Raw genomic sequence first — 56,641 nt, forward strand, 5'->3', positions numbered from 1 at the left:
GGGGAGGTGCGCTCATTCGTTGAAGACTTTGCGCCGGACGTCACCGTCATTTTCGGCCCGGACCACTTCAATGGCGTCCTGTACTCGATGATGCCGCCGTTTGCCATTGGTGCTCAGGCTGTGGGAGTCGGTGACTACGGCACGGGGGAGGGGCCGCTTCCCGTCGATTCCGTTACAGCACGGCAGCTGCACGCACTGACCATCGCCCAGGGGATCGACATCTCCCGCTCCGAACGACTGGAGGTTGACCACGGCGTCATGCAGCCCCTGGAATTCCTCTTCGGTGCAGGTTTCACCCGTCCTTTTGTTCCCGTCTTCGTGAATGCGATCGGCAAGCCCCTGACCCCCATGGCGCGCATCCGCTTGATGGGCGAGGCCTTGGGCCGTGCTGCCCAGCAGTTGGATAAGCGAGTCCTATTGGTGGCATCCGGCGGACTTTCGCACAACCCGCCGATTCCCGAGTACGACGGTTCACCGGAGCCGGTCCAGCAGCGGCTGGTGTCCTACTCGCCGTCGAAGGAGGACCGGGCGGCCAGGGAAGGGAAGATCATCCAAGGCATTCAGGCAATTGCCGAAGGACGCGCATCCAGCGCTCCCCTTAATGAGGAATGGGACCAGAAACTGCTCAAGGTGTTCCGTTCGGGCTCCCTGAGTGACGTAGACAGCTGGGACAACGACGAATTCATCGCCGAGGGCGGAAGCGCCGCCCACGAGATGCGTTCGTGGATCGCCGCGTTCAGCGCATTGTCAACAGCAGGCGACTACCGCATGGTTGTTGACCGCTACTGGCCCGTCAAGACCTGGGGTGCCGGCTTTGGGATCACCGCTGCCATTCCCCAAGACTCATGACCCGGAAAACAATGTGGGGGGAGATTGCCGATCTTCCCCACACCCTCGAGTATGTTCAGGCAGGTCCGTGGCGGACCCGGGTCCTCACCGTTGGCGACGGCGAGCAAACCGTAGTCCTGCTCAACGGCACCAGCGGGCACATCGAAGCGTGGACGCACAACATTCGTGCACTGGCGAAGAAGTACAAGGTCATCGGCTACGACTACCCCGGGCATGGCTATACGACGTTGGCTGAAGCCGACCTGGAGATTCCTGACTACGAGGCGCACCTCCTCGAACTCCTGGACGTGCTCGGCTTGGACCAAGTGCACCTCCTGGGGGAGTCCCTGGGCGGATGGATCGCCATCAAGTTCGCCGCGCACCACCCCGAACGCCTCCACACCATCATACTGAGCGCCCCTGGGGGCCGGATGGTGGGACCAATGTCCATGGACCGGGTCAGCCCAATCAGCCGCAGGGCAGTGGAAGACCCCAGCTACGAGAACGTCAAGGCGCGGCTCCAGGTGGTCATCCATGATCCAGGGCAGATTACGGACGAGTTGGTGGAAGTGCGCCGCGCCATCTACGGACGGCCCGGCTTCATCACCTCGATGGAGCACATCATGGCGCTCCAGGTTCCGGATATCCGGGCCCGGAACCAGGTGACCAAGGAAGACTATGCGGCCATTCCTGTGCCGGCATTGCTCGTGTGGACGGACCACGAGCCGACTGGAGGCGTCGGCACGGGAGAGACCCTGGCAGCAGCCATTCCCGACGGCGAATTGGCGCTGATCCGCAACGCGGCCCACTGGCCACAGTGGGAGGACCCCGCCACTTTCAACGAAAAAGCACTCGATTTCCTCAGCAGAAAGGCCTGATACCGGTGCCGGACATCATCACGGAGATCGCTGAAGATCTCTACAACGCGCGTACCACGCGCACCCCCATCGAGTTTGTGCGCCACCGGCTCCCGGACAAGGACAAGGATGCGGCCTACCGCATTTCCGAACTTGTGACCCAACAGCGCGAAGCCTCAGAGGGCCGCCATCGGGTAGGCCGCAAGGTGGGCCTGACCAACCCAGTCGTTCAGGAGCGCGCCGGAGTGGACGAACCGGATTACGGGATCATCCTCGACAACATGGTTTTCGAGTCGCCTGTTGAGCGGCCGTCGTCAGCGTACTTCCACCCCAAGATCGAGGCCGAGCTTGCCTTCGTCCTCAAGTCGGACATCCTGGATTCGGATTTGGCATCTGTGGAAGCCGCCATCGATTACGTCACCCCGGCCATGGAACTAGTGGATAACCGCTACCACAGCTACAAGATGGGCATCGTGGACACGATCGCCGACAACGCCGCCTGCGAAGGTATCGTCACGGGCCCGGTCCGCATCCCTTACGGTGAAATCGACCTTAAACAGGTGGAGATGGTCCTCTACCGCGGCGACGAAGAACTGACGCGCGGCGTCGGCGGCAACGTCATGGGTGATCCCATCAATGCAATCCGGTGGTTGGCAGAGACCTCCCTGAGGATCGGCAAGCCCCTCCGCGCTGGAGAAATCCTGCTCTCCGGATCCATCGGGCTGATCGTGGACTGGGATCCCAACGTTACGTACACCGCGAAGTACTCGCACGGGTTCGGAGACGTCATCGCGCACCTGTTGGAGGCTGTTGATGCGTAAGATAACCGTTGAAACCCGTGTGGCCATCGAGGCGCTCGTCGTGGAACTTCTGTGGCGACTCGACCACGGCAAAGCTGACACGACGTGGGAGCTCTACACCGAAGACGCAGTTTCCACCGGCCCCCTTGGAGACATGGACGGGCGGGAGGCCATCAAGGCCTGGGGCGAACGTCGTGCCAAGGTCACGGGAGTGGTGGGCCGCCACCTCATCGGCGGTATCCGTTTGGAATGGGTAAGCGACGAACTCCATGGCTGGACGCAGTACCTGACGTTCCGCGACTCCTCGGAGAATCCGCTGATGCCCGCCAGCGTAGGTGAATTCCGGGAGGTCTACCGCGAGGTGGATGGCGAGTGGAAGATCGCGCGCCGCGAGATCAACCCAATCTTCGGCGGAATGAACGCTGCCGCGCACGCCAAGCGCCTGACGGAAAGCGCCGCGAAATGAAGTGGGAGAGCCGCGGCGGTCGGCCGCCGGCACTGTTGCACCAGGCCATCCCTTCCCTCGCCGTCACGGAGTGGGCGCTGGCTGCCGGTTACGACGGCGTGGTGGTCGACCTGCAGCACGGCGAAGTGGGACTCGAAGCAGCCTGCACCATGCTGCGGGCCGCACCGCGGGATTCCGCCTACGCCTATGCGCGGGTGGGAAGCCTGGATCCGGCCCCCATCCTTCGCCTACTCGACAGCGGCGCACGCGGAATCATCGCCCCCACCATCGAGTCCGGGCAACAAGCGCGGATGCTGGTGGAGGCCACCAAATACCCGGGCGTGGGCAACCGGAGCCTCGGTCCGAGCAGGCCCGCGCTGTACAAGGGTGAGTCCTACACCGAAGCGGGCAACCTTGCAGTGTCTACCATCGCCCAGATTGAAACAGTGGCGGGCCTGAAGAACGCGGAAGAGATTGTGACGACTCCGGGCCTGGACTCCATCTACATCGGACCGGCGGACCTGGCTGTATCCTTCGGTCTTCCCGGCAGGGGAGACTGGGAAGACGGACCTGTCCGGGAAGCCATCATCGACTTGGCAGCTTTGACGAGGGAACATGGCGTGACCCTGGGCATCTATTCGGGCTCCGGTACCTACGCCGCCCACCTTCTTGACCGGGACCTCGTCGACTATGTCGGCCTCGGCATTGACCTTGTATTCCTTAGCCGGGCGGCCCAAGAATCCATCAAGACCCTGAGGGGCACAAAATGAGCGACCGCAGGGACGTTATTATCATCGGAGCCGGTCCGGTCGGATTGACCTTGGCCAACCTCCTTGGCCAGTTTGGCGTGAGTACGGTGGTCTTCGAAGGCCGCGACGAGCTCATTGACTACCCCCGCGCCGTGGGCATTGACGACGAAGCGCTCCGGACGATGCAGACCATTGGGCTGGTGGACAAGGTGCTTCCGCACACGGTCCCCGACCAGAAGATCCGCATCATCAACGGCGACCGCAAGATCCTCGCAGAGATCAACCCCACCACCCAGGAGTTCGGTTGGCCCCGACGTAACGGCTTTATCCAGCCACTCGTTGATAGGGCTCTACTCGAGGGCCTGGCGCAGTACCCCCATGTGGAGGTGCGTTTCGGTTGCCGGGTGGAGGCTTTCGCATCGGATTCCGACGGCGTCACCGCCACGGTCAGCACGCCCACCGGTGCGGAGCGGATTACGGGCAGCTACGTCGTGGGTTGCGACGGCGGGCGCTCGCTGACCCGTCAGCACCTGGGGCTCAAGTTCGAAGGCGAAACCCGATCGACGCGCGGACTCGTGATCGACGTCGCGAACGATCCCATCGGCACACCGCACGCGGTGTTCGGTGGAGACCCAAGCCGCGGCTACGCAACCCTCAGCCTGCCCCACGGCATTCGGCGCTGGGAGTTCACGCTGTTTGAAGGGGAATCGGAAGAGTTGGCAGAGGATGATGAGTTCGTCTTCGCCCTGCTTGCCCCCCACGTGCCCGATCCCGGGGGCCTGGATATCATCCGCCGTCGGGTCTATGCCCATCACGCCCGGGTCGCAGAGAAGTTCCGCGTAGGTCGCTTCCTTCTGGCCGGCGACGCTGCTCACGTCATGCCGGTGGTGGCTGGTCAAGGGTGGAACTCCGGAATCCGGGATGCCTTGAACCTGGGCTGGAAACTCGCGGCTGTCGTCCAAGGGAAAGCAAGTGACCGGTTGCTTGATTCCTACGAAGACGAGCGCCGGGAGCACGTGAAGGCCATGGTGGCGTTGTCGCTGAACATGGCGAACCTGGTCACAGACCACAACAGGCTCCGCACGGCTGTCCGCGATATGGCTGCCGCCGTGGTGGACCGGCTCCCCAAGGCCCGCGCACGCCTGAACAGCCAAGGCTATAAGCCTATGCCGAAGTACGACCACGGCGTTGTGGTTCCGTCGAAGCTCCCGACGTGGAAGTCCTTGCCGGACCGGGAAGACGCTCCGCGGACGGTGGGAACACTGTTCCCTCAGCCCACAGTCCGCAGCGAGGACGGCAAGTTGGTCCTGCTGGACGATGCCACTGGTCAAGGCTGGCGTGTGGTGGTCTGGAACAACGATCCCATGGCGTTCGTGAGTGAGGTCGCGGCAGAGAAGCTCGGACGGCTTGGCGGCGTCCTGGTGCATGCAGTGCCGGCCACGCAGTTGCCGTGGGCCAAAGCTGCTGCTGCACCCGGCGTTCGCGTTGTTGGTGACGAAAGCGGCGTCCTGAAGTCCTGGTTCGACGAGAGGCCCTTCTCTGCGATCGTTGTGCGCCCGGACCACGTGGTGGCTGCGGAGTGTCTCGCGCAGGAGCTCAGCGGTGTTCTGGACAAGGTCTTCAGCGTGGCGGACGTCACATTGGCGCCTCAGAACGCATAACATAATTAAGAATGCATAATCTGTTGACAAAGGCTTAATTAGCAAAATACTGTTGCTGCAACTCGTCGCTCAAGACGGCAGGCAAAGGCCCGCGCAGCGTTCACTCAAGGGAGAGCGAATCGATGAATATCAAAAAAACCCGCGCAGCGGCCGTCGGCGCCATAGCCTTGGCGCTGGCGCTCAGTGGCTGCGCATCCGGATCTGTCGACGGCAGCGCCCCCGCTGCTGCGGACAGCAGCTCCGGAGCGCTCACCAAGGTCACCTACGGCATCTTCCCGTCCAACACCGTGGCAGCCTTCCTGGTTGCCAAGGACAAAGGCTTCTTCGAAAAGCATGGAATCGATTTGCAGCTGGTAGTGGGCGCAGGCAGCAGTGCGGCACAGCTGCCTGCGCTGGCAACCGGTGACCTGGACTTCATGCTGGCAAGCCCTGTGACGGCGTTGACGGCCACCACCCAGGGGCTCGATGTCCGCATCGTTGAAGGTGTCACCCAGAATGACCCCAAAATCGTTGAAGACTCCACCGCCGTGGTAGTGGGTGCCTCATCCACCATCAAATCTGCCCGGGACCTTGAAGGTAAAAAGGTTTCCGTCAACGCGCTGGGTGGCATCGGCGAGATCGGCATCCGTGAAGCAATTGCCAAGGACGGCGGCGACCCGAAGAAGGTGACCTTCGTCCAGTTGTCCTTCCCGGAAGTTGCAGCCCAGATCGAAGCCGGCCAGATCGACGCCGGTATGGCAGGCTCTCCCTTCATCCAGCAGGTAGTGTCCAAGGGCGGCCGTGTCGTCAGCGACTTCATCCACGACACTGGCCTTGGCGCCAACGAACTGGTCTCCATCTCCAGCGGCAAACTGGTGCAAAGCGATCCGGACAAGGTCAAGCGGTTCACGGAAGCCATGAAGGAAGCCCTGCCTTTCCTGACCCAAAACAATGATCTGATCCGCGACGCCATGCCGGCGGCCCTGGGCACCGATCCCGCGGCTGCGAAGAAGGCCCAGCTCTCGCTCTACAACCCGGATGTCTCACAGGAGACAATCCAGTTGTTTGCGGATCTGCTCGTCAAGTACGGCATCGTGAACACCACGCCCGATGTGGGCAAGGTGATCTGGAAACCATAAAGCCGCTGGCGGGGGCCGCTCCCCCCTGCGGCCCCCGCCAGCCAACTGATCGCACAAATGAGAGCAGAACAAAACCGTGGAAACGCAAAGTCCAACGCTGAGGAGCGTGGCTGTGAGTGCCCCGCCTGCGCGGGAACACAGAGTGCGTCGTGCTGACCGGTGGATTGCTGTGGGACCCTACGTCCTGGGCGTCGCCGGCATCCTGGCGGCACTCGTCGCCTGGGAACTCTTCTCCACCTTTGGCCCAGTCAGCCAGCACCACCTGCCACCACCATCGGTGGTCATTCCTACCCTCCTTAAAAATTTCACCTTCACCCAGTTCTGGCTCACCGTGGGCCAGACGATGTGGGCCTGGTTCCTTGGGCTGACCATCGCCACGCTGGGCGGCCTCGCAGTGGGCTTGCTCATCGGTTCGAGCCGCTTCCTGCGCGCTGCAACGCACACCACGGTCGAGTTCCTGCGTCCCATTCCTGCTGTAGGCCTGATTCCCTTGGCCGCACTGTTCTTTGGACCGCGGATCGGCGCCGAACTCCTGGTTGTGGTTTACGGCTGTTTTTGGATTGTCCTGATCCAGGCCATGTATGGCATCACGGACATTGACAAGGTGGCCGACGACACCGTTCGCACGCTGCGGATGACGTGGCTTCAGCGGGTTCGGCACCTGGTATTGCCCACGCTCCTGCCGTACCTGATGACCGGCATCCGCCTTGCTGCCACGGTTGCCCTGATCCTTGCGATCAGTTCCGAACTCATCGTCGGTACGCCCGGAATAGGCCGGGCAGTGGCGCAGGCCCAATTGAACGACAACCCGGCGGCGATGATCGCACTGATCCTGACATCCGGCCTCCTAGGCATCCTGGTGAACCTTATTTTCCGCTTCATCGAGCGCAAGGTGCTGTTCTGGCACAGCTCGGTCCGTTCGGAGGTGGCGGCATGATCGTCCTCAAACGCCTCGGCATGTGGTTCGGCCTGCCGGCAATCCTCATTTCCATCTGGTGGGCGTTCACAGCCCAGGGAGCCAACTTCTTCGTTCCCAAGCCGGACAAACTGGCCACCACGTTCATCAACGTGTGGTTCAGCGAGAAGTTCTTCACCGACGTCGTGCCCAGCATGGGTCGGCTTCTCATCAGCCTTGCCGTCTCCCTGGTACTCGGGGTCGCTCTGGGGATCGCCATCGGTCTCTCGCGCACTCTGCGCTGGTTCCTGGAACCCCTGCTGGAATTTATCCGGGCAGTGCCTTCAGCAATCCTCATTCCGGTGCTGCTCCTGCTCATCGGCATCAATGACACGATGAAGATCACTGTGATCGTCCTGGGCTGCCTCTGGCCTGTCCTGCTCAATACGATCGAAGGCGTGCGGTCCCTCGACGAAGTGCTGAAGAACACGGCACTCGTCTACCGGCTCCGCGGCTTCGATCGCATACGCTACCTGGTGCTTCCCGGCGCTTCGCCGCTCATCATGGCCGGCATCCGGCATAGCCTTGCGGTGGGGCTTATCCTCTTGGTCGTCTCGGAAATGTTCGCGTCGACCGACGGTATTGGCTACTCCATTATCAACTTCCAGAACCGCATCGCGATCCCCGAAATGTGGAGCGGAATATTTCTCCTGGGGATCATAGGAGTGCTGCTTTCGGTGGTATTCCAGGCAATCCAGAAGCGGGTTCTGGGATGGTACTACGGTCTGAAGGAGGCCTCCAATGACGGCTAGCAAGTCGGATATCCGGCTCAGTGTCCAGCAGGTGCGCAAGGTATATAGCGCAGGCACACGGAACGAGGTGGAGGCCGTACGGTCCCTGACCTTCGATCTCCACGCTGGCGAGTTCGCCTGCCTGGTAGGGCCCTCCGGTTCCGGAAAGACGACGCTGCTCAAATGCATTGCCGGGCTCCTGGATCCAACATCCGGTGAAGTGGTCCTGGACGGCAAGCGCGTCTCCGGGCCCGCCGAGGGCATGGCCGTGGTCTTCCAGGAATACAGCCGCAGCCTCTTCCCTTGGTTGAGTGTCGAGGACAACGTCGAGCTGCCGCTCAAGACCTCCGGCGTGCCCAAGGCTGAGCGTAAGGCCCGGGTCAAGGATGCGCTTGAGGCAGTCACCCTGTCCCACGCTGCCAAGAGCTACCCGTGGCAGCTCTCCGGCGGCATGCAGCAGCGCGTGGCGATCGCCCGTGCCGTAGCCTCCAATCCCAGCGTCCTGCTCATGGACGAGCCCTTCGCGGCCGTCGACGCGCAAACCCGTGGAGAGCTGGAGGACCTGGTCCGTGACGTCTGGAAGCGGTTGGACATGACCATCCTCTTCGTGACCCACGACATTGACGAATCCGTCTACCTGGCTGAACGCGTCCTGGTGTTGTCCAGCTCGCCCACTATTGTCCAGGCTGACATCCACATCGACCTTCCCGATGTCCGCAGCCAGGCTGACACACGGTCCCTGCACCGCTTCGGCGAACTTCGCCACCAGGTGTACGAGGAGGTTCAGTTCGCCAAGACCAATCCCGGCGGCGAACGGAAGACCGCGCACGACGGGTTGTACGCATGAGCCCCCGGGCAGGCGCGGATGTCAGCAGCAACGGCAAGACGGAGAGCGGCAAGCGTCGCCGGGTCCACCAGTCCACGCCGGAAAATGAACGCGCCATCCTTGAAGCGGTGCTCCAGCTGGCCGTGAAAGTGGGCTATGAAGGCACCACGATGGCCGAGGTGGCACGGGTTGCCGGCCTGCCGATCGGTTCGGTCTACTGGCACTTCGAAAACAAAGAGGGCCTCTTTGCCGCACTGATCGATTACTGCTTCGAAAACTGGCAGACGCGCCACCGTGGGCCGGAGAACAGGGTGATCCTCCGTACGAGTATCGCCGGGTCCGCCGCAAATTCAACTGATCCTGAGCACGCACAGGAAGCGTTCTGGATCATCGGTCTGCTCTTCGCGCTGGAGAAGCGGCTGGCGGGCAACGCGGCACGTCAGAAGTACTTGGAAGTGCGCGAGCAGATGTATGAACTCATGGTTGAGGCTGTCACTCCGGGCCTCCCGGAGGCGGCCTTGCGCGTCAAGCCGGACCTTGCCCGGAAAGTCGTCATGCTGGGCCGCGCCCTGACGGACGGCTTCTACATCTCGGCCTCCGCAGGAGATGAGATCGACTTCGCTGAAGCGGCCGAGCTGTCTGCGCTCGCCATGGACAAGCTCGTCCAGCACTACGCCGAGCTCGGGGCGGCGGAGGACAAGGGGTGAAGGCATCAGGCAAGGTTGCGCTGGTGGTCGGCGGCGGTCGCGGGATCGCCGGCGCGGCTGCCAGGGCGTTGGCTGATGACGGGTACAAAATTGCAGCCCTTTCGCCCTCCGGCAGTGCCCTGAAGTTGGCGCGCTGCCTCGGCGGCGTGGGCGCGGTCGGTTCGAACCGTTCCGTTGGGGATCTGCAGTCAATTACCGACTTGGCGCTGGAGACTTACGGGCGGATCGACGTCGTAATCAACAGTGCCGGCCACGCGGCCAGGAAGCCGGTGCTTGAGATCAGCGACGACGAATGGCTCGAGGGCTACGAGATGTACCTCATGAACGTCATCCGCATGGCTCGAATCGTCACCCCCCACCTGTTGGCCGGGGGCGGGGGATCGATCGTGAACGTTTCCACCAGCTCCCCTTTTGAACCCAATCCGAACTACCCAGTATCCGGCACATTCCGCGCCGCCTTGGGGTCTTTTACCAAGCTGTATTCCGACGAGTACGGGCCGTCCGGTATCCGAATGAACAATGTCCTCCCTGGATTCACGAAGGAGGACCCCGGTACCGTGCCGGCTGAATGGACCACCCGGATACCGCTGCGCAGGGCTGCCAGCTCCAGGGAAGTGGCCCGCGTCATCCGGTTCCTCGCAAGCGAGGAATCAAGCTACATCACAGGCCAGAACATCCGCGTGGATGGTGGCGCGTCGCGCTCCGTTTAGGAGCTGGCACCTGAAAGAAAGGCATTTTTAGCTATGTCACTTGGTGTGATTACCGAAATGGGCTATCTCGCTATGAGAACCCGGGACTACGACGAGTCCCTTGAACTGGCCACCGACGTCCTTGGCCTGCGTATGACGCTGAACGATGATAAGCGTGCCTACCTGTCCGCTGCGGACCGTCACCACGAGCTGGTGTACGTGAAGGGCGAGGAGGACGGAATCGACCACGTCGGCCTTGTGGCAGACAGCCCGGAGGGGCTCGAAATCATTCGCAAGCGACTGGAAACGGCCGGGTTCCCGATCCTTACGCGCAGCCCTTTGGAGCGGGAGATCGGTGAGGGCTTCGCCGTCCTGGGCCCGGAAGGATACGTCTACCACGTCTATGTGGGCATGAAGGACCACCGGCACGGTCCGTCATCGTTTGGCCCGGACCGTTATGGTCACATCAACATCCATCCCCAGAATCCCACGGCCATGAAGGACTTCCTGGTGGAGTTCTTTGGCTTCAAGGTTTCGGACATCATTGGCAACGACTTTGCCTACTTCCTGCGCTGCAACCCGGACCACCACGGCATTGCCTTGATCAAGGGCCGCGGTTCCCTGCACCACCACGCGTGGCAGACGCAGTCCATTGCCGACCTTGGCCGCCTCGGCGACCGGCTGTTCGCCAAGGGTCGTCGGTTGATTTGGGGCCCGGTCCGCCACGGCGCGGGCCACAACATCGCCGCCTATTATGTCGAACCCAATGGCACCGTGGTCGAGCTGTACACCGATCTCGAGCAAATCCACGAACTGGAGCGTCCCCCGATCGAGTGGGACCAGGATGACCGGACCTGGTTCAACCGTTGGGGCGTCTACAACGGCGAGGATTTCCGGAAGCACGGAGCCTTCCCCATCGCATTGAACTAAGAACGGGCCGGGTTGCCCTTACTCCTTGGGCAGCCCGGCGTCGGAGGCGGCATGAAACTCGGCTTCTTCGATCACGTCGATCGTGCGCATGTAGTGCTCCCGCAGAAGCTTGGTGGCCGTCGGAGCATCGCGGGCAATGGTCGCCTCGAGAATCGCGCGGTGCTCGGCCTCGATGTCCCGGGATTGAGCGCGTTTATCCGGCGCGGTCCAGAGGCGGTAAAGGGCGGTAGCCTCGCCCAGGGTGGCTGCGAAATCCTGCAGCAAGGGGACAGGGCAGGCTTCCAGCAACTTTGCGTGGAACGCCTGGTGGGCCAGGAACCATTCCACCGAGATGTGGTTCGGGTCCTCGCTGGTGCGGCGCGGGGTCCGCTCCAGGCGGTGGTGGACGGCAAGAAGATCGGATTCCCAGGCAACGTCGCCCTGTTCAATGGCCAAGGTCAGCCCGTATTCCTCCACCCGGCAACGAAGTTCACCCAGGCCGCGCAGTTCTTCCAAGGTGTATTCGGACACGAAGAAGCCCCTGTTGGGACGGAATTGCAGCAACTTTTCACCGGCCAAACGCACCAGTGCTTCACGGACGACCGTGGAACTGGCACCGTACCGCTTGGTGAGCTCACCGACCTGGAGGTTGGTGCCCGGGGCCCACTGGCCAGCAAAGATGTCGGCCCGCAACTTCCTCCGCACTGCTTCACTGATTGTTTCTGCATTTGCTTGTCGTGCCATGGGACAAGCGTACACTTACGCACTAACGCACTGAAACTACATTATTGACTCAAGAATGCATTCTCTATAGTTCAAACACCGACAAGCCGGAGGCGATGACGCCGGCCCTAGAAAGGATTCACATGCGCTACGCGAGTTACTTGAACCAGGAAGGCCAGCCCACGTGGGGACTGGAGACCAACGGAGAGCTGCTGGACCTCGGTCCCAGCGGAGCCAAGCTCAGCTCTTCGCTGCAGTCGGCCATCGAGGAAGATCTGCTGTCAGCTCCCCTGGAATGGGACAAGGCGCCGGTCCAGCCCGTTGAAGGAACCTCCTTCCTTCCCGTTCTGTCCACCCCGGGCAAGGTCATCTGCATTGGTGTTAACTACCGCAGCCACCGTGAAGAAACCGGACGGGACGAGGTAGGCAAGCCCACCGTCTTCGCACGCTTCTCCGACACCCTGGCCGCCCACGGCGCGGACCTGCCGATTCCCGCCGAAAGCTCCATGTACGACTACGAAGGTGAAGTCGCGCTGGTGATCGGAGCCCACGCGGATCACGTCAAGCCTGAAGACGCCTGGAACTACATTGCCGGCTATGCCGCATTCAATGACTTCAGCGCCCGCGACTGGCAGCGCCACACGGGTCAGTGGACCCCGGGCAAGAATTTCCCGCTCAGCGGTGCCTTCGGCCCGTACTTCATGTCCGCCGAGGAAGTCGGTGACGTCACCGAGCTCGTGGTGGAAACCCGCGTCAACGGCGAGGTCCGGCAGCGCGCCGCCGTCGCAGACCTCATCTTCGACATCCCCGCCATCATCGAGTACGTCACCGCGTTCACTCCGCTGGCTCCGGGCGACGTCATTGTCACCGGTACGCCCGGTGGTGTGGGTCTCTTCATGGAGCCGCCCACATTCCTGGTCCCGGGTGACGTCGTCGAGGTTGAGGTCGGCAAACTGGGCACCCTTCGCAACGTCCTCGTTGCTTAAGGATGCGTGGAGGAAACACTATGGATGGGTTCGATGTTGCGGTTGTGGGGGCCGGGCCCGTTGGGCTGACAGCGGCGCTGTTGCTGGCCGACGGCGGTGCGCGCGTTGTGCTGCTGGAAACCGCCAAGGCCCCGATGGACCTCCCGCGGGCCATCAGCATCGCTGACGAGACCTTCCGGACGATGGACCGGCTGGGCCTCGCGGAAGCGTTGAAAGCGGAATCGCTGCTGGGAACCGGCAGCCGCTACTTCGGGCTGAATGACCGGCCACTTGCGTCGTCCACACCTGTTCCCTCCCGCATCGGGCATCCTGCGAAGTCGCAGTTCGACCAGCCCGTGCTGGAAGAACTGCTGTGGAACAAGGCCTGTGAACACCAGGGGATTGAGTTTCTGGCCGGTGCCCAGGTAAATTCCATCAGCCAGAAAGCGGGCGGGGTAACAGTCGGATTTGATTCCGACGCCGGCGCGGGCACCGTCACAGCCTCGTGGCTGGTCGGGGCAGATGGCGGTCGCAGCTTTGTCCGCGAGAGCCTGGGCATCGACCTGGTGGGTTCCACCCAGCAGGAACGATGGATTGTTGTGGACTTGCTCAACGTCCCTGGAGCACGCGAACCCTTCGCCGAGTTCCATGGCAACGGGACACGTCCCTACGTTCTGGTTCCCGGAATCAAGGGCCGCCTGCGGCTCGAATTCATGCTTTTCGATCACGAAGATCCGGACGAGATGACGGCCCCGGACAAGATTCTGGAGTTGTCCCGGCCCTTCCACCCGGAGCTCCGCACCGAAGACGTCAGGCGCGCTGTGGTCTATGTAGCCCATCAACGGCTTGCCCGCACGTACCGTTCGGGCCGCGCCTTCCTGATCGGGGATGCGGCACACCTTATGCCTCCCTTCTCCGGACAAGGACTGAACGCAGGCCTGCGGGATGCCCTGAACCTGAGCTGGAAGCTGCTGGAGGTGCTCCGCGGTGTGGGCACCGACCGCCTTCTGTCCACCTACGAGTCCGAACGCCGCACCCACGCGGCCAAGATGGTCAAGGTCTCGCGCCGGACGGGCGCTGTGGTGATGGCCGTAGGAGCCTTCAGGACCAATCTTCGGGATATTGCCTTCCGTGCGGTCAGCCTGATTCCCGCTGTGCATCGGTACCTGGGGTCGATGCGGTTCATCACCCCGCCGGACTACCGCAACGGTGTTGCCATCAAGGCCGATCGCGACGTTGACCGTCGACTCGCGGCCTGGGTGGGCCTTGCCCTCAGCCAACCGACCCTGACTGAGGAGGACGGTTCCGTGTCACCCCTGGACTCCCACCTGGGGAGTGGATGGGCACTCATCACGCTTGGCGCAGGCAGCACCGGAACGACAGCGGGCAACCAGTTCTGGTCCTTGCTGGGCGCTCGCCGGATCACGCTCGCTGAGAATTCCCACGCCGCGCGCCGGAATGGTGACGAGCAGGTCCTAGCAGATGCGGCACGGGTTCTCGCGCGTCCCGGGCTGGCCACACCCCACACCGTGTTGGTGCGGCCGGACCGCTACGTCGCTGCCGTATTCACTGACCAAAGTGAGACGGCCGTGATCAACAAACTGCGTTCGTACGTCGATCCGCTGTCGCGGTCCTGACGAATCAAGGAGGAAAAATGCCCAGCATGCAGGAAATGAGGTCTGAGACGATGCGGTTTGACGACCTTTACTGGGAAGCAAGCTCAGAGCCGATCGTCGAGGACGACGTCCAACTGGAAAAGATCGTCGCCCAGGCGGAACTTCCTGTCCTGCTCGCCGCCCTCGCGGCGGCGCTGGGGGACACCTCTTTCATTGACAGTGATCTGCAGCCTCCCTTGACCCTGGTGGACACCCAGCCCCATCCGCATGGAGGCATGTCACCGGAGCAGCAGGAACGCGCTAAGGCACTTGCTTTGGAGGGCCTGCGGCGACTGCGGGACAAGGAGATCACCAGCGTTGATTTGCTGGAGGAGGGCGCCGTAAAGGACCTCCTGGGGTACCTCACCGGTGGCCGCGAGAACTGGTTCGCGTCGCTGAAGCACGAACTCGACCTCGCTCCGGACAAGGGCGGAGCTCCTCAGTGGAACTTCGACGAGGTAGCCGACGGGCGCGACTTCCCGGTGTTGATCATCGGTGCCGGGATCGCCGGAATTGCTGCCGCCTACCGCTATTCGCAGGCGGGTGTGCCGTTCACCGTGGTGGAGGACGCGCCAACCTTGGGCGGGACCTGGGCCAAGAACACCTACCCCGGTGTCCGCCTCGATACCCCCACGTTCGGCTATTCGTATTCCTTCGCCCAGCGTGGTGACTGGCCGCACCAGTTCGCCGAAGGCGGAGACGTCCTGGACTACGTCCGGGACGTGGCTGAGCGAGCGGGGCTGGTGGAGTCCATCGAGTTCTCTACCCGTCTTGTCCGATTGGTGTGGGACGAGGAATCCCGCACCTGGCAGGCGACCACCCGCCATAGCGGCGGGCAGGAGCGAGTCCGCAGCTTTGCCGCCGTCGTAAGCGCCCTGGGCCAACTGGACCGGCCCAACATCCCCGAATTCCCCGGTGCTGAGCTGTACCGCGGCGTGACTATGCACTCGCAGGAGTGGTCGCACGACGTCGATTACCGCGGCAAGCGCGTGGCGGTCATAGGCACGGGTGCCAGCGCGTACCAGATTGTGCCGGCGCTGGCTGACGAGGTGTCCGGGCTGGTGCTCTTCCAGCGCAGCGCGCCGTGGATGCTGCCGGCTCCCAATTATCACGACGGCGTCAGCGACACCTTCGCGTGGTTGCGGCGCAAAGTGCCGCACTACGCGCAGTGGTACCGGCTGTGGGTGACTCTCCAGGGTATTCCGGGCCGCATGCACACCGTCAAGGCGGAGGACGGATGGCAGGGTGCGCCGTTGAGCGTGTCCGCCAAGAACCAGGAAGTCCGGGAGGTGCTGATCGAGCGCATGAAGGAACAGTTCGCGGACCGTCCCGAATTGCTTGAGAACGCTATTCCCAGCTACCCGCCCGGTGCCAAGAGAATGCTGCGTGACAACGGGGTGTGGGCTGCAGCCCTAAAATCCGAGGGCACCACCGTGGTCACCTCCGGGATCGAAAGGTTCTCGGAAAACGGGATCATCGACAACGATGGCTTTGAACACGAGGTGGACATCGTCGTCTTCGCCACCGGATTCAAACCCTCAGACTACCTGGATGAAGTGGAGGTCGTCGGCCGTGATGGTGTGGAGATCCACGATTTCTGGAAGGGCGATGCCCGGGCCTACAACGGCGTCACAGTCCCTGGATTCCCCAACTTCTTCCTGATCTATGGACCCAACGTTGGTGGTGTAGTGGCCGGAAGCCTGCACTTCATGATTGAGCGCGCCGTCGAGTTCTCCCTCAGGGCCGTCCATGAGGTCCTGCAGCGTGGTGCCTCCGCGATCGACGTCAAGCTGGAAGCGCTGGATCGTTTTGTGAAGTGGGTCGACGCCGGAAATCGCCGGATGGCGTGGGGGCAGCCCTACGTACGCAGCTGGTACCAAAACTCGCACGGCCGTGTTTCGCAGGTGTGGCCTTACACCAACGTCGAGTACTGGGAGGCAACCGAGACAGTCAAGGCTGACGATCACGAGTTCCTTGCGTGACGGTTCTGCTGATTGATACCCCCGGCGGGAAGGTCCGGGCAAGTCTCTGTGGAGGAGTAATGGATGCGCCCGGACTTCGCTACGGCACGGCTCCTTCGGATTCGCGAAGCGGTGGGGTTGCCGGCGAAGCACAGACCGGCCCAGCCGCCTTTCCGCAGCGGCCGGGCATGCTGGACGGCTTGCTTGGTACTGCGCTGAGCGAACTTGAACAGCGGGAGGATGCTTTTACCCTGCGGGTCCAGGCGCCGGCCGGGGCCCATGGGCTGCCCGTACTCTTCTTCATTCCCGGAGGCGGTTTCACCACGGGTTCCGGAGAAAGCCGCTGGTACGACTCGCCGGACCTGGTGCGGACCGGCGGCTTTGTTCTGGTCACCGTGAACTACCGCCTCGGCGTGGCCGGGCACTTCGCTCCGTCCGGAGACCCCACGGAATCCACCAAACCGTTGCGTGATCTTAAAGCCGCACTGGCTTGGGTGCGGGAGAACATCAGCCCTTTCGGGGGAGACCCGGCCAAGGTTACCCTGGCCGGGGATTCCGCCGGGGCCTGGTACGCCTACGCGCTGAGCACGGACCCGTCTGTTCGCGGTATGGCGGCGCAAACCCTGTTGCTCAGCATGCCCCGCCTGGCGCCCCTGCCCGTGGACGTCTGGCTGAACCATCGCGCAGCTGTTCTTGAGGCATTGGGCTCGGACCTGTCCGCTGCTCCTACTCCGGCCATTCTGGATGCCCAGGAGGCTGCGAGGGCAGGTCTTCGGCCGTTCCCGTACATGGCCGCCGAGTCAGGGGAGGCTCCGGCCGACTTGGTCAGGTATGCCGATTCGGTGCAGAGAATCCACACCGGTGCCCTGCTGATGATCACCACTGCTGAAGAGTCCGCGGCGTTCCTGCGCAACCAGCCGAGGGATCGGTTCTCAGATGCGGGCGTGGACGAGTTCCTTGAACGAACCTTCAAAGACCCGGCACTGGCGGCACAGATGCTGGTGGCTGACGATGCTTACCTGAGGATGGTCCGAGCCGCCACGTTGGCCCAGTTCCGCCTACCCGCCCTGGAGATCGCCGCACACTCACCTGTACCTGCGCAGGTGGTCCGGTTCGATCACCAAAGCAAGCTTGATGGTGCTTACTCAGCCCATTGCTTCCCGCTCGCATTCATCTTCGACGGAACAGACCGCTGGAGTGATTCCCCAATGATGATCAACGCCACGGAGGCGGAAACTTCCCGGGTGACTGCCTCGATGCGGGAACTGATTTGCCGGTTCCTGTACTGCGGAGTGGCCGAAAGCAGCCGCTATGACGTCGCGGCCCCGCGCTCGCTGGTCATTGATGCTGACGGGGTCCGGTGGGCGCCGGTCCGTGAGGCGGAACTACGGGTGTTGGCCTAGGGGTTCCCTTTCTGCCCAACACCTTCCCGCGTTATGCAAGGAACTCGTAGTCGTCCGCCTCAACCTTCTCTGTGATCCGCCGGTGTAAGAAGAAGCTTCGGTCTGAAGCACAACCGAAGGCAGTCCCGACACAAGTCATGGCTGGCTCTGTCGTTAGTGAAAACCCGAGTTATTTAGCCCGCCCAGGTTAAGTACGTCCTTCAGCATCGCCAACGCCGCCCCCTTCGGGCTGGAGCGGCCGCCCTGGACGGTGATGTCCCCGGCGTCCGGGCACCTGAAAACCATCGCCTTTTCCGGTCCAGCAGTGGAGAAAAGAGGGTCTCCCGGGGCCACGGCCTCCAAACGAACCGTCACCACCATGGGCCGCTCCAGGGACGCGGACGCCACAGCGCGCAAACGCAATCCTCGCTTGGAGGCCTCCAGCGCCCTGGCAGCCGTGGAAGAGCCGATGGGCTCCGCCTCCACCGCAATCCGCGAGACGTCCCAGTTCCAGAGAAGCCCGGCGATGAGCCGCACCTTCGTGGCCGCATCTTTCCCGGACAGGTCCGCGGAAGGGTCTGCCTCCGCAATACCCCTGCGCTGCGCCTCCAGGACCGCGGACTCCAACCCGGCGCCGCGGGAAAGCTCATCGAGAATGAACGTGGACGTGCCGTTGGGGCAGGCCCGGACAGCGTTGCAGCCCATGCCCCGCAGCGCGACACGGGCCATGTCCGCAGCGGGAAGCGCGGCGCCGGTGGCCCCTGAAATGCGGATGCGGCTCCCGCCATCGAGGGCCGCACGCTCAAGGTCCCGCCAATGGCTCAGCACGTGGCTCTTGGTTGCTGTCACCACGTCCACGCCACTCCGGAGGGCGGCAACCGCCTCCTCCAGCGCACGCGCGTGGGCCTCCGGCGAGGAAGGCAGTGCCTGGACCAGGACGGAGGCGCCGGTCCGGGCCAGTGTCTCTTCGATGGACCGAATCGGCCCCCAAGAGGAGCGATCCGGAACCGGCGAACCGGGCGCAAGGAAGGCTTCCGTCCCGTGACCCCGGACGGCGGCAATCTGCAGCAGGGAACCCTGCTCCAGGACAACCTCGGCAAAAGCGCGGCCCACGGCACCGAAGCCGGACAGCACCAGCCGCACGGGTTTCACCAACGGCCCTTACTTCTTCGTCATCCTGTACCGCTCAATCTGCCGCAACCGCCGCAGGAGGCTGTCGCGCCGCGGGTGCGGGACGGCGTCGGGATCTTCCGCGGTGAGGTCGATGTGCTTGGTGCCGTACTGCCAGAGGAGAAGGTCGTCCAGGAGCCGGTCCGGGCCGGGGGAGTAGCGGTGGTCCAGGGCCTTGCGGACCTCCGTGATCTGGTTGGCGCTGAGCAGCCCGGCCAGCTGCATGGTCTGGTTGAGCCCGTGCGCGGCGAGGAGCTCGGCCGCCCAGCCCCAGTCATCGTCCACCTTGCGGTCCACGTGCGGGAGCAGGGTCCGCCAGACGTCCCGGATCCGGTTGGGCGTCAGCGGGGCCGCACCCTCGCCGTCCATGTCCCAGTAGCCGCGGACTTCCTCGTAGCTTTCGTGAAGGTCAGAGAAGGCAGTTTCCACGGTTTCCAGCATGGCGGCGGTGGCGGTGAACTGCCGGTCGAAGTGCGGCGTCCAGGCGCGCGGGTCCTCGGCTTTGAAGCGGATGTCGTGCTCAATCTCGCTCCATGCGTGGGCGAAGATGGTGCGGATCTGGCACTCGAAGAAGTAGCTGCCGTTGGGCTGCAGATCCGGGTTGAAGACCTGCTGGTACTCTTTGACGGCTTCATTCTGGATGGTGCGCAGGATCAGGTGCCGGCTCGAATACCCGTAGGTTCCTGACTCGATGGAGCCGATGTCCTTTTCCCGGTCGCCGCGGCAGTCGAAAAGCTGCCGCTGGCGCTTGATGACATTGGCCACCGCGGCATTCTCCGCCGGCAGCTTGGTGATCACCCGGATGCCCACCATGTCATTGAGCGTGCGGAAAGGGTCCGGAAACTTCAGGAGCCTCCGCCCGCCCGGTTCAAGCGGCTCCTCGGTACGCGAGATCTTTTCCTTGAAGGATTCCACTGTCTTGGTGCGGCCGGTAACGAACAGCGGCGTGACCTCACTGTCCTTCAGCATGTCCCGCAAAACCAGCAGGACATCACGGGTAACCAGCTTCAGGGCAGGCCGGACGCGCTCATAGATCTCCACGTTGTGCTGCACCGACTCACGCAGCGGCTCGTCCAGGCTTTCCCAGTTACTCGGCATGATCCCAGCTTACGGCCGGGGTCCGACAGGAAGCCTTTTAGCGGTCTTTACGTTGCGGCTGCTGACGTGGACCCGCGCACCACCAGCGATGTCTCCAGGGTGACGCCGCCGGACCCCAGCGCCTTCCCCTCCATGAGGCCGCGAAGCTGCTCCCCGGCCTTCTGACCCAGGGCGGTGGCCGGCAGGTGCACACTGGTCAGGCCCGGATTGCTCGTAGCCGAATAGGGCAGGTCGTCGAACCCGGCCACGGCCAGCTCCCCGGGGATCCGGATTCCCCCAACCCGCGCTTCCTGCAGCACCCCGTACGCGTGGGTGTCGGTGGCGCAGGCGACGGCGGTTACCCCCGCGCGCTGCCAGTCCGGCCACGCTTCGGCGAACGCGCCCGCCGCCGCGCCGACGTCGATGGTGGTGCTGATAATGCGTTCCGGGCTTACGGTGACGCCACGGGAGGCGGCTTCCGCCAGGAACGCTGCGCGCCGGACCGCGAACGTCCCGGTGCCGGTCACGCTGTCCACATAGGCAGCTTCCCTGTGCCCGGCGTCGGCCAGGTGCGCCGCCAGCTGGCGTGCCCCGCTGGCCACATCCAGGTTCACGGAGGGCGCGTAGGACTCCAGCCCCGGCGCATCAAGCAGGACAAGGGGCGACGGCGACGCCAGGTCTTCGAGGAACCCCGCGTTGGGTGCGTCCACCAGCAGCCCCGCCGGCCGCAGGGACATCAGGCGCCGGACGTCGTCGGCCTCCGGAAACTCGCCGGCCTCGGTGACGGACAGCAGCAGCTGGTACTGCGGGCCCAGCGATTCCCGCACCCCGGCAATCACCTTGGCAAAGAACGGGTTGGAGATGTCCGGCGCCACCAGGATCACGATCGAGCTGACCCCCTTGGCCAGGGAACTGCCGATCCCATCTACCACGTACCCCAGCTCCGCAATGGCCTCCCGTACCCGGGAAATGTTGTCCTCGGCCACGCGGCCGGCTGTCTTGCCATTGGCCACCAGCGACACCGTGGCCACCGAAACGCCGGCCCGCGCAGCGACCATCGCCGCCGTCACCCGCCGCGGCCGTGGCCGTTGCTGCTGCACCTGTTCCCCGGAATCCATACTTTGATCGTAGTAGGCGCGGCCGGGCGCCGGTCCCGCCTCAAAAAGATGGGCATGGTGAGAGTGGTGAACTTCTATGCCCACCAAGGCATCAAGCGTTTGACGTGCGGTAATGCCGCGACAACGTTAAGCGTTTGACGTACACCACAAAACCCTGCCATGATCACTCCCGGAATACTCAAGACCCCTGCCTCCCCGGCAGGCCCCAATGACGTGGAGCACCATCGTGGAACCTAATCCCCAAGAGAATCAGTCCCGGCCGGGTTCAACAGAACCCCGGAAGATCATCCTGGACTGCGACCCCGGCCACGATGACGCCGTGGCCCTGCTGCTGGCACACGGCAACGCCAACATCGAACTGCTGGCCGTCACCACAGTGGTAGGCAACCAGACCCTCGAAAAAGTCACGCGCAACGCCCTTGCCGTCGGGACCATCGCCGGCATCACCGGCGTCCCCTTTGCGGCCGGCTGCCCCCGCCCGCTGGTCCGCAGCATCGAAACCGCACCGGACATCCACGGCGAGTCCGGGATGGACGGCCCCGCCCTGCCCCAGTCCACCATCGAACTGGACCCGCGCCACGCCGTCGACCTCATCATCGACACCGTCATGGCGCACGAGCCCGGCACCGTCACCCTGGTCCCCACCGCCGGCCTGACCAACATCGCCATGGCCGCCCGCAAGGAACCGCGCATCGTGGAACGCGTCAAGGAAGTGGTCCTCATGGGCGGCGGCTACCACGTGGGCAACTGGAGCGCCGTGGCGGAGTTCAACATCATCATCGATCCCGAGGCCGCGCACATCGTCTTCAACGAAAAATGGCCAGTTGTGATGGTGGGCCTGGACCTCACCCACCAGGCGCTGGCCACCCCGGACGTGGTGGAAAAGATCGCGGCCATCGGCACCAAGCCTGCCAAGTTCGTCACCGAACTGATGGACTTCTTCGCCCACACCTACAAGGACGCACAGGGCTTCGACTACCCGCCGGTCCACGATCCCTGCGCCGTCGCGTACGTCATCGACCCCAGCATCGTCAGCACCCGCAAGGTTCCCGTGAACATTGAACTCCAGGGCACGCTGACCTTGGGCATGACCGTGGCGGACTTCCGCGCCCCGGCCCCCGCCGACTGCCACACCAGCGTGGCCGTGGACCTGGACCACGCACGATTCTGGGACCTGGTCACCGACGCGCTGGAACGCATCGGCGAGCCAATTACCACCGGCAACACGGACGACGGCGGACGCAGCGAAGGTGCGTCGCCCACCAGCGGCAACGCGGCCGACGTCGTACGTCCGGGCGCTGCCTCCCTCACCACCGGAGGGGTCAAGTAAATGACGACCGCAACCATAACTGAAACCAAGACCGGCCGCGGCAACATCGCCGCCCTCATGACCGCCCTGCTGGCAGCCTGCGTGGCGTTCCAGCTCAACGCCTCCATGCTCAGCCCCGCCTTGGTAACCATGGGCCAGGAACTCAAGGCGGACCAGGCCCTGATCGGCCTCTCCCAGACCTGGTTCTTCACCGCTGCCGCGCTGTTCTCCCTGTTCCTTCCCCGCTTGAGCGACATCGTGGGCCGCAAGAAGGTCCTGGTGGGCATGATGCTGCTCATGGCCGTGGGCTCCGTCATCGCAGCGCTGGCCCCGGACATCACGTGGCTCTTCGTGGGCCGCATCATCCAGGGCGTCAGCGGCCCCACCGTCCCGCTCTGCCTGATCATGCTGCGGTCCGCCGTCAGCAACCCCCGCAAGTACGGCACCCTCATGGGCCTCATCACCGCAGTCAACGGCGGTGTGGCCGGCGTGGACTCCTTCGTGGGCGGCTACTTCGCCGAGCACTTCGGTTTCCGCAGCATCTTCTGGCTGATGGTGGTCCTGGCCCTCGCGGCCACCGCCCTCATCATGTTCCTCGCCTCCGAAAGCAAGCCCGGCGCCGGCACCCGGATGGACTGGCGCGGCGTGTTCTTCATTGTGGTGGCCGTCGGCGCCCTGCTCACCGCGCTCAACGAAGCAGCCAAGCTCGTGGCCGGCTTCAACTCCGGCACGCTGCTGCTGAGCCTGGCGCTGGTCCTGGTATCCGCCGTCGCGTTCTTCGCCTTCTGGCGCACCGAACAGCGCACCGCCCAGCCCATGGTGGAAACCGTGCACCTGCGCCAGCGCGCCACCTGGGCGCCGCTGCTCACCACCACCCTGACCATGACCGGCATCTTCGCCGTCATCAACGGCATCGTGCCCGCCTACGTCCAGGCCGCCGACCCGGGCTTTGGCGTGGGCCCCACCGAAATGTCACTGATCATCCTCACCCCGTACGCCCTGCTGGGCTGGCTGGTGGGCCCGCTCAGCGGCAAGCTTGCACCCGTCCTCGGGTACACCAAGGTGCTGCGGATCGGGCTCCTGGGCAGCATCGCCGCGCTCGCCGTCATCGCCTTCCTGGGCCTGCACAGCCTGCCGATGATGATCGCCGGAACGGTCTTGCTGGGCATCATGTACGCCGGTACGGTCAACATCATGCTCAACGGACTCGGCGTTGTCCTCTCGCCTGCCGGTAACCCCGGCTTCCTCCCCGGCATGAACGCCGGCGCCTTTAACCTGGGCGCGGGCCTGAGCTTCCTCATCCTGCCCGCCGTGCTGGTGGCGACCTCCGCACTCGGGGATGCGACCGCGTCGTACCTGACCGTCGTACTCGTCGGGCTGGCGCTGACCGTGGCCGCGTTCGCGGCGTCGCTGCTCATCCCCAAGCCGGTTGAGGCCGAGGTGGCCCCATGAGCAGCGCGGGCGTTGGGCACCCAGGCCGGATCGTCGTCGTCGGCTCCCTGAACGCCGACCTCACCATCTACTGCGAGCGGCTCCCGCAGCCCGGCGAAACCGTGCAGGGCAACGGCTTCGCCGTGAACCCCGGTGGCAAGAGCGCCAACCAGGCCGTGGCCGCGGCCCGGCTGGGCGGCCACGTCAGCCTGGTGGGTGCCGTGGGGGAGGACGCCAACGGCAACATGCTCGAGGCCTCGGTGGCCGGCGCAGGCGTGGACGTCAGCCATGTCCGCACGTCCAGCGAGCCCACAGGTGTCGCCGTGATCGCCGTGGACGCCCGCGGCGAGAACAACATCATCATCTCGGCCGGTGCCAACGGCACGTTGTCCCCGGCGGACGTGGCCGGCGCCGGGGACGTGCTGGAGGGGGCTGCCGTGGTGAGCCTGTGCCTGGAGGTCAGCACGGACACCGTGCTCGCCGCCGCACAGGCAGGGCACGACGCCGGCGCAACAGTTTTGCTGAATCTCTCGCCGTATGCGGAGATCCCGTCAGCCCTGGCCGGGTTGGCGGATGTCCTGCTGGTCAACGCGCATGAGGCCGCGCTGTTCCTGGCTTCTGAAATCCCGGGGGCGGACGCTCCTGCTGAGGAGTGGGACGCGGTGCGGGAGCGGTTCGCCGGCCACGGAATCCGGCAGGTCCTGGTGACGCTGGGCTCGCAGGGGTCCGTGGTGCTGGACTCGCTCGCCGCGCCCGGCGCCCGGGTGACCCGTGTGCAGCCCACCACGGTTGGTGCCGTGGACACCACCGGTGCCGGCGATGCCTTCACGGGTGCCGTTGCAGTGCGGTTGGCGGCGGGCGATGCACTCGCGGATGCCGCCGCATTCGCCTCCGTTGCCGCGGCGCTGGCCACCACCCGCAAAGGGACGCAGGCGGCGTACCCGGAAGCGGCCGACGTCGAACGCCGCCTCGGTACCGCCTAAGGCCGCCTTCACCCCCATCGATTGCTCCTCACCGGCACCCTAGCCTCGCAAGCTCGGCCAGGGAACCCTGCCGGCGTGGGCCCAAGGCCCTTTTCGTGCGTCAAAACGGCGTTTGCGGAGCAACCGATGGGCTACGCGTGGGCCTGGGCCTGGGCGGACGCGCGTTCTACGGCGGGGCAGTGGATCTTTGCCGGTCCGCCGGGGGCGGGATCGATTCCCAGCAACACCCGCACGCCGGCGGCACCGAGTTCGTAGTGCGGGAGGGCCACGGTGGACAGCGGCGGCCGGAGGTGTGCGGCAATGACTTCCTGGTTGTCGAAGCCCACCACGGCGATGTCGCCGGGGATGGACAGCCCGTGTTCGCGCAGGCCGTCGTAGAGGCCCATGGCCATCCGGTCGTTGTAGCAGAACACGGCCGGTGCCCCGCGCTCGAGCAGCCCGGCCGTGGCCAGGTAGCCGCCCTCCTGGTCCGGATAGGCCTCCATCACCAGGTCCGGGTCGAACGGAATGCCGGCATTCTCCAATGCCTGCCGGTAACCGGCCAGCCGCCCGTCCTTGGCCGGTGCCGGGATGGTGGCATTAATGAACGCGATCCGCCGGTGGCCGTGCGCCAACAGGAGTTCTGTCGCTGAGCGGCCGCCCTGGACCTCGTCCGGAACCACGGCCCGGGCGCCCTGTTCGTTGGAGAAGCAGTTCACCAGGACGAAGTCCGCTTCCCGCAGCGGGGCCGGAATGTCCGTCTGGCGGTGGAACCAGGTGGAATAGAGGATGCCGCGCACCTTGTACTCCAGCATCATGGCGATAGCGTCCTGCTCCAGCTCACTGTTGCCCTCGGTGTTGGCGATGAGCAGCGCATACCCGTGCTTCCACGCCTCATCCTGCGCCCCGTGGATGATCTGGCCGGCAAAGGGCGTGGTGGCCACGCCGTCGGCCACCAGACCGATGAACTTGGACGTCCCGCTGACCAGTGTCTTTGCCATCGCGTTGGGCCGGTAGCCCAGCGCGCGGATGGCGTCCTTGACCCGTTGGCGGGTTTCCTCCGCGATCCGGGCATCCTTTTTCTTGTTGACCACCAGCGAGACCGTGGCGGTGGAAACACCGGCTGCTTCGGCCACGTCCCGGAGGGTAACGGGATGCGGCCGTTCCGGCGCTTTCGGCGAGGGGCGCTGTGGTCCGCGTGCGGATGCCTCCGCGCCATTCTCCATTGAACTCATCTGCCCTCCTTCAGGAGTATAACCATCGGCAGTGGCGGTCATCCCTTGGTCGCCCCGCTTTCGAGTCCCTGGATCATGGCCTTGTTGAGCACCAGGAATACCAGCAGCAGCGGGGTGATGGTGACGCAGACGGCGGCGAACGTGGCCGTCCAGTCCACCTTGCCCATGGCCCCGATGTAATTCTGCAGCCCCAGCGGAATGGTCTTCAAATCCTCCGACAGCACGAACGTGTTGGCGAAGATGAAGTCGTTCCAGATGAAGATGCTGTTGACCAGCACCACGGTGACCACGGTGTTTACGGACAGTGGAAGGGTGATCAGCCCGAAGATCCGGTAGGGCCCCGCGCCGTCCAGGGACGCTGCCTCGTACGTCTCCTTCGGGATGTACTCGTAAAACGAGGAGAACAGGTACACGGACATCGGCAGCGAAAAACCAGCCAGCGGGATGATCATCGACTGGTAGGTGTCCAGCAGGTTCACCTGCGAATAGTCGATGAACAGCGGGACCAGCGCGATCTGGACAGGGACGATGATCCCGATCAGGAACAGCCCGCGGACCAGCTTGCTGAACCGGAACCCCAGCACCTGGATGGCATAGGCGGCCATCATCCCCAGCAGGACGATCAGGACGTTGGCGCCCATGGTCACCACGAAGCTGTTCAGGATGTTCCGGCCCAGGTCCCCCGTTTCGAAGGCCCTTGCGTAGTTCTCCCAGGTCAACGAGCCGGGCAGCGCGAACGGGTCCCCGGTGGCAAAGTCCTGTTCGGTGCGCAGGCTGGTGAGGAACAGCCAGGCCAGCGGGTACACCTGCACGATCACGATCAGCATGATCAGTACGCGGGACAAGGTGCGGAACAAGTCCGGCCGGCGCTTGCGGCGCTGCAGTGGCCGCCTTGGAGGTTCGACGGCGGTTGGCCGGGTTGGCGGGGCTGCCTGGGTGATCATGCGTCTGCCTTCCGCTTGAGCAGGAACAGGATGAGGCCGACTGCGACGAGGCACTCGACCACAATGAACACCGAGATGGTGCTGGCATAGCCGAAGTCCGTGCTGGTGAAGGCCGTCTTGTACATGTAGGTGGTGAGCAGTTCAGAGGACTGGCCCGGGCCGCCGTTGGTCATCAGGTAGGGGATATCGAAGCCGCGCAGGCCGTAGGTGGTGGCCATGATGGTGGTGGTGATCCACACCGGCCGGATGTACGGGAACCGGATCTTGGTGAACAGGGTCCACCGGGAGGCGCCGTCCAGGACCGCGGCCTCTTCGAGCTCCTTGGGGACCGCGAGCAGCGCCGCGTAGATGATCAGCATGTAAAGCCCCGTGAAGCGCCAGCCTTCCGGAGCGGAGACGGCGGCCAGGACCGTGCCCACGTCAGAGAGCCAGGGCCGTTCCAGGCTGCCCAGGCCCACCCAGGCGAACAGCTGGTTGAGCAGGCCCACCGGTTCCAGGGAGTAGATCCGGACGAACAGGAAGGCGATGGCCACGGTGGAGATCACGGCCGGGAGCAGGTACAGGGTCTTGATCAGCTCCCGTCCGCGGCGGAGGGAGGTGAGCAGGCTGGCCACCAGCAGGGCGCCACCGAGTTGCAGGATCAGGCAGATGGCCAGGTAGACCAAAGCGTTCCCAAAGGCACGCCAGAAGATGTCATCACCGGTGAACATCCTGAGGTAGTTGTCCAGGCCGACGAATTCCATGTCGCTGATGCCGTTCCAGGAGAAGAAGCTCAGGACCAGCGACTGGAGGATGGGGAAGAGGACCGCTGCGCCGTAAAGCAGGAGCGGGGGGAGCAGGAAGACCAGGACGGAAGTCCGTGACCTGTTGGGCAGCATGGCGGACCTTTACTTGAAGAACTTGGGGGCGTTCTGGGCGATGGTGCTGTCCAGGGTGTCCGTGAACTGTTGCGGCGTGATTTCACCCTGTACCAGGAGGACAAGCTCCTGCTGCAGCCGGCCGTTGGTGGTGGGGTCCAGCTGGGTGTCCCATGGCATGGCCTGCTTCGAACCGAGGTCCTTGGCCTGGTCAAGCGCCTTCCGGTACAACGGGGTGGCGTTGGCCGGGATGGTGGTTTCGACGTCGGTGGTGGGGGAGAGCGCGCCGGTGGCCGCATATTCGGCGGGGTACTTCTGCAGGGCGAACTTCAGGAAGTCGCTCACCAGCGGATCGTAGGTCTTGGCGTTGACGGCCATGCCGATGCCCGACGGCGACACGAACTCGTTCGCGGCTGTCACCGACCCGGCGGTGGTGGGCAGGGTGAAGAAGTCGATGTCGTTGCGCACGGCGGGGTCCAGCTTGTCCGTGGCCAGGCTGGGCAGCTCCCAGGTGCCGATGTTGTACATGGCAGCCTGCCCGGATGTGAACTGGTTCTGCGCGTCGGAGTAGCCCTGGGCGGAGAAGCCGTCCTGGAAGCACTTGGCCTTGCCCAGTTCCGCCATCCAGTTGATCGTCTTCTGCCCTGCGGCGTCGGTGAACCTGGCGTCGCCCTTCTTCAGTTTCTGGACGAAGTCAGGCCCGGCTGCCCGGAACGGCTGGTAGGCGACGTACCGCTCCAGCGGCCACTGGTCCTGCCCGTCGATGGCGATGGGCGTGATGCCCTTGCTGCGCAGCGCCGTGCACATTGCGGGGATGTCGTCCAGGGATGTGGGCACCGCTACCCCGGCCTTCGCCAGCAGTGCCTTGTTGTACCACATGAACTCCAGTTCGAACTGGAACGGGATCATGTACAGGGACCCGTCGTCGAACCGCTGGTAGTCCAGGGCGCCGGGGCGGTAGTTGTCGTAGATCCCCAGGGTCTTCAGGAGCTTTCCGGCATCCAGCATCTTGCCCTGCTTCGCCAGCTGCTGGGCGAAGGGCGTGGCATCGGTGTCGAACAGTTCGGGCAGCTTGTTCGCTGCCGCCAGGGTTTCGAGCTTCTGGATGTAGGACGGCCGGTCCGGGGTGGTGATGAGGTTCAGCTTGAAGCCCGGGTGGTCCTTGCCGTAATCGTCGGCCAGTTTCTTCATGATGTTGATGACTGCGCCATCGGCCGGGCGGGACAGCAGCCACGATATTTCGCGGGGCTTGATCTCTCCCGTGGGGGCGACGTTGGCGGTGTTGGTGGCGCCTCCGCCTCCGCAGCCTGTCAGGGCAAGGGCGGTAACTGCTGCCACGGCGGCAGCGCGGAACAGGGTCTTCATTGCGGCAATCTCCTCTGATTGGAGTGGATCTTCCTAAAACGGGTCGGGTGGAACGGAGCGGTATTCAGTTGTTGGTGCGCTTGCGCACTTCAAACTGGGCGACGGTGGCCGAGCCTTCGCCGGCGAACACACCAATGGCGCCGCCGGGAAGGTCGTAAATGCGGGTGCTGAGGGCCACCTCGCGGTCCACGACGGCGACACACAGGTCTTGGTCCACCACTACCTCCAGCGTGTGCCGGCCTGGCGGGAGGTGGCACGGGCGTTCCAGTTCGATGGCGAACGGGACGTCCCCGGAGACATGCCACTGGGCGTCCCCGTGGGCGGCCCGGGGCCAGCGGTCGAAGACCATGCGTCCGCGTTTGGGCTCGAGGCGGAGGATGTAGGAGTGGTCGCCGTCCGGGGTGGAGCGCAGCAGTAGTCCGCATTCAGTGGTGCCGGGGCCGATGTCCAGTACCGCCCTGGCGTAGAACTGGCTGGGAAGTTCAGTGGTGGCAACGGCGGCGCTGTAGCCGTCCGGGACATCGAGCCGGAGGGGCAGCCTGCGGTCAACCGGCTGGCCCTCCAGTTCCAGGGGCACCTCGTCCCAGAAGCTGTCCACCAGCTCGTCGGCGAACCCGAAGGCCAAGGTCCCGTCGGCGTTCTGCCGTGCCTCCAGGACCGCCATGGTGCCCGCCCACTGCCAGGCGCCGTCGTCGGAATTTCCTTCCTTGCTGGCGATCCAGCCGAAGAAGAACCGGCGGCCGTCCCGCTCCGCGGTTTTGGAGGCGTAAAAGGCGCGCCCGTCGATGCTGTCGCGGGCCGGGACCGTCCAGGGGCCGGTGGGGCTTTTGGCCATGCGGTAGCGGGTTGTGAACGTTTCGGAAAACTCGGAGTAGACCATGTACCACCAGCCGCCCCACTCGAACACGTCCGGGCATTCGTGGGTGACGTAGCGGCGGGGATCCCAGAACGGGTCGGTGTGGGTCCAGGTCATCAGGTCGGTGGACACGCATTGTGCGATGACGCCGCGCCGGCGCTCTGGGCCGTCGGCATGCCTGGCGGCCAGGAGCATCCGCCACAGCCCCGCGTCCTCGTCACGGAAGACGAAGGGATCGCGCCAGTCGGCTGACCCGTAGCCGTCCGGTGCGCCGAAGGCGAGCTCGGGGTGTTTCGACCACGTGCCCGTCCCGTCGGTGCTGGTGGCGTGCATGACCAGCTGCAGCGGCAGGCCGTCCGGTCCCAGGTTGTCGGGGTTCTGCCCTGTGTAGAACAGGTGGTGCACGCCGGACTCATCGGCCACGATGCTGCCGGTGTAGCAGTTGAAGTCCGGGTCCTCCGCAGACCCGTGGGGAAGCGCCACGCCGTGGTCCTGGAACTGGATGAGGTCCTTGGTGGTCACCAGGTTCCAGGCGGTTCCCGGCTTGGGCTCGCTGCGGACCTCGTGAAGGTAGAAGAGCTGGAACTCGCCGTCCTTCTGGAAGGGGATCAGGTCCCCAACCCAGGCATCGGCGGGCTGGAAGAAGACTGGATAGCTCATCGGCGGTGATGTCCATTTCTGCTAAAGCGTTTTATCACCCTGAAGGTAGCGTCTATTTGGTGGCTGATCAAGCGTTTTAGCAAAAATACTCTCCACGCTGGCTCAGGCGGGAAATGTGACGGGCGCTCCTTCGGCCCAGACCCTTGACCGCTTGGGTTCCCTGTCGCTAGCCTCTCTTGCTTAAGCGCTTAATCAACGTGGATCCATGGGCTCACTACGGTTCGGTCCCCCTTGAGCGCTCTCCGGCAAAGCCGCCGCCCCACGAGAGGAAGTCAATGATGACCTACGCCATCTCCCGCCGCCATGTCCTGCAGGGGACCGGAGCCGGGGCCCTCGCCCTGCTCGGTAACAGTACCCGGCGCGGGACCCCTGCCAAGGCGCAGCGGTCCCTGCGTGCGCATTTCCACATGACCCCGCCGTCGGGCTGGCTGTGCGATCCGCAAAGGCCCGTTTTCCTCGACGGCACCTACCACCTCTACTACCTGCATTCCGCGCAGAACAACGGTCCCGGCGGCTGGGACCACGCCACCACCGCGGACGGCGTCGCCTACGCACACCATGGCGCAGCATTGCCGCTGCAGCCGGACTTTCCCGTCTGGTCCGGCTCGGCCGTCGTGGACAGCGACAATACGGCCGGCTTCGGGGCGGGCGCCCTGGTTGTCCTGGCGACACAGCCCACCGATGGGATCCGCAAGTACCAGGAGCAGTATTTGTATTGGTCAACCGACGGCGGCTACACCTTCACTGCCCTGCCTGCTCCCGTGATCCCCAATGCTGACGGCCGGACCGCCACCACGCAGGCGGAGATCGATAATGCGGAATGGTTCCGTGACCCGAAGATCCATTGGGACAAAGCCCGCGGGGAGTGGGTGTGCGTCATCGGCAGGGCCAGGTACGCGGCCTTTTACACCTCGCCGAATCTCCGCGACTGGCAGTTGAAACGGAACTTCGACTATCCCAACCACGCGCTGGGCGGCATCGAATGCCCGGACCTTTTCGAGATGACCGCCGGCGACGGCACCCGGCACTGGGTGCTCGGCGCCAGCATGGACGCCTACAGCATCGGACTGCCCATGACCTACGCCTACTGGACGGGAACGTGGGACGGGCAGCAGTTCCTTGCCGATGACGTGGCCAACCCGCAGTGGCTGGACTGGGGCTGGGACTGGTACGCGGCGGTGACGTGGCCGGCCGTGGAAGCACCGGACGCACGGCGGTATGCCGTGGCGTGGATGAACGACTGGAAGTACGCGGGCCGGGATGTCCCCACGGATGCGACAGATGGCTACAACGGGCAGAACTCCATCGTCCGGGAGCTGCGGCTGGAGCGCCAGGGCGGAGGCTGGTACACCCTGCTGAGCAGCCCGGTTGCCGCGCTCACCGGCTACGCCACCTCCGCCACAGTGCTTCCTGACCGGACAGTGGATGGCAGCACCGTCCTGCCGTGGCATGGCAGCGCCTACGAGTTGGAGCTGGACATCTCCTGGGACACGGCGGCAAACGTGGGGGTATCGGTTGGCCGCTCTGCGGACGGCAGCCGCCATACGAACATTGGCAAGTACGGGGCCGAGGTGTATGTCGATCGTGCACCATCGGACCGGGCAGAGTGCCCGCTGGTGCCCTACACGCGCGCAGCGGCACCCATAGATGCGGCTGCGCGGTCGGTCCACCTTCGCGTCTTCGTGGACACCCAAAGCGTGGAAGTATTCGTGAACGCCGGCCACACGGTGCTCTCCCAGCAGGTGTATTTTGCCGACGGCGACACCGGCATATCGTTGTACACCGACGGCGGTCCGGCAACCTTTTCCGGGATCACCATCCGCGAATTCGCGGCCACGGCCGCCTGATCACCTCAGCCCAGGCCCTCCAGCGTGACGCCGGTGTGCTCAGCGAGCCGGGACAGCAGGGCGTCCTGGAACCGCGGATCATTGGCGGCCGGGTGCGGGGCCTGGAGGTGCTGGTGGTACCAGTAGCCCCCGCTGGCCAGGGCGGCCGGGTCATTACTGGTAGCCAGCCATTCCTGGGTGCGGTGGCCCAGTTCCAGGCTGTCCGGGGCCGACCGCCCGCCCATCCGGGTGGGCACCCAGCCGGGATCCACCGCGTTGCTGGCGACGCCCGGCACCAGCCGGGCCACTGCTGCCGACAGCGCAGTGACGTGCAGCTTGGTGGTGGAGTAGGAGGCCGTCGTCGTGCGTCCTGCCCAGTCCAGGCCGTCCAGGCCGGTGTCGCCGCCCCGGTGCATGCCGCTGCTCAGGTAGATGAGCCGGCGGGGGCCGGGAATGAGTGCTGTCAGGAGGTACGGGGCCACCACGTTCACCGGCAGCAGCGTCGTGCCGCTGAGGACGCCGGCATTGTGGATGACGGCGTCGATGCCGCCGATTCCGTTGACGTTCTCCGCGATCTTCCGGACGTCCGCCAGGATGGCCAGGTCCCCGACAACGCTCTGCGCCCCGCGGTCCAGCAGGTGCTGGACTGCGGGGATCCGTTCCGGGGACCGTGCGTGCACGATGACCTCATGGCCGTCCCGCAACAGCGTGTCCGCAGCCGCGTGGCCAAGTCCGTCGGTGGATCCGGTGATGAAGACGCGTGCCATGCTGGGCCCTTCCTCTGCCTGGGTTTTCCTTACGCTACCCGGATCAGCCGCGCTTCCGGCCCAGGATCAGTGCCAGCAGTCCTCCGAAGACCAGAAACAGCAGTCCCACCACCAGCAGCCCGGTGTTGACGCCGGTGGCGGCCGGAGGCTTGGACTCGGAATCGCTGGCCACTGCCGGTACGGCGTCCCCGGCGGCTGCTGCGGTGTGGGTGTTGCGGCCGGTGGGCTGGACCACGGATGAAATTGTGCCGTCCAGGAAGGGGGTGGCGGCGTGGGTGCCGGAAATCGTGGCCGGCGTCGCCGGCGTGGTGCCGGCGGCATGGGCGGCTGCGCTGTTGGAGGCCAGAAGGCCGCCTGCGATCACTGCGCTGAGCAGGCATCCACGGATAGTGCGGTGCATCATTTGGAGTTCTCCTGAAAGTTGGATCGGGCCTACTGCTTAGCCCGGGATTGGCTCATTCCGCGTTGGGGCGCAGAGGGGCCTCAATTAGTCAGGAAAGGATCCGGGGTAGAAGGACACAGGGTCCGGGGCAGTGGGCAGGCTGCCCTGGACGGCGGTTGAGCCGGACGCCGGCATCTGCAGGTTTTGGCCGTCCAGCCAAGCGGGCATGGCGCTGCCATTGCCGGAGAAGTTGCTTCCGCCGGTGGCACCTGGGACGCCGGGCAGCAGATCAGCCGGCCCGCGGGACGGCGGGCTCTGCGGATCCGCCCCCGTCAGGAGGGGCCTCCCGGCGGACGGCTTCATCCCCGGGCCGCACGGCAGGCTACTGCTGTGAAACTTCCCATGGGACAGCGGGATCTCGTGGAGGGGCCGGGCGGAGTCCGGCGCTGTGCCGCGGATCCCAACTTCCAACCCGGCTGCCACAACTTCCAGTCCGGCCAGCCCGGCAGGCGCGGCATCACCGGCCTGCGGATTGTCGACACCCGCGGGGAGAGAGGCCGGGGTCGTGGGCGGGGGTGCAATGGGTGCCGGCAAAGGAGCGGCGCTGATGACCGGTTCGAGGACCGGAGCAAGCGGCTCCAGGACCGCGCCTGCCACGGGAACAACGGCTCCCACCGTTTCGCCGGCAACGCCGTCCACAGTGCCAATGGCGGGATCAACCACTGCGGACACGGCTCCTGCCGGTACCACGGTGCTGACCACCGGAACAGCCTGCACAACGTCGTCGGCCACGGCGGTGACGTCCTCCACGGCCGGGCGGAGGGGAGGCGACGCTACAGGTGACGGGGTGGCCTGGGCGCTTGCCGGTCCGGATTCCACTGGTTCCAGGACGACTCCGGCCTGGTGAGTGAGGGTGGCGGTGGCCGATGCCAGCGTGGACGGTCCGGCACCCGGAAGCGGGTCGCCGGGAGCGGAGGTATCAGCGGATGCACCCGCGGCGGACAAAGCGATCCACGATGCGGCCGCCGCCACCGCGAGCAAGAGGGGGCGCAGGAACGTCCAGGCAGCCAGTCTTGACTTCACCTAGTACGCCTCCCCCCAGAGTTACCTGCAAACAATGCTGCCCACCATAAGCACAGCCGTGCAGCAGAGTCCAACCACCTTCGGGAGCGCAATCAAAACCAGGCGGTCACATGTTTGCCCTGCTCAGGCGGCGTCGGTCGGGGCGGCACGGTGGTCAATGTCTGCGGTCAGGGTGTCAATGCGGTCCATGGCTTCGCTGAGTTTCTGGACGGCGGCCCACAGGTCCGGCTGCTGCTGACGGACCTGCTCCAAGGTGGCCCCGGTGGAGCGGAGTGATCCGAGGTCGAAACTGACATTGGTGCGGGCGCCGGCCACTGCCGCGCGGAGGGCGCCGAACGCGACCACGACGTCCGCGACCAGTGACCGGTTGCCGTTGGTGGCCAGCCAGGCGAGGTCGTCAATGGCTTCGATGGCCCGTTCGCCCAGGACAGCGGATGCGGCCGCAGCCTCCACGGATGCCCGGCGGATGGCTTCGTCCCGTTCCGGGCCCGGCTCGCGCCGGAAGGCGGCACCGAAGGCTTTGGAAGCGGACGCGTCGTCATCTGCCAGCTGCAGGGCTTCCCGGCGCAGCGCCCTGGCGCGTGTCCGTATCCCGGCCGGCTCCCCGCCGTCGTCCTCCCCGTTGCCGCTGTAGCCGGCGACCATCGACGTCAGCGACGCCGCCACCGCCAGCATCAGACCGGTCCCCGCGCCCCCGCCCGGCGAACCCGTGGACTCCGCCAGTGCGCGTGTCCACTCCTCAACAGTCGAATCCTGGGTGGTTACTTCAGCCTCTTCCATGCCAGGAACCGTGCCCACAAGGGCCACCGGCTAAACGGAAACAGCCGTAATGCCCGCGCTGGCCCAGTTATGGCTGCGGGACCCTGGGAAGTCCAAGGTCCCGCAGCCCATGCCAGGGGCAAAAGTGGGCCAGTCTGACGCCGTCCCGCGACGGGCGCCTGTAGTCTCGGCAAGGTGCAGCGGCATAGTTACCAGTACGGCCAGGACCCCAGCCAGTGGGGTGAGCTTTTCCTCCCGGATCTCCCTGTGGGCAGCAAGCACCGGGGTGTGGTGGTGGTGATCCACGGCGGCTACTGGCGCTCCACCTACGGCGCCGAACTGGGGGAGCCGCTGGCGAAGGACCTGGCGGAGCACGGGATGGCCGCCTGGAACCTGGAGTACCGCCGCGCGGGCAACGGCGGGGGCTGGCCGGGCACCTTCCAGGACATCCTTGCGGGCATCGACAAGCTTGCCGCGCTCGCAGGGCCGCACTCGCTGGACTTGGGCAAAGTAGTGGCGCTGGGACATTCTGCCGGCGGCCACTTGGCGGTGTGGGCTGCGGGCAGGGACCGGCTGGACGGGCTTGGGGCGGCGGAGGCCCGCCAGATGGAGAACACGAACGACGCCGTCCGCCTCACCGGGGTGGTCAGCCAGTCCGGCGTGCTCAATTTGGCCGAAGCCGAAAGGCTGGGCCTCAGCAACGGCGCCGTGGGCAATTTGCTGGGCGGACCGTCGTCGGACTTCCCCGGGCGCCACCGCGTGGCCGACCCGATGGCCGCACTGCCGCTGGACGTTCCGGTCTACGCCCTCCACACGACGGAAGATGAGGATGTTCCCCTGGGTATGTCCACGACGTATGTGGAAGCCAGCCGTTCCGGACCCGTTCCTGCGCGGCTGATTACGGTGCCGGGGGACCACTTCGCGCTCATCGATCCCGCCGCGGAGGCCTATGTGACGTGCCGGGAACTGGTTGAAAAGCTGCTCGGCTGACACGAACTGCTGACTCAGGCCTCTTTCTGGCAGAGTATGACCATGCTCACAGTGATCGGCGAAGGCCTTGTTGACGTTGTCCAGCGCGCTTCCGGGATCGAGGCCCACGTGGGTGGCAGTCCCCTGAATGTCGCCGTGGGCCTGGCCCGGCTGGACCACCCGGTGCAGTTCATCGGCCGTTGCGGCCGCGACGCGTATGGGGACTCCGTGGCTGCGCACCTGCGCGCCAGCTCCGTCATGCTGCCGATGCCCCCGGACGAGCTGCCCACCAGCGTGGCCACCGCACTGATTGACGACGACGGCGCCGCCACCTACACCTTCGACCTCGCCTGGGAGCTGCCGCACCTGGCAGACCGGCTTGGCTTCATGCTGCAGGGAACCACCCTGCTGCACACCGGTTCCATTGCCACCATGCTGGCGCCCGGTGCAACCGAAGTGCTGGCCGCCGTCGAATACGCCCATCCGTCCGCCACCATCAGCTTCGATCCCAACTGCCGGCCCAGCATCATCACGGACGTGGACTTTGCGCGGCGGCAGGCGGAAAAGTTCGTGACGTTGTCCGACGTGGTCAAGGCCTCGGATGAAGACCTGGCCTGGCTTTATCCGGAACAGGATGTGCTGGATTCGGCCCGCAAGTGGCTGGCGCTCGGCGGCGAGGAAGGTCCGGCGATGGTGGTGGTCACCCGCGGTGCGGACGGGCCATGGGGCGTGTGCCGTGCTGGTGAAGCCGCCATTCCTGCGCCCAGGGTGGAGGTGGCGGACACCGTGGGGGCGGGGGATTCCTTCATGGCGGCGCTGCTGTCCGGCCTGGTGGACCGGGAGCTGGACGGCGCCCAGAACCGGCAGGACCTGCGCGACCTTCCCGTCGAAGGACTCTCCGAACTCCTGGAACATGCCGCCCGCGCCGCTGCTGTCACCGTGTCCCGCCCCGGTGCCAACCCGCCGACCCGGGAAGAACTCCACGGGGCTGAAACGGAAGCCTGAGGGAGCACCCCGAGCCGGCGGGGCGGTGGGGCCGGTCACTACCCCTCGTGGTTGTAGTAGGGCCAGGGCAGGAAGCGGCGCTCACCGCGGCGGTCCGGCCCGTCGAGGGTGACTTTTCCGGTGGCGGCCCACTCCACACCGCGCGGGAACATCCGGATGAACTCGATGCGCCGGAACGTGTCGATGTCGTGGCCGATGGTAATCGTGAAGCTGCGGCCGCTGCCATAGTCGTTGATCCAGGCGAGTGGCTGCTGCGTATTGATCCCGGGAAGGTTGGCGAGGCCTCCCTCGGGGATATCCACCGGGTAATGCGGCATGGGCCACATGGGCGCATTCTCGTAGGACTCCAGGTCATCGAATACTGACAGCAGCATTTCCGCGCCGTCGTACAGCTGCACGCCGGTCAGGATGTCGTCACCCGTGACGGTCCATGTCCCGCTGACGCCCTCGGTGATGGGATGGCGGGGCCCGGCGGTTTGCAGCCGGGCCTCACCCCAGGGCCGCGGCCGCAGCCCGGTGGGCACACTGAGTTTCGCGCCCCGCATGACGTTGTACTCCTCGGGGTAGCCCCAGTCGTCCTCCTGGACGGCCGAGCCGTGAAACCATACGATGCCCTTCCCGTCCTCATGGACAAACTTCAGCAGCGCGGCATCGGTTTCGGCACCGAAGCCCACCGCCTTTTCGTGGTACCCGTCCCGCCCCTCGAACACCACCAGGACCACGTCGTACTTATCGATGACGCCGGCTCCCAGTCCGCGCGGATCCTCCACGACGCGCACGTGGAACCTGCCCGTGTCCTCCAGGACAGCGGTAAGCCATTGGTTGTGCGCCCGGAAGCTGCGGAATTCGTTGTCATGCTCCCGGGTCATGTGCCCCGACAGGATAAGTGCCTTCAACTTTTCGGCCACTGCTGCCCGCTCCCTGCTCCTCGAGAGTTTTGGCGAAAGTCTACATACTTTAGTTTGAAAAAGACATAATGGTTGCTACGATCGGCATGCCCCTACAGAGAGTGAGCAACGATGCTTCTCGAAAGAGACCTCATCCAGTCCGCAGGCTTCCGCAACGTCACGGAAGGAGGGCGGGTAACCGGCTTCCAGTTCCGCGTCCGGATGCCCTCCTACCGGGGCATGGCGGCTTCCCTGGTCGATGGCGTCGCTGTGCGCGTCGGCAACCTGGTGGACGTGGGTCCGGACATTCCGTTGTGGACCTTTGGCGGACGGACCTTTTCCCTGCCGGAGCTGTGGGGCAGCGAAGGGGTCCGCTGGCCGCTTGAGGAAGCGGCGGTGATAACGGTTCCGTTCGACGGCGGCCTTCCGCAAGGTGTCCATGAACTGAGCATCGAGCTGCGGTTACGGATGTCCTACATACCTGTGGAGCACCAGCCCACCATCCACCGGGTCAGCCGCAAGGTCACGCTGGCGCCCGAAGGCGGCGACGGGACGTTCCGCTATGGAGTTTCCCTCTATAGCTACATGGGCGATTACGGCACAGTCCTGGACCTGGAAAGTGCCTTGGCCCACGTGGCTGATGTGGGCGCAACGGGGGTAGAGATCCTCGGCGAGGGGCACGTTCCCGGCTATCCTGAGCCCTCGCCGGCCTGGATCGACACATGGTTCAACCTGCTGGAAAAGTACTCCCTGGAGCCCACCAACTACGGTTCCTGGATTGATACCAGGCTCCACCCGGGCCGATCGATGACGGCCGCCGAAGGCGCGCAGGCCCTGCAGAGGGACCTGAAACTCGCCCACCGGCTGGGCTTCAGCTTTGTCCGGCCAAAAATCGGCGTGGTCTCCAGCGACCTCGTGCCGGACCCCATCTGGACTGAATCGGTGGAACGCTCCCTTGACCTGGCCCACGAGCTGGGAGTGGTCATCTGCCCCGAGATTCACTCTCCCACGCCCATCAAGCACCCGGTGGTGGATGACTACATTGGGCTCATTGAGCGGACGGGAACCAAGAACTTCGGCCTGCTCATCGACACCGGAATTTTCCAGGACCGGCCCATACCGCTGCGTGAAGGTGAGACCCGGGAAAGCCGTCCGGCGTTCCTTGACGGCATCGGCGTAAACCCCGCGGACTTCAAGGACATTGCCCAATATGTGGTGTTCATCCAGGCGAAATTCCACGACATTAACGACCGGCTGGAAGACCAGCAGATTCCCTGGCGTCGCGTGCTCCAGGCACTGAAGGACTCCGGCTATACCGGCTACCTCTCCAGCGAATACGAAGGCGAACGCACTCCTTGGCGGGCAATCGAGCAGGTGCGCCGCCAGCATGCCCTGATCCGCCGCATCACCTCCGAACTCGACTGACCATCACCATCCCAGTAAAGAGAACATCATGCCCAACGGACTTCTTGACGAATCCAGCCTCCGCGCCCACCCGGACGGACTTGCCCTTTCCCTCACCCTGCCGTGGTACCGGAGCCTCTGGCTCTCCTCGGTCACCAGCCTCCGGCTCACCATCGACGGCCAGGACGTCCCCCAAAGGGATCTGTCCCTGGAGGTCGGCGGCACCCGTTACGCGCTGCCCGACCTTCCGGCGCAGAGTGAAACCCTCTGGTACCTGCAGGAACACCCGCTGCTCATTGTCCGCCGTGACCGGCCCGCTGCTCCCGGGGACCACCACACCGTCCAGCTCATCGGCGAGCTCCGCCTGCCGTACATGCAGATTGCCCCGGGGCAGGACGGGGCCCCGGGCATGTATGTCCCCAACTTCGTGAACCAGGCACTTGAACTGGCCGTCACCGATGGACCTGCGCCCGCACCCCTACTCACGACGGCGGCGGCACCCCCTCCGCCGGCAACCGGGGAAGACCCCTTCGCCCTTGGGCTCACGCTGTATTCGGCAAGCGCCGAGTTCCGCGCCGGCTGGTACGACTTTGACGGGCTGCTGAACCGGGTTGCCGATCTTGGCATCGGCCCGGGCATCGAGATTGTGGCCTCCCAAGTGCTGCCCACCTACCCCCGCGTAACGGATGACTTCGCCCGGGCCTGGCAGACTGCGTTCGACAAGCACGGCTTCACCGCCAGTTCGTTCGGCGCAAACCTGGACATGGGCAGGCGCCGTGACCGGGACATGACGCCGGACGAGGAGTATGAGTTCACGGAGACCCTGTTCCATGGTGCGAAGAAGCTGGGGTTCCCCCTGGTCCGCATCCAGAGCGCCAAGCCGGGCCTTCTCCGCCGCCTCCTGCCGCTGGCCGAGAAGCTGGAACTCAAGATGGCCTACGAAATCCACGCGCCGATGGGACCCAACTCGCCGGAAATCATGAAGGTCCGGGACGTCTACGCAGAACTCGATTCGCCGTTGCTGGGGTTCGTGGCTGACTTTTCGTCCACCATGCACAGCATGTCGCCCACGCTCCTCCGTGCCGTGCGCCGGGCGGGCCTGGACGACGACTCCGTCGACACCCTCCAGGCAATCTGGGCCACCGATGCGCCTATGCGGGCCCGGCAGGAGGAATTCATCGGCTACCTCAAGGGCCGGGACTTTGACCCTGCCCGGCTGGGTTCCTTTGCGCACCTGGCCTTCAATATGCACGGCCACGTCAGCCCCGCGGAGTGGGCGGACATTATGCCCCAGATCCTGCACGTCCACGCAAAGTTCTATGACATCGACGAACATGGCGACGAGCCCGCCATCGACTACCCGGAGCTGGTGCGCGTCTTCGTGGAGGGCGGCTACCGCGGCTACTGGTCCAGCGAGTGGGAAGGCCACGCGTTCGCTGAACTGGGCGAAGTGGACCCGCTGGTGCTGGTCCGCAAGCAGCATGACCTCATCCGCAAGAGCATACGGTCCGTGCCGGCCACTGCCTAGCGGGGTTCCCCTGGAGCGGAGGCGGCGACAATGTCCGCCGCCTCCTTGAAGAGGGCGCGCATCCACTCATGTTCGGAGTCCCGGTCATGCGCGGGATGCCACCACAGGGCATTGACCAGCGGAGTGGCATCGAAGGGCAGCGGCAGGACACGCACGCCGTCCAGCTGCAGGGCAACCGGTGCCAGCGCTGCCTGGATCAGGCCGATCCGGTGCGTGCCCAGCACGAAATGGGGGAGGGCGAGGAAACTCTCAACCGTGACCTCCACCCGCGGTTCAATCCCCAGCTGCTGGATCTGGCGCTGGGCGGACGTAAATGCTGACCGGGACTGGTATGTCATCACCCACGGCAGCTCTGCGATGTTCTCCATGGTGATCTTTTCGCCGACAGCGCCGTTGGAGGAGGAAACGATGGCCACCCAGTCGTCGCGCCACAGGTCCTGGTACGGCAACCCGTTAAGGAAGCCGTGCGGGATGACCATGCCGTCCACCGAACGAAGACGGTTGGCGGCATCCTCCACCACCAGCGGATTGTGCAGCATGAACCGGAACCGGACTCCCGGGGCGCGCTGGGCCGCGAGTTCGGAAACAACGCGGCCGATGGTACTGAAGCCGTAATCGGAACCATAGATGGAAAACTCGCGTTCGGAGTCTGCCGGTTCCCATGATGCCTGGCTTTCAAAGACGCGGCGGGCAGCCTCAAGGGCGGCTGTGGTGTGTTCGGCCAGGCGCAGCGCGAAAGGTGTCAGCTCATAGGCGTTGCCGCGGCGGGCCAGGATGGGATCGCCAAAATGGGACCGCAGCCGTGCAAGGGAAGCGCTCAGTGCCGGCTGGCTCAAATGGAGGCGCTCCGCCGCCCTGGTAACGCTCCGTTCGGTGATGAGCGCGTCCAATGAGATCAGCAGGTTAAGGTCAAGCCGCGCGAGCGAAGCGTAGTTGGTCACGGAGCAGTCTTTCGATCGTGAAGCACGTCACGGAAGTTTATCAGCGCCCTCGATATCACCGGCAGGTTCCATCAATAGCTCCAATGGACCATGGACCTTTTGCATGACCCCGGCCAGACTTATGTCTGCCATAGCAAAGACTTATGTGCTTTTCCTACACATCTCACCCATACTGGTGAGTGACCGGGATCACCGCTCCCGGATGTTCTTCGACAACGAAGTCTGAAAGGCTGAACATGACACAGCACCGACGCTCCCTGGCACTCAAAGTTGCCGGCGCCCTTGCCGTCCCCACCCTGGCTGCCCTGGCCCTCACCGGCTGCTCATCCTCCGCTGAAAGCGCCAGCTCCTCCGGCAGCAAGGAATTCTCGCTCTCCTTCGCCACCTCCAACACCATCGAAAGCCCGTTCCAGAAGCTGGGCGAGGACTACATGAAGGCGCACCCGGACGTGAAGATCACGTTCAACCCGCAGCCCAACGACTCCTACGACCAGACCCTCCGGACGCAGCTGCAGGCCGGCAACGCCTCCGACGTAGTGGTCACGACCCCGGGTTCAGGCCAGGGCCGCAGCATCCTGCCGCTGGCCGAGGCCGGCTTCCTTGAGCCGCTGGATGACGCGGCCAGGAAACTCCTGCCGGCTGGAAGCGACAGCACCTTCGGCAAGGACGGCAAGGTCTACGGCCAGGCAACGGAAATCACCGTTGCTGCCCTTGTCTCCAACGAGGCAGCGGTCAAGGCCGCGGGACAGTTCCCCGCGGACTTCGCAGCCCTGGAAGACCAGTGCAAGACCCTTGAATCGTCCGGCAAATCGCTCTTTGCCATCGCCGGCTCGGCCCCTCCCAACACGGGCCTGATGGCCATGTCCCTGGCAGCCACCCGGGTGTACGCCGAAGACCCCAAGTGGAATGACAAACGCGCCGCCAAGGAAGTGACGTTCGCGGGTTCGGACGGGTGGAAGTCGGCGCTGGAAGCGGTCAACACCCTCAAGGACGCCGGCTGCTTCCAAAAGGGCGCTGCCGGTGCCGGCTTTGACGCCATCACCAAGGGCCTCGCAGGCGGCACCGCCGTGGCCGGCTTCATCCCGGCTCCCAGCTGGAAGCAGCTGGCGTCGGCCGCGTCCGGTACCGATTTCGCCGTCCGCGCGCTTCCCGCCGACAAGGGCGGCAAGGATTATGTCTACGCCAGCGCCAACTACGCCTTCTCCGTCAACGCGGCCTCAAAGAACAAGGACGCTGCCAAGGCCTTCCTCGACTGGGCCGCGGAGCCGGAGCAGACCAAGGCATTTGCCGAGATCGACGGCGCCCTCCCCGTCAGCGGACTGGACAAGTACGACTTCGAAGGCGGCGCCTACAAGAACGTGGGTGAGCTGATCAAGAACGGAAACTACAGCCCCCTGCCCAACATCCAGTGGCCCAACTCCGCCGTGTACGACGCGCTGGCCACCGGTGTCCAGGGAATCATCACGGGCCAGAAGAGCCCTGACCAGGTGCTGCAGGCCATGGACGCAGCCTGGGGCTAGGCGCAGCGTTCTTCACCACCGACGGTCCAACAACTCAAAGGGACAAGCAAGGAAATACCATGACTGCGACGATGCAACCGAAAAGCGAAGCAGCTGAAGCACCCCGGAGAGGCAGGCGTACCCCGGGGGCGGGCCAAAGCACCCGCTCCCGGGGCCACGGCCTGGAGTTCGGACACTGGTGGTGGGCGCTGCCCGGGACAGCCCTGGTGTTTGCCATCCACTATGTGGCAACCGGCATCGGCGGATTTTTTGCCTTCACCAACTGGACGGGCATCGGCGCGTTCAAGATCACGGGCTGGGCCAACTTTGAAGCGATCTTCAAGGACCCCACCAAAGTCGGGGCTCTCTCAAACACGCTTTTCCTGGCCTTCGGCTCGGTCTTCCTGGGCAATATCGCCGGACTGATCATTGCCCTGGGGCTGAACCGGGTGATCAAGACGCGCTACATCCTCCGCACCCTGTTCTTCATGCCGGTAGTGCTCAGCCCGCTGGCCACGGCCTACATCTGGAAGTACATCTTCGACTTCGACGGCCCGCTCAATGCATTCCTCACGGCGATCGGCGCCGGGGACCAGGCCAAGCCCTGGCTCGCGGATCCGCAATGGGCCATCTGGACCGTCCTGGTGGTCCTGGTCTGGTCATCCACCGGCTTTGCCATGGTCATCTTCATGGCCGGCCTGGCGGGCGTTGCAGTGGAAGTGGAAGAAGCGGCAGCCATAGACGGCGCCAACCTGTGGCAGCGTTTCCGCAACGTCACCCTTCCCGCGATCCGCCCCGCCGTCGCCATTGCCACCACGCTTGGCATCGTCCAGGGACTGCGCGTCTTCGACCCCATCATGGCGCTCACCGGCGGGGGACCCGCAGGGGCCACGGAAACGTTGGCCACCCAGGTCTACAAGCAGGCCTTCGCGCTGGGTAACTTCGGCGGCGGCGCTGCCCTTGCCCTGGTGCTGGCCGCCATTATCTTGTTCTTCGCCGTAATCCAGCAGCGGCTGACGCGTTCGAACCCCGAGGACTAGGCCATGTTCCGCTACACCAAGCTCACCCTGCTCCGCGAGATCGGCCTCTGGGCCCTCGCCCTGCTGTTCCTCGCACCGTTCTACTTCCTGGTCACTACGGCCCTGAAGCCCGCCAACGAACTGTTCACCACGTCAGCCCTGGCCCCGCCAGTCCATCCGGATTTCAGCAACTTCGTTGCCGTCCTGTCCGCCAAGGGGAACTCCAACGTGGTGATGGGCCTGGCCAACAGTGCCATCATCACCGCCGGCAGCATCCTGGGGCTGGTGGCCCTCGGGTCCGTCACCGGCTATGTGATCTCCCGCAGCACCAGGCGGTGGAGCAAAGCCGCCTACTACCTGTTCCTGGTGGCCATCATCCTTCCGGGCCAGCTCGGGGCGGTGCCGCTGTACATGGGCGCCCGCGCGCTGGGCCTTACCGGCTCGGCCTGGGGCCTGATCGTGCTGTACACGGGCATGCTCCTGCCGCTCTCGATCTTCCTCTACTCCAATTTCTTCCGCGGCCTGGGCACGGACTATGAGGAGGCAGCAACAATCGACGGCGCCAGCAGGTCCCAGGTCTTCTCCAAGGTGGTGTTCCCCATGATGGCCCCGGCCACGGGTACGGTCACCATTTTCGCCGGGCTGATTGTGTGGAACGACTTCTTCACGTCCCTGATCTTCCTGGGCGGCTCCGCCAACCAGACCCTGCCGGTGGCGATGTACTACTACATCGGTTCCCTGGTGTCCCAGTGGAACTCGATCTTCGCCATCGTGATCGTGTCCATGATCCCCATCCTGGTCCTGTTCCTCTTCGCCCAGAAACGCTTCATCCAGGGCTTCTCCGGCGGCCTGAAGGGCTGATCACCCATGACAGCCAACCGCGCAGCGTTCGAACGCTTCGTGGAACTCTTCTACACCCAAAAACGGGTCCGCGAAGCGTTCAACTACCACGTCGCCGAGCAATACATCCAGCACAACCCCACCATCGAGGACGGGCCGGAGCCGGCCATCGCGGCCCTCACGCCAAAGTTCGACGACGCACCGGAGAACCGTTTCGACGTCCAGCGGATCCTGGTGGACGGCGACCTCGCCATGGTCCATGTCCGTGCATCGGGGCCGGGCCGGCCCGATGCTGCAGTGGTGGATCTCTACCGCTTCGAGGACGGCCGGATCGCGGAGCACTGGGACGTGCTTCAGCCCGTCCCGGACCGTGCCGTCCATGACCATCCCATGTTTTAGCGCCCTCCCATAGCCCCGCCATGCATGGCCCAAATTTCAGCAGAATCCACTTCTTCAGGAGACACCCATGTACCAGCTCGCACCCAACATCGACCTCTTGTTCTCGGAAGCCGGCGACAGCGCGGCCGACCGCGTCCGGGCTGCAGCCGCTGCCGGCTTCGACGCCGTCGAGATGTGGGGCCCCACCGGCAAGGACATCCCGGCCCTCAAGGAGGCACTTGAGGAAACCGGTGTCCAGCTCACCGCCCAGCTGGCCGAGCCCCGTATGCAGTTCATGATCCCGCCGAAGAACCATGAACCCTTCTACGAGGGCCTCGACGCCGGCGTCAAAGTGGCACAGGAACTGGGCTGCCCGCGGATCGTCGTGGGCAGCGGCACCGGGTTCGGTGGCCGGAAACGGCAGGACCAGCTGGACGAACTGATTGAAATCTTTGCCAAGGGCGTGGCCCACATCGAAGGCTCCGGCATCACCTTGGTCCTGGAGCCGGTCAACGTGCGGGTAGACCACCCCGGAGCCCTGCTCGACCGGACATCGGAGGCTGTCTACATCGCCAAGGGCGTCAACTCGCCCAGCTTCGGTGTCCTGTACGACCTCTACCACTCCACGGTGGAAGGCGAGGACGTCGCCGCCGAGCTCGCGAATGCCGGCGGCGTGATCAAGTACGTCCAGATTGCCGATGCGCCGGGCCGCGGGGAACCGGGCTCCGGGTCCATCGACTGGGCCGCGCGGCTCGCCGATCTGCAGGCCAGCGGCTATGCCGGTCCCGTTGGGCTCGAGTACTACCCCACCATCGAGTCCGCAAAGTCCGTCCGGCGGATCCAGGAATTGGTGGCAGGGCGGTGAGCGGCAGCCGCTACCCCGCCGCCGTTGATGTGGCAATCGTCGGCAGCGGTCCCACCGCATCCGCGTATGCCCGCATCCTCAGCGAACGGGCACCGGAGGCCACCCTTGCCATGTTCGAGGTGGGCCCCACTGTGAGCAGCCCGCCCGGCTCCCACGTCAAGAACATTGAGGACCAGGAGCGACGCACGCTCGCCCAGCGGGCATCGGAAGGTCCTGGCGCTGGAGCCGAGACCGTGAGTTCCCCGGGAGCCGTCAAGAGCGGCGAACGCCGTGCCCGCCCGGGCACCTATCTGCTGCAGGACGGCTACGCCTTCCCTGGCGAGGACGGTATGCCTGTTGCTGCCATGTCCAGCAACGTGGGCGGAATGGCCGCCCACTGGACGGCCGCGTGCCCCCGGCCCGGAGGCAAGGAGCGCATCGGTTTCCTTCAGGACCTGGAACAGCTGCTCCAGGAGGCCGACCGCCTCCTGGGTGTCACCACCACCGCCTTCGAGGGCGCGCCGTTCTCCGGCCTGGTCCATGACCGCCTTTCCGCAGCCATTGATGACGGACGCAGGCCGGAATTCCGCGTCCAGCCCATGCCGCTCGCCGTGCACCGGCGGGACGACGGTCGGCTCGTATGGTCGGGATCCGACGTCGTCATGGGGGATGCCACACGGGAGAACCCGCGGTTCGACCTGTTTGACGAGTCCCTGGTCCGGCGCGTGCTGGTGGACGGCGGCCGGGCCGCAGGCATCGAGGTGGAGGACCGCCGCACCGGCGAAACACACCGCATCGCCGCGCGGTACGTGGTGGTCGGCGGCGATGCCCTCCGCACCCCGCAGCTCCTGTGGGCCTCCGGGATCCGTCCCGATGCCCTGGGCCGGTACCTCAACGACCAGCCGCAGGTGGTCTTTGCCAGCAGGCTCCGCAACGTCGCCCCGGGCGAGGCGCAGCACCGCGCGGCCGGCGCCCTCAGTGAGCAGAGCGGCGTCACCTGGGTGCCCTACACGGACGACATGCCCTTCCACGGACAGATCATGCAGCTGGACGCCTCGCCCATCCCGTTGGCTGACGACGACCCCGTGGTTCCCGGCTCGATCGTGGGACTGGGCCTGTTCTGCGCCAAGGACCTCCAGCGGGAGGACAGGGTGGCGTTCGACGACGGCACCCTGGACAGCTACGGCATGCCCGCCCTGCGCATCCACTACCGCCTTACGGACAAGGACCGGGACGTGCTGGAGCGGGCCAAGCGGGAGATCCTCCGGCTGGGAAAGGCAGTGGGGGAGCCGCTTGACGATCGGCCCTTCGTCCTCCCGCCGGGCGCCTCGCTGCACTACCAGGGCACGACCCGCATGGGGGAGTATAACGACGGCACGAGCGTGTGTTCCCCGGACAGCGAGGTCTGGGATGTCCCCGGCCTTTTTGTGGCCGGCAATGGCGTCATTCCCACCGCCACAGCATGCAACCCCACCCTTACGGCCGTGGCGCTCGCTGTACGGGGGGCCCGGCGAATCGCTGTGGAACTGGACGGGACATCGGAAATGGCCAGCGCTTTACTTCTGTCAGATTCTGACAATAGAATGACTAAACAATGAAAAAGTGGTTCACGCCGCTTTCGGTAAGCAGGCAAGGCATGCCGCAGACAAGGAGGTCTCGATGATCGCCGACCGCATGATCGAGCAAGGAACACTCACCAGCACCGATGGCCGCACCGCCGTCGAGGTCTGCATCCCCTGGTACCGCGCGTTGCCCGGCTCGTGCATCGCCGGTGCCGCGCTCTCGGTGGACGGGGTTGCTGCACCCGCCGATTCATTGAGGTGGACCATGAACAACCGCACCTTCAGCTTCGATGAGCTGGTGGACGAGACCGGCGAGTGGTGGTTCCCGCTGGACTCGGCTGTCCTTTCCGGTGAGCTTCCCGTCGATGACCCCCAGGCCGAGCATGAAGTGCGGGTAGACCTGAAGCTCTACATCCCGTACATCATCACCGACCACGGCGTGCTGCATATCGAAGAGCACGACACCAAGACCATGAAGGTGGCACAGCGATGACCAACCTTGGCACGCCCATCCAGGGCGTCACCCTCTACAGCTTCACCCGGGCCTTCCATGGCCGGCAGTACGACCTCGACGGCCTGATCCGCAAGGTGGCTGCGGAGGGCTTCGGCCCGGGGCTGGAAGTTATCGGCTTCTCGAGCCTCCGCGGCTTTCCGGACCACATCGACGACACTTTCGTGGGCCACTTCCGGGACCTCGTGGCCGAGGTGGACCTGGTGCCCACCTCGCTCGCCGTCAACGTTGACACCGGCCTGCGCCGCGACCGTCTCATGAACCATGACGAACTGGTCGAATACATGCGCACGCAGATCGAGGTGGCCGCCCGCCTGGGCTTCCCGATCGCCCGGGTCCAGATTTCCCTGACGCCGGATGCCATGGAAAGCCTGCTCCCGGTCGCGGAGCAGTACGGCGTCACCCTCGCCCTTGAGGTCCACGCGGACCAGCACGGCGCCCACGAACGCATCCTGGCCCTGCGGGACCGGTACGAGAAGCTGAACTCGCCGCTGCTCGGGTTCACCGCCGACTGGGGTGCCACCGTCACCGGGTTCGCCCCATCGCTCCTGGAGGCCTACCGGCGCCGCGGTGCCTCCGAGGAACTGCTGCAGCAGGTCGTGGAGATGTGGAACGGCTTCTACGCGGAAGGGCCGCCGAACACCCAAAAGGTACACGGCGAACGGTTCGGTGCTTTCATCGGCCTCGCAGCGCGGAACGGCCGCCCGGACCTCGGCATCGATTTCGGCATCAACGGCACCGGGCTCTTCGGTCCGGCGCCACTGGACACCTGGCTGGAAATCATGCCGTGGGTCCGCCACGTCCACGGCAAGTTCTTCGGGATTGACGAGAACGGCGAAGAGCCCTCGGTACCGGTCCGTGGCCTTGTCCGCCAACTGGTGGAAAACGGGTACTCCGGTGCGATCTCCAGCGAATACGAAGGTTGGCACTGGAACAACTGGGAGGACCCGTTCGACATCATCCGCGGCGAGCAGGCCGTCCAGCGGTCCGCCGCCGAAGACGCCGGCTCCGCCATGATTACGGACGCCGCCGAAGCCCGCCGCATCCTCAACAGCCACCTCGCCCAGCCCGTCCGCGGCTGACAGGAAAGGAACAGAAGACATGCCAGAAGGAATCGCCGGCTCGGGCATCGAGCTGGGCATCACCCTCTACTCACTCACCTCTGAATTCGCAGCCGGGCTCTACACGCCCGAGACCTTGATCAAGGCTGTGGCCGACGAAGGCCTCGGCCCCGGCGTGGAGTTCAACATCGCCCAGATGCTGCGCACCTACCCGGACGTGGACAACGACTTCGTGAAACTGTGGCGCGACAGCATGGACCGCTACGGCCTCACCCCCAGCGCCGTGGGCACCAACCTGGATATGGGCCGCCGCAAGGACCGGGACATGACCCCGGACGAGGAATACGACTTCTTTGCGCGCCAGCTCAAGACTGCGAACACGTTGGGCTTCCACAAAATCGTCATCCGTTCCGCCGGCAAGGAACTCCTCCGCCGGCTCCTTCCGCTGGCCGAGCAGTACGACCAGAAGCTCGGATACGAGATCCATGCGCCACAGGGCCCCAACGATCCGAAGATCCTGCAGATCCGCGAGATGTACGAGGAACTGGGCAGCGACCGCCTGGGCTTCACGGCGGACTTCAGCTCCACCATGCACAGCCTCTCGCCCACCCTGTTCCGCACGCTGACACAGATGGGCCTGCCGGAGGAACACTTCGCCGTCATGCAGGACATCTGGCGGAAGCCCCTGCCCATGCAGGAACGCAACCAGGAGTTCGAGGACTACCTGCGGGAGAACAACTTTGACCCCGCCCGGCTGGGCCCGTTCACCAGGTTGGCGTTCAACATGCACGGACTGGTTCCGCCGGAGGAATGGCTGGACATCATGCCGCAGATGTTCCACGTGCACGCCAAGTTCTACGACATCGACGCCGAGGGCAATGAACCCGCCATGGACATCCCGCGGATTGTGCGCCAGTTCGTCAAGGGCGGCTACCAGGGCTTCCTGTCCAGCGAATGGGAGGGACACGCTTTCGCCGACCTCGGCGAATCCGATCCGATCGACCTGGTCAAGAAGCAGCACGCCCTGATGCGCCAGGCCATCGAAGATTCCGCCGGCGCTGACGAAATTGACTCCCACCCGACCCTGGTCCAGACCTCCAAGTAAGGAAAGCCCATGGCAACACACAATTCCCTGTTCCAGGACACCGACGTCCGCAGGCACCCCGATGGCATCGCCGTGTCGGTGCAGCTGCCCTGGTACCGCAGCCTCTGGCTGTCCGCTGTTGATGACGTCGCGGCGACCGTCAACGGGACAGCCATTCCCAAGGAATCCCTCCGGTTCGAGCTGCAGGGGACCTCCTACTCCATCGCGGAGCTTCCGGAGCAATGGGAGACGCTGTGGTTCGTCGCGGACAAGCCGGAGATCATCATTCCGCTGGACCGCGTCCCCGGGGCCGGCGAGGAGATCGACGTCGAGGTTATCCTGACGCTCCGCCTGCTCTACATGCAGATCGCCCCCATGCATTACGTGGGGAACCGGGTGGCCGTGGACCGGAAGGTAGTGCTGGCATGAAACGCCTGCGCGTGGCCATGATCGGCTACGGCTTCATGGGCGCGGCGCATTCCCAGGGCTGGCGTACCGCGCCCCGCGTCTTCGACCTGCCGGTGGAGCCGGAGATGGCCGTGGTGGTGGGCAGGAACGCCGACGCCGTCGCTGCCGCCGCCAGGAAGTGGGGGTGGGCGGAGTCCGCCACCGACTGGCGGGACGTGATCGCACGGGAAGACATCGACGTCGTCGACATTGTCACCCCCGGCGACTCGCACGCCGAAATAGCGATCGCCGCGCTGGAGGCCGGCAAGCACGTCCTGTGCGAGAAGCCGCTGGCAAATACGGTGGCCGAGGCCGAAGCGATGGCAGAGGCTGCGGAGCGTGCCGCGGTCCGCGGGATCCGCGCGATGGTGGGCTTCACCTACCGCCGCGTTCCGGCCGTGACCCTCCTCCGGAACCTCATCGCCGAAGGGGCCGTGGGCGCGGTCAACCAGGTGCGTGCCTCCTACCGCCAGGACTGGCTGGTCGACCCGAAGATGCCACTGGCCTGGCGGCTGCAGAAGGAACATGCCGGGTCAGGGGCCCTGGGCGACATCGGTGCGCATGCGATCGACCTGGCCCAGTTCGTCACCGGGCTGGCACTGGAAAAGGTCTCCGGCACCGTCGGCACCATCGTCAAGGAGCGCCCGCTGCTGGATTCCGGCTCCGGCCTTTCCGGCGCGGCCGGCGCCGGGTACGGCACAGTGACCGTTGACGACATCGCCATCTTCACCGGCCGGTTCGAGACCGGGGCGCTCGCGTCCTTCGAAGCGTCCCGGTTCGCCACCGGGCGGAAGAACGCACTGCAGATCGAGGTCTCCGGGGACAAGGGCGCGCTCGCCTTCGACCTTGAAGACCTCAACAGCCTCGACTTCTACGACCGCACCGCACCCGCTGACCGGCAGGGTTTCCGGAAGGTCCTGGTCACCGAGGCCGGGCACCCGTATCTTTCGGGCTGGTGGCCCGCCGGCCACATGCTCGGGTATGAGCACGGGTTCTCCCACCAGGTGAAGGACCTCGTGGAGGGCATTGCGGACGGCATCGACCCGCATCCGACGTTCGCCGACGGGCTTCAGATCCAGCGGGTGCTCGAGGCCGTGGAGCGCAGTTCCCACAATGATTCCGCCTGGACGCGGGTCGCCGCCGGCGTCACCGCCGCGGCGCTATAGGAGGAGATGTACGTGGCACGACCAATCACCCTGTTCACCGGCCAGTGGGCCGACCTGCCGTTCGAGGAGGTGGCCCGGCTGGCCGGAGAATGGGGCTACGACGGACTCGAGATCGCCTGCTGGGGCGACCACCTTGACCCGTGGCGCTGGGATGACGACGCCTATGTGCAGGGCAGGCTGGACATCCTGGAGCGCAACGGACTCAAAGCCTGGACCATCTCCAACCACCTCAAGGGCCAGGCAGTCTGCGACGATCCGATCGACGAACGGCACCGCGGCATCCTTCCGGATGCGGTGTGGGGTGACGGCGACCCTGAGGGCGTCCGCCGCCGTGCGGCCGAGGAACTGAAGAACACCGCCCGGCTTGCGGCCAGGCTTGGGGTGAAGACGGTGACGGGCTTCACGGGCTCGTCCATCTGGAAGTACGTCGCGATGTTCCCGCCTGCAACGGAAAAGATGGTCGACGCCGGCTACCAGGACTTCGCGGACCGCTGGAACCCGATCCTTGACGTCTTCGACGAGGTGGGTGTCCGGTTCGCCCATGAAGTCCACCCCTCTGAGATCGCCTACGACTACTGGACAACCCAGCGCACGCTTGAAGCCATCGGGCACCGGGAAGCCTTCGGGCTGAACTGGGACCCCAGCCACATGGTGTGGCAGGACATCGACCCCGTCGGCTTCCTGTGGGACTTCAAGGACCGCATCTACCACGTGCACTGCAAGGACACGAAGAAGCGCCTCACCAACGGCCGCAACGGGCGCCTCTCGTCCCACCTGCCGTGGGCGGATCCGCGCCGGGGCTGGGACTTCATCTCCACCGGCCACGGTGACGTGCCCTGGGAGGACGCCTTCCGGATGCTCAACTCCATCGGCTACCGCGGACCCCTGTCCGTGGAGTGGGAGGACGCCGGCATGGACCGCCTTGACGGCGCTCCCGAAGCGCTGGAGTTTGTCCGCCGGCTCTCCGGATACGAGCCCTCGGCGGCCGCCTTCGATGCCGCCTTCAGCACCAAGTAGCAGCAACACGCAGGAATTGCCGGCCCGGGACATCCCAGGCCGGCAATTCTGGTTAACAGTCCGGCAGCTCTGGTTGGCCGGACTACCCGCCCGCCAACGCATTCTCCGCCAGCGCCAAGTGCCGCCGCGTCATGTCAGTGGGGTCATCACCCAGCCATTCGTGGCCACCCCACTCGCTGGTCAGTGTGCCCGTGAACCCGTTCCGGCTGAGGAGGCCCCCGAGATCCCGCAACGGCTGCGAAACCCGCCCGCCGTCGTCGTCCAGGTCCCAGAATTTCAGGTGGAAGGCACCCGCCAGTGGCAGGATCCCCTGAAGGTCGCCGGCTTCGCTCCGGCCAAAGCGGATGAGCAGGTTCATAAAGAGGGTGTGGATTCGCGGCGGTACCCCGCCTGCCCGGAGCAGTGCGTGTATTGCCCCGGCGGTGGCCGGATCCCGCCACTCTTCGGCCAGGCGCTTCAGAAGGTCCGGACCGACGCCGCCCTTCCCCAGTTCCTCGAGGTAGCTGACAGGAAGTGCCGGCATCAGCATGCTGATGTCCACCAGGACACGGATGCGCCTATCTCCGAGCGCCGCGATCGCCTCGAGGGCCGGAGCAACTGCTGGGCTGTCCGGAGCCTGCTGGCCCTGGACCTCCTCATACAGCACCAGATCCAGGTCGTGAAGAAGCGGCTGCACCAATGCCAGGAGCTGCGGGCCGGCCTGCCCGAGGGGAAGCCGAACCCCGCCGGCACCCACCCGGCGGGCCGCCACCAGCTGCGGCACCAGGAAGTCCAGCCGCTCCTGCAGCGTGCGGCGCCGGGTGGGCGACATGAAGTCGTCCAGGCTCGCACCCACGATGCTGATACGCCCGCCCTCCCCAGCCAGGGCATCCCGCAGCGCGTCCACCTCGGCGTGCTCGGGATCAGGGAACGAGCGCCACACGAGGCCGGGCTCAAGTTCCACCGTGCCTTACTGCTGTTGCGGGCGGCTTTGAGTTGCGGCTCGGCCTGCCCTGGATCCGCTCCATGCCGCTTTCGAGCATCATTGGCTTGGCGGTGGAGGTCGACGGCGGCACGGTTCCGCCAGGAGGGCTGGCGGTGGTTTTGGGGGTGCGGCGCGTGCCGCCGGCTGCGCTGCAGGAGGAAGCCGGATGGTGGTTTGTCCAGGACCGGCTGGTGGTGCATTGCGGGCACGGGCTCGCCGGCGGCAGCCATCTCATTGCCGTTGATTTCCAGCTTTTGGTGCCCTACCTGGAGGCCGCTCCCGGCCGGCCGCTGGTGCTGCCATTCCATGTCGAAGCCCGGCTGGACCCACTCCACGCGGTGCTGCCTGGCGCCTCGCGCGACGTGGCCTGACCGGAGCCCCCTGCTGCCGGCCCTTGCGGGGCTAGGCCGGCACTGCCTCACGTTCCGGTGAGGGGTGCCCGTCGGCGAACCAGCGGGGGAAGGTGATGTCGAACAGTTGCTCACGGGCCAGTTCCGCTCCGCCGCGCAGCGGTTCCCGCTCATCGTTCACGGACAGCGTGATGGTGAGGTCCCGTGTGGCCAGGGGCAGTGACAGTTCATAGACGCGCTGGCGGACCTCGGCAAGGAATACCTCTCCCGCAGAGGCAATGGCGCCGCCGATGACGATGACGCCTGGATTGAACATATTCACCAGGGCGGAAATGGTCTCGCCTGCAACGTGCGCTGACTTCTGGATGAGCCCGATGGCCAGCGGGTCGCCCGCCTGCGCCGCGAGGGTAATGTCCTCCAGGTTGAGGGGACCCTTCTTTGCCCGGCCTGCCAGGGATGTGGCGACGCCGTCCTTGATGGCCTGTTCGGCATCCCGCACCAACGCCCAGCCGCCGGCGACCGCCTCCAGGCAGCCGACTTTTCCGCAGCGGCACGGCACGTCGGAGTCGGATACCCGGACGTGGCCGATATCCCCGGCTGCCCCGTTGGCGCCACGGTGGATCCTGCCTTTCGACAGGAGGCCCGCGCCCACCCCGGAGCCGATCTTGCAGTAGATGAGGTCCGTCAGGGAGTCGCGTCGGCGGGCGCGCTCGCCGAGGGCCAGCAGGTTGGAGTCGTTATCCACCCAGACGGGGGCGTTGAAGCGCCCCTCGAACGGCGTGCGGACATCGAAGCCGTTCCAGCCGGGCATGATGGGCGGCGCTACGGGTTGCCCGGTGGCGAAGTCGACGGGGCCCGGGAGGCCCACCACCACTCCCCATACAGGTACTTCCGGATGTTTCCTGAGGACGTCGTCAACGAGGGACATGACGGCATTGATGGTTTTTACCGGCCCCTGGGCGATGTCCCACGTGCGGTGGGCATGGTCTATCACGTCGCCGTCGAGGGCGGTGATGCCCACCCTGATGTGTGCCGCTCCAAGGGCGCAGATGATGATGCGACCCTGCTCGGAGCGAAAGCGCAGGGTCCGCGGGGCGCGGCCCCCGGATGAGGCGCCGAAGTCGCCATCCCCAAGGAACCCGATCGAGATGGCCTGGTCCACGCGCTGGCTGACGACGCCTCTTCCCAGGCCGGTGACCTTGCCGATTTCCGGCCGGGTGGTGGCTTCCCCCGTCCGCACAAGGTTGACGATGCGCAGCAGGCTGGTCACTTCATCCGTCTGTGCCCCAAAGCGGAGGGTGGAGTCTGTCGTCATGGCACCAATTCTCACACATGGAGGCCGACTAAAGTACGCATTGCCATAAGAATAGCGCAAATTGACCATACTTATGAATAATAAGAAC

At 65.1% G+C, this 56,641-nt stretch carries 55 protein-coding genes (1 of these 55 only partly in view); 38 read left to right on the plus strand and 17 right to left on the minus strand.

The annotated features are described in order from the left end of the window. The 13 genes from VIK36_RS00570 to VIK36_RS00630 all read left to right on the plus strand — a co-directional run. On the plus strand, window positions 1-849 hold the 3' portion of the coding sequence (locus VIK36_RS00570) for a 3-carboxyethylcatechol 2,3-dioxygenase (RefSeq protein WP_324643693.1). The gene continues 93 nt to the left of window position 1, outside the view; only the last 849 of its 942 coding nucleotides appear in the window; its start codon lies off the left edge, out of view; it ends in the stop codon at window positions 847-849. Continuing rightward, complete coding sequence (locus VIK36_RS00575) at window positions 846-1,706, plus strand: alpha/beta hydrolase (RefSeq protein WP_324643694.1); 861 nt, start codon at window positions 846-848, stop codon at window positions 1,704-1,706. Before VIK36_RS00570 ends, VIK36_RS00575 begins: the two co-directional genes overlap by 4 nt. Before the next feature lie 5 nt (window positions 1,707-1,711). Beyond that, window positions 1,712-2,506, plus strand: coding sequence for a 2-keto-4-pentenoate hydratase (locus VIK36_RS00580; RefSeq protein WP_324643695.1), 795 nt, complete (start codon window positions 1,712-1,714; stop codon window positions 2,504-2,506). Further along, entirely contained in the window at window positions 2,499-2,951 is a 453-nt protein-coding gene (locus VIK36_RS00585; RefSeq protein WP_324643696.1) for a nuclear transport factor 2 family protein, read from the plus strand. The genes VIK36_RS00580 and VIK36_RS00585 overlap by 8 nt, the downstream gene beginning before the upstream one ends. Beyond that, window positions 2,948-3,700, plus strand: coding sequence for an HpcH/HpaI aldolase family protein (locus VIK36_RS00590; RefSeq protein ID WP_324643697.1), 753 nt, complete (start codon window positions 2,948-2,950; stop codon window positions 3,698-3,700). Before VIK36_RS00585 ends, VIK36_RS00590 begins: the two co-directional genes overlap by 4 nt. Continuing rightward, complete coding sequence (locus VIK36_RS00595; RefSeq protein WP_324643698.1) at window positions 3,697-5,340, plus strand: bifunctional 3-(3-hydroxy-phenyl)propionate/3-hydroxycinnamic acid hydroxylase; 1,644 nt, start codon at window positions 3,697-3,699, stop codon at window positions 5,338-5,340. The genes VIK36_RS00590 and VIK36_RS00595 overlap by 4 nt, the downstream gene beginning before the upstream one ends. A gap of 122 nt (window positions 5,341-5,462) precedes the next feature. Further along, complete coding sequence (locus VIK36_RS00600; RefSeq protein WP_324643699.1) at window positions 5,463-6,458, plus strand: ABC transporter substrate-binding protein; 996 nt, start codon at window positions 5,463-5,465, stop codon at window positions 6,456-6,458. Between the two features lie 112 nt (window positions 6,459-6,570). Further along, the gene (locus VIK36_RS00605; protein WP_324643700.1) at window positions 6,571-7,395 is read left to right on the plus strand and encodes an ABC transporter permease; all 825 of its coding nucleotides are present in this window, start codon (window positions 6,571-6,573) and stop codon (window positions 7,393-7,395) included. Continuing rightward, window positions 7,392-8,165 (plus strand): ABC transporter permease, encoded by a 774-nt coding sequence (locus VIK36_RS00610; RefSeq protein ID WP_324643701.1) that lies wholly within the window; start codon window positions 7,392-7,394, stop codon window positions 8,163-8,165. The genes VIK36_RS00605 and VIK36_RS00610 overlap by 4 nt, the downstream gene beginning before the upstream one ends. After that, window positions 8,155-8,991 (plus strand): ABC transporter ATP-binding protein, encoded by an 837-nt coding sequence (locus VIK36_RS00615; protein ID WP_324643702.1) that lies wholly within the window; start codon window positions 8,155-8,157, stop codon window positions 8,989-8,991. The genes VIK36_RS00610 and VIK36_RS00615 overlap by 11 nt, the downstream gene beginning before the upstream one ends. Continuing rightward, complete coding sequence (locus VIK36_RS00620) at window positions 8,988-9,677, plus strand: helix-turn-helix domain-containing protein (protein ID WP_324643703.1); 690 nt, start codon at window positions 8,988-8,990, stop codon at window positions 9,675-9,677. The genes VIK36_RS00615 and VIK36_RS00620 overlap by 4 nt, the downstream gene beginning before the upstream one ends. Continuing rightward, a complete protein-coding gene (locus VIK36_RS00625; RefSeq protein ID WP_324643704.1) occupies window positions 9,674-10,387 on the plus strand; it encodes an SDR family oxidoreductase in 714 nt (237 codons plus the stop codon). Before VIK36_RS00620 ends, VIK36_RS00625 begins: the two co-directional genes overlap by 4 nt. A 33-nt stretch (window positions 10,388-10,420) precedes the next feature. Next, window positions 10,421-11,296 carry a VOC family protein gene (locus tag VIK36_RS00630; protein WP_324643705.1) on the plus strand — a complete coding sequence of 292 codons (876 nt, stop codon included), beginning with the start codon at window positions 10,421-10,423 and terminating at the stop codon, window positions 11,294-11,296. 18 nt (window positions 11,297-11,314) lie between these two features. On the opposite strand, the gene VIK36_RS00635 is transcribed toward VIK36_RS00630, so the two are convergent. Next, on the minus strand, window positions 11,315-12,019 hold the full coding sequence (locus VIK36_RS00635) for a GntR family transcriptional regulator (protein ID WP_324643706.1): 705 nt from the start codon (window positions 12,017-12,019) through the stop codon (window positions 11,315-11,317). A 122-nt stretch (window positions 12,020-12,141) separates the two neighbouring features. Here VIK36_RS00635 and VIK36_RS00640 point away from each other — a divergent pair, with 122 nt between their 5' ends. Genes VIK36_RS00640 through VIK36_RS00655 form a run of 4 tightly spaced genes read left to right on the plus strand, consistent with a single transcriptional unit; the run spans window position 12,142 to window position 17,982 of the window. Further along, window positions 12,142-12,984, plus strand: a complete 843-nt coding sequence (locus VIK36_RS00640; protein WP_324643707.1) for a fumarylacetoacetate hydrolase family protein — start codon at window positions 12,142-12,144, stop codon at window positions 12,982-12,984. Window positions 12,985-13,004: 20 nt separating this feature from the next. Beyond that, complete coding sequence (locus tag VIK36_RS00645; RefSeq protein WP_324643708.1) at window positions 13,005-14,600, plus strand: FAD-dependent monooxygenase; 1,596 nt, start codon at window positions 13,005-13,007, stop codon at window positions 14,598-14,600. A 17-nt stretch (window positions 14,601-14,617) separates the two neighbouring features. Beyond that, window positions 14,618-16,600, plus strand: coding sequence for an NAD(P)/FAD-dependent oxidoreductase (locus tag VIK36_RS00650; protein WP_324643709.1), 1,983 nt, complete (start codon window positions 14,618-14,620; stop codon window positions 16,598-16,600). A 59-nt stretch (window positions 16,601-16,659) separates the two neighbouring features. Continuing rightward, window positions 16,660-17,982 (plus strand): carboxylesterase family protein, encoded by a 1,323-nt coding sequence (locus VIK36_RS00655; protein ID WP_324643710.1) that lies wholly within the window; start codon window positions 16,660-16,662, stop codon window positions 17,980-17,982. Between the two features lie 153 nt (window positions 17,983-18,135). Here VIK36_RS00655 and VIK36_RS00660 read toward each other — a convergent pair whose 3' ends face one another. From VIK36_RS00660 to VIK36_RS00670, 3 genes are read right to left on the minus strand one after another with little or no spacing between them, the layout of a single operon-like run. Beyond that, window positions 18,136-19,113, minus strand: a complete 978-nt coding sequence (locus VIK36_RS00660) for a hypothetical protein (RefSeq protein WP_324643711.1) — start codon at window positions 19,111-19,113, stop codon at window positions 18,136-18,138. A gap of 9 nt (window positions 19,114-19,122) precedes the next feature. Further along, window positions 19,123-20,229 carry a RelA/SpoT domain-containing protein gene (locus VIK36_RS00665; RefSeq protein ID WP_324643712.1) on the minus strand — a complete coding sequence of 369 codons (1,107 nt, stop codon included), beginning with the start codon at window positions 20,227-20,229 and terminating at the stop codon, window positions 19,123-19,125. Window positions 20,230-20,276: 47 nt separating this feature from the next. Then, window positions 20,277-21,266 (minus strand): LacI family DNA-binding transcriptional regulator, encoded by a 990-nt coding sequence (locus VIK36_RS00670; protein ID WP_420716279.1) that lies wholly within the window; start codon window positions 21,264-21,266, stop codon window positions 20,277-20,279. 268 nt (window positions 21,267-21,534) lie between these two features. On the opposite strand from VIK36_RS00670, the gene VIK36_RS00675 reads away from it, so the two are divergent. Genes VIK36_RS00675 through VIK36_RS00685 form a run of 3 tightly spaced genes read left to right on the plus strand, consistent with a single transcriptional unit; the run spans window position 21,535 to window position 25,049 of the window. Next, complete coding sequence (locus VIK36_RS00675; RefSeq protein WP_324643714.1) at window positions 21,535-22,656, plus strand: nucleoside hydrolase; 1,122 nt, start codon at window positions 21,535-21,537, stop codon at window positions 22,654-22,656. Beyond that, window positions 22,657-24,087 carry an MFS transporter gene (locus VIK36_RS00680; RefSeq protein WP_324643715.1) on the plus strand — a complete coding sequence of 477 codons (1,431 nt, stop codon included), beginning with the start codon at window positions 22,657-22,659 and terminating at the stop codon, window positions 24,085-24,087. Further along, window positions 24,084-25,049: a ribokinase gene (locus tag VIK36_RS00685; protein WP_324643716.1), complete on the plus strand. Its 966-nt coding sequence runs from the start codon at window positions 24,084-24,086 to the stop codon at window positions 25,047-25,049. Before VIK36_RS00680 ends, VIK36_RS00685 begins: the two co-directional genes overlap by 4 nt. Before the next feature lie 131 nt (window positions 25,050-25,180). Here VIK36_RS00685 and VIK36_RS00690 read toward each other — a convergent pair whose 3' ends face one another. From VIK36_RS00690 to VIK36_RS00710, 5 genes are all read right to left on the minus strand, one after another. Continuing rightward, window positions 25,181-26,263, minus strand: a complete 1,083-nt coding sequence (locus VIK36_RS00690; RefSeq protein ID WP_324643717.1) for a LacI family DNA-binding transcriptional regulator — start codon at window positions 26,261-26,263, stop codon at window positions 25,181-25,183. Window positions 26,264-26,301: 38 nt separating this feature from the next. After that, complete coding sequence (locus VIK36_RS00695) at window positions 26,302-27,207, minus strand: carbohydrate ABC transporter permease (RefSeq protein ID WP_324643718.1); 906 nt, start codon at window positions 27,205-27,207, stop codon at window positions 26,302-26,304. Then, window positions 27,204-28,085 (minus strand): sugar ABC transporter permease, encoded by an 882-nt coding sequence (locus tag VIK36_RS00700; protein WP_324643719.1) that lies wholly within the window; start codon window positions 28,083-28,085, stop codon window positions 27,204-27,206. The genes VIK36_RS00695 and VIK36_RS00700 overlap by 4 nt, the downstream gene beginning before the upstream one ends. A 9-nt stretch (window positions 28,086-28,094) precedes the next feature. Next, window positions 28,095-29,429, minus strand: a complete 1,335-nt coding sequence (locus VIK36_RS00705) for an ABC transporter substrate-binding protein (RefSeq protein WP_324643720.1) — start codon at window positions 29,427-29,429, stop codon at window positions 28,095-28,097. A gap of 64 nt (window positions 29,430-29,493) precedes the next feature. Continuing rightward, complete coding sequence (locus tag VIK36_RS00710) at window positions 29,494-30,945, minus strand: family 43 glycosylhydrolase (protein WP_324643721.1); 1,452 nt, start codon at window positions 30,943-30,945, stop codon at window positions 29,494-29,496. Window positions 30,946-31,223: 278 nt separating this feature from the next. Here VIK36_RS00710 and VIK36_RS00715 point away from each other — a divergent pair, with 278 nt between their 5' ends. After that, window positions 31,224-32,792, plus strand: coding sequence for a glycoside hydrolase family 32 protein (locus VIK36_RS00715; RefSeq protein WP_324645339.1), 1,569 nt, complete (start codon window positions 31,224-31,226; stop codon window positions 32,790-32,792). 5 nt (window positions 32,793-32,797) lie between these two features. Here the strand turns inward: VIK36_RS00715 and VIK36_RS00720 are convergent, their stop codons facing one another. The 4 genes from VIK36_RS00720 to VIK36_RS00735 form a co-directional block, all read right to left on the minus strand. Beyond that, entirely contained in the window at window positions 32,798-33,538 is a 741-nt protein-coding gene (locus VIK36_RS00720; protein WP_324643722.1) for an SDR family NAD(P)-dependent oxidoreductase, read from the minus strand. 43 nt (window positions 33,539-33,581) lie between these two features. Then, window positions 33,582-33,941 (minus strand): hypothetical protein, encoded by a 360-nt coding sequence (locus tag VIK36_RS00725; protein ID WP_324643724.1) that lies wholly within the window; start codon window positions 33,939-33,941, stop codon window positions 33,582-33,584. An 84-nt stretch (window positions 33,942-34,025) separates the two neighbouring features. Then, a complete protein-coding gene (locus VIK36_RS00730) occupies window positions 34,026-35,003 on the minus strand; it encodes a hypothetical protein (protein WP_324643725.1) in 978 nt (325 codons plus the stop codon). A gap of 123 nt (window positions 35,004-35,126) precedes the next feature. Further along, on the minus strand, window positions 35,127-35,783 hold the full coding sequence (locus VIK36_RS00735; RefSeq protein ID WP_324643726.1) for a cyclodeaminase/cyclohydrolase family protein: 657 nt from the start codon (window positions 35,781-35,783) through the stop codon (window positions 35,127-35,129). A 174-nt stretch (window positions 35,784-35,957) separates the two neighbouring features. Between VIK36_RS00735 and VIK36_RS00740 the strand changes: the two genes are divergently transcribed. Further along, window positions 35,958-36,752, plus strand: coding sequence for an alpha/beta hydrolase (locus VIK36_RS00740; RefSeq protein ID WP_324643727.1), 795 nt, complete (start codon window positions 35,958-35,960; stop codon window positions 36,750-36,752). 36 nt (window positions 36,753-36,788) lie between these two features. Next, a complete protein-coding gene (locus VIK36_RS00745; protein ID WP_324643728.1) occupies window positions 36,789-37,736 on the plus strand; it encodes a carbohydrate kinase in 948 nt (315 codons plus the stop codon). Window positions 37,737-37,774: 38 nt separating this feature from the next. Here the strand turns inward: VIK36_RS00745 and VIK36_RS00750 are convergent, their stop codons facing one another. Then, a complete protein-coding gene (locus VIK36_RS00750) occupies window positions 37,775-38,644 on the minus strand; it encodes a ThuA domain-containing protein (RefSeq protein WP_324643729.1) in 870 nt (289 codons plus the stop codon). 111 nt (window positions 38,645-38,755) lie between these two features. On the opposite strand from VIK36_RS00750, the gene VIK36_RS00755 reads away from it, so the two are divergent. Together VIK36_RS00755 and VIK36_RS00760 are read left to right on the plus strand one after the other, a co-directional pair. After that, complete coding sequence (locus VIK36_RS00755) at window positions 38,756-40,048, plus strand: C-glycoside deglycosidase beta subunit domain-containing protein (RefSeq protein ID WP_255173953.1); 1,293 nt, start codon at window positions 38,756-38,758, stop codon at window positions 40,046-40,048. Between the two features lie 28 nt (window positions 40,049-40,076). Then, window positions 40,077-41,555, plus strand: coding sequence for a C-glycoside deglycosidase beta subunit domain-containing protein (locus VIK36_RS00760; RefSeq protein WP_324643730.1), 1,479 nt, complete (start codon window positions 40,077-40,079; stop codon window positions 41,553-41,555). On the opposite strand, the gene VIK36_RS00765 is transcribed toward VIK36_RS00760, so the two are convergent. Then, the gene (locus VIK36_RS00765; RefSeq protein WP_255173955.1) at window positions 41,552-42,496 is read right to left on the minus strand and encodes a LysR family transcriptional regulator; all 945 of its coding nucleotides are present in this window, start codon (window positions 42,494-42,496) and stop codon (window positions 41,552-41,554) included. The genes VIK36_RS00760 and VIK36_RS00765 overlap by 4 nt on opposite strands. Window positions 42,497-42,732: 236 nt before the next feature. On the opposite strand from VIK36_RS00765, the gene VIK36_RS00770 reads away from it, so the two are divergent. From VIK36_RS00770 to VIK36_RS00825, 12 genes are all read left to right on the plus strand, one after another. Next, window positions 42,733-44,016 carry an ABC transporter substrate-binding protein gene (locus tag VIK36_RS00770; protein ID WP_324643731.1) on the plus strand — a complete coding sequence of 428 codons (1,284 nt, stop codon included), beginning with the start codon at window positions 42,733-42,735 and terminating at the stop codon, window positions 44,014-44,016. 59 nt (window positions 44,017-44,075) lie between these two features. Further along, complete coding sequence (locus VIK36_RS00775) at window positions 44,076-45,035, plus strand: sugar ABC transporter permease (protein ID WP_324643732.1); 960 nt, start codon at window positions 44,076-44,078, stop codon at window positions 45,033-45,035. Between the two features lie 3 nt (window positions 45,036-45,038). Further along, window positions 45,039-45,875: a carbohydrate ABC transporter permease gene (locus VIK36_RS00780; RefSeq protein WP_324643733.1), complete on the plus strand. Its 837-nt coding sequence runs from the start codon at window positions 45,039-45,041 to the stop codon at window positions 45,873-45,875. A gap of 6 nt (window positions 45,876-45,881) precedes the next feature. Next, complete coding sequence (locus tag VIK36_RS00785) at window positions 45,882-46,253, plus strand: nuclear transport factor 2 family protein (protein ID WP_324643734.1); 372 nt, start codon at window positions 45,882-45,884, stop codon at window positions 46,251-46,253. Window positions 46,254-46,320: 67 nt separating this feature from the next. Beyond that, window positions 46,321-47,097 (plus strand): TIM barrel protein, encoded by a 777-nt coding sequence (locus VIK36_RS00790; RefSeq protein ID WP_255173960.1) that lies wholly within the window; start codon window positions 46,321-46,323, stop codon window positions 47,095-47,097. Then, entirely contained in the window at window positions 47,094-48,674 is a 1,581-nt protein-coding gene (locus VIK36_RS00795) for a GMC oxidoreductase (protein ID WP_255173961.1), read from the plus strand. Before VIK36_RS00790 ends, VIK36_RS00795 begins: the two co-directional genes overlap by 4 nt. Window positions 48,675-48,735: 61 nt before the next feature. After that, window positions 48,736-49,131: a C-glycoside deglycosidase beta subunit domain-containing protein gene (locus VIK36_RS00800; protein ID WP_324645340.1), complete on the plus strand. Its 396-nt coding sequence runs from the start codon at window positions 48,736-48,738 to the stop codon at window positions 49,129-49,131. After that, entirely contained in the window at window positions 49,128-50,231 is a 1,104-nt protein-coding gene (locus VIK36_RS00805; protein ID WP_255173962.1) for a sugar phosphate isomerase/epimerase family protein, read from the plus strand. Before VIK36_RS00800 ends, VIK36_RS00805 begins: the two co-directional genes overlap by 4 nt. Before the next feature lie 19 nt (window positions 50,232-50,250). After that, complete coding sequence (locus VIK36_RS00810) at window positions 50,251-51,315, plus strand: sugar phosphate isomerase/epimerase family protein (RefSeq protein ID WP_255173963.1); 1,065 nt, start codon at window positions 50,251-50,253, stop codon at window positions 51,313-51,315. A gap of 9 nt (window positions 51,316-51,324) precedes the next feature. Further along, complete coding sequence (locus VIK36_RS00815) at window positions 51,325-51,723, plus strand: C-glycoside deglycosidase beta subunit domain-containing protein (protein WP_255173964.1); 399 nt, start codon at window positions 51,325-51,327, stop codon at window positions 51,721-51,723. Beyond that, window positions 51,720-52,907 carry a Gfo/Idh/MocA family oxidoreductase gene (locus tag VIK36_RS00820; RefSeq protein ID WP_324643735.1) on the plus strand — a complete coding sequence of 396 codons (1,188 nt, stop codon included), beginning with the start codon at window positions 51,720-51,722 and terminating at the stop codon, window positions 52,905-52,907. The genes VIK36_RS00815 and VIK36_RS00820 overlap by 4 nt, the downstream gene beginning before the upstream one ends. A gap of 12 nt (window positions 52,908-52,919) precedes the next feature. After that, a complete protein-coding gene (locus VIK36_RS00825; protein ID WP_255173966.1) occupies window positions 52,920-53,924 on the plus strand; it encodes a sugar phosphate isomerase/epimerase family protein in 1,005 nt (334 codons plus the stop codon). A gap of 82 nt (window positions 53,925-54,006) precedes the next feature. On the opposite strand, the gene VIK36_RS00830 is transcribed toward VIK36_RS00825, so the two are convergent. Then, entirely contained in the window at window positions 54,007-54,867 is an 861-nt protein-coding gene (locus VIK36_RS00830; RefSeq protein ID WP_324643736.1) for a restriction endonuclease subunit R, read from the minus strand. Between the two features lie 32 nt (window positions 54,868-54,899). On the opposite strand from VIK36_RS00830, the gene VIK36_RS00835 reads away from it, so the two are divergent. After that, window positions 54,900-55,259: a hypothetical protein gene (locus VIK36_RS00835; protein ID WP_324643737.1), complete on the plus strand. Its 360-nt coding sequence runs from the start codon at window positions 54,900-54,902 to the stop codon at window positions 55,257-55,259. A gap of 31 nt (window positions 55,260-55,290) precedes the next feature. Here VIK36_RS00835 and VIK36_RS00840 read toward each other — a convergent pair whose 3' ends face one another. Next, window positions 55,291-56,553, minus strand: coding sequence for an ROK family protein (locus tag VIK36_RS00840; protein ID WP_324643738.1), 1,263 nt, complete (start codon window positions 56,551-56,553; stop codon window positions 55,291-55,293). Window positions 56,554-56,641: the final 88 nt, after the last annotated feature.

Origin of the sequence: Pseudarthrobacter sp. LT1 (genome assembly GCF_035621795.1) — a bacterium.
In the GTDB taxonomy this organism is placed as follows: Bacteria; Actinomycetota; Actinomycetes; order Actinomycetales; family Micrococcaceae; genus Arthrobacter.

Excerpts from the sequence above, each read along its gene's own strand:
- VIK36_RS00575 (WP_324643694.1), top strand. The coding sequence starts at position 846 with ATGACCCGGAAAACAATGTGGGGGGAGATTGCCGATCTTCCCCACACC.
- VIK36_RS00585 (WP_324643696.1), top strand. The coding sequence starts at position 2,499 with ATGCGTAAGATAACCGTTGAAACCCGTGTGGCCATCGAGGCGCTCGTC.
- VIK36_RS00590 (WP_324643697.1), top strand. The coding sequence starts at position 2,948 with ATGAAGTGGGAGAGCCGCGGCGGTCGGCCGCCGGCACTGTTGCACCAG.
- VIK36_RS00595 (WP_324643698.1), top strand. The coding sequence starts at position 3,697 with ATGAGCGACCGCAGGGACGTTATTATCATCGGAGCCGGTCCGGTCGGA.
- VIK36_RS00600 (WP_324643699.1), top strand. The coding sequence starts at position 5,463 with ATGAATATCAAAAAAACCCGCGCAGCGGCCGTCGGCGCCATAGCCTTG.
- VIK36_RS00610 (WP_324643701.1), top strand. The coding sequence starts at position 7,392 with ATGATCGTCCTCAAACGCCTCGGCATGTGGTTCGGCCTGCCGGCAATC.
- VIK36_RS00615 (WP_324643702.1), top strand. The coding sequence starts at position 8,155 with ATGACGGCTAGCAAGTCGGATATCCGGCTCAGTGTCCAGCAGGTGCGC.
- VIK36_RS00620 (WP_324643703.1), top strand. The coding sequence starts at position 8,988 with ATGAGCCCCCGGGCAGGCGCGGATGTCAGCAGCAACGGCAAGACGGAG.
- VIK36_RS00630 (WP_324643705.1), top strand. The coding sequence starts at position 10,421 with ATGTCACTTGGTGTGATTACCGAAATGGGCTATCTCGCTATGAGAACC.
- VIK36_RS00635 (WP_324643706.1), bottom strand. The coding sequence starts at position 12,019 with ATGGCACGACAAGCAAATGCAGAAACAATCAGTGAAGCAGTGCGGAGG.
- VIK36_RS00640 (WP_324643707.1), top strand. The coding sequence starts at position 12,142 with ATGCGCTACGCGAGTTACTTGAACCAGGAAGGCCAGCCCACGTGGGGA.
- VIK36_RS00645 (WP_324643708.1), top strand. The coding sequence starts at position 13,005 with ATGGATGGGTTCGATGTTGCGGTTGTGGGGGCCGGGCCCGTTGGGCTG.
- VIK36_RS00650 (WP_324643709.1), top strand. The coding sequence starts at position 14,618 with ATGCCCAGCATGCAGGAAATGAGGTCTGAGACGATGCGGTTTGACGAC.
- VIK36_RS00655 (WP_324643710.1), top strand. The coding sequence starts at position 16,660 with ATGGATGCGCCCGGACTTCGCTACGGCACGGCTCCTTCGGATTCGCGA.
- VIK36_RS00665 (WP_324643712.1), bottom strand. The coding sequence starts at position 20,229 with ATGCCGAGTAACTGGGAAAGCCTGGACGAGCCGCTGCGTGAGTCGGTG.
- VIK36_RS00670 (WP_420716279.1), bottom strand. The coding sequence starts at position 21,266 with ATGGTCGCTGCGCGGGCCGGCGTTTCGGTGGCCACGGTGTCGCTGGTG.
- VIK36_RS00675 (WP_324643714.1), top strand. The coding sequence starts at position 21,535 with ATGACGTGGAGCACCATCGTGGAACCTAATCCCCAAGAGAATCAGTCC.
- VIK36_RS00680 (WP_324643715.1), top strand. The coding sequence starts at position 22,657 with ATGACGACCGCAACCATAACTGAAACCAAGACCGGCCGCGGCAACATC.
- VIK36_RS00685 (WP_324643716.1), top strand. The coding sequence starts at position 24,084 with ATGAGCAGCGCGGGCGTTGGGCACCCAGGCCGGATCGTCGTCGTCGGC.
- VIK36_RS00690 (WP_324643717.1), bottom strand. The coding sequence starts at position 26,263 with ATGAGTTCAATGGAGAATGGCGCGGAGGCATCCGCACGCGGACCACAG.
- VIK36_RS00695 (WP_324643718.1), bottom strand. The coding sequence starts at position 27,207 with ATGATCACCCAGGCAGCCCCGCCAACCCGGCCAACCGCCGTCGAACCT.
- VIK36_RS00700 (WP_324643719.1), bottom strand. The coding sequence starts at position 28,085 with ATGCTGCCCAACAGGTCACGGACTTCCGTCCTGGTCTTCCTGCTCCCC.
- VIK36_RS00705 (WP_324643720.1), bottom strand. The coding sequence starts at position 29,429 with ATGAAGACCCTGTTCCGCGCTGCCGCCGTGGCAGCAGTTACCGCCCTT.
- VIK36_RS00710 (WP_324643721.1), bottom strand. The coding sequence starts at position 30,945 with ATGAGCTATCCAGTCTTCTTCCAGCCCGCCGATGCCTGGGTTGGGGAC.
- VIK36_RS00715 (WP_324645339.1), top strand. The coding sequence starts at position 31,224 with ATGACCTACGCCATCTCCCGCCGCCATGTCCTGCAGGGGACCGGAGCC.
- VIK36_RS00720 (WP_324643722.1), bottom strand. The coding sequence starts at position 33,538 with ATGGCACGCGTCTTCATCACCGGATCCACCGACGGACTTGGCCACGCG.
- VIK36_RS00725 (WP_324643724.1), bottom strand. The coding sequence starts at position 33,941 with ATGATGCACCGCACTATCCGTGGATGCCTGCTCAGCGCAGTGATCGCA.
- VIK36_RS00735 (WP_324643726.1), bottom strand. The coding sequence starts at position 35,783 with ATGGAAGAGGCTGAAGTAACCACCCAGGATTCGACTGTTGAGGAGTGG.
- VIK36_RS00745 (WP_324643728.1), top strand. The coding sequence starts at position 36,789 with ATGACCATGCTCACAGTGATCGGCGAAGGCCTTGTTGACGTTGTCCAG.
- VIK36_RS00755 (WP_255173953.1), top strand. The coding sequence starts at position 38,756 with ATGCTTCTCGAAAGAGACCTCATCCAGTCCGCAGGCTTCCGCAACGTC.
- VIK36_RS00760 (WP_324643730.1), top strand. The coding sequence starts at position 40,077 with ATGCCCAACGGACTTCTTGACGAATCCAGCCTCCGCGCCCACCCGGAC.
- VIK36_RS00770 (WP_324643731.1), top strand. The coding sequence starts at position 42,733 with ATGACACAGCACCGACGCTCCCTGGCACTCAAAGTTGCCGGCGCCCTT.
- VIK36_RS00775 (WP_324643732.1), top strand. The coding sequence starts at position 44,076 with ATGACTGCGACGATGCAACCGAAAAGCGAAGCAGCTGAAGCACCCCGG.
- VIK36_RS00780 (WP_324643733.1), top strand. The coding sequence starts at position 45,039 with ATGTTCCGCTACACCAAGCTCACCCTGCTCCGCGAGATCGGCCTCTGG.
- VIK36_RS00785 (WP_324643734.1), top strand. The coding sequence starts at position 45,882 with ATGACAGCCAACCGCGCAGCGTTCGAACGCTTCGTGGAACTCTTCTAC.
- VIK36_RS00790 (WP_255173960.1), top strand. The coding sequence starts at position 46,321 with ATGTACCAGCTCGCACCCAACATCGACCTCTTGTTCTCGGAAGCCGGC.
- VIK36_RS00800 (WP_324645340.1), top strand. The coding sequence starts at position 48,736 with ATGATCGCCGACCGCATGATCGAGCAAGGAACACTCACCAGCACCGAT.
- VIK36_RS00805 (WP_255173962.1), top strand. The coding sequence starts at position 49,128 with ATGACCAACCTTGGCACGCCCATCCAGGGCGTCACCCTCTACAGCTTC.
- VIK36_RS00810 (WP_255173963.1), top strand. The coding sequence starts at position 50,251 with ATGCCAGAAGGAATCGCCGGCTCGGGCATCGAGCTGGGCATCACCCTC.
- VIK36_RS00815 (WP_255173964.1), top strand. The coding sequence starts at position 51,325 with ATGGCAACACACAATTCCCTGTTCCAGGACACCGACGTCCGCAGGCAC.
- VIK36_RS00820 (WP_324643735.1), top strand. The coding sequence starts at position 51,720 with ATGAAACGCCTGCGCGTGGCCATGATCGGCTACGGCTTCATGGGCGCG.
- VIK36_RS00840 (WP_324643738.1), bottom strand. The coding sequence starts at position 56,553 with ATGACGACAGACTCCACCCTCCGCTTTGGGGCACAGACGGATGAAGTG.